Consider the following 56,947-nt stretch of genomic DNA (forward strand, 5'->3'; position numbering starts at 1 on the left):
GGCGGGTTCGCGAGGTTCACTGCCGGATCTGCTCGACACCGCTGACCGCGACCGCCGATGTGAAGCTGGGGCGCTGCTCCGGTTGTCCCTCGGACGCGGACGAGGAACTGCTCACGAAACTGCGCGGCTGGCGCACCGAGCGGGCGCAGCAGCTGCGGGTACCCGCCTACGTGGTGTTCAGCGATGCCACGCTGCTGGCCATAGCGGAACAGCGACCGGACGATTCCGAGGCGCTGAGCAGGATCTCGGGAGTGGGAGCGACCAAACTGGAGCGGTTCGGGTCCGATGTGCTCGGACTCGTCAACGGGAGCGATCACAGCGGCGGTTAGCGGAAGCGGTGGGTAGGATCTGTCACTTCCCTTCGCGGGAGGTCCGCCCACGGCCCCCGCCGATCCTCGCCACGGTGGTTCCGGTACCGGGTGGGTAACTCGTGCCACATCCGGCCCCGTGGGCGGGCTCGGTGCGGTGTGCTCCGCGCCGGTGATCCCCGGTTGTCCGGTCAGAATGCCGACCGGCCGGTGAAATCCACTCGGCGCGGGGGTTTCCACCGCTGGACACAACGCTGTGAAAAATCACTTGCGCCGTGTGTGGCCCCCCGAATAATCTGCCTGTTGGCAGGCCGGAGAGGACATGCTCGTCCGGCCGGGGTCACGAGAAGGCGGTGTGCGCGATGCGTAGGAACGACTGGTTGTCGGCGGTGGACCAGCACGCGATCGCGTTGATGAGCACCGGTATGTCGACGTTCGCGAAGCGAGCCGCGAATATCGGCCCCGCGCGTCTGTGCACGCATCGTGATGTTGAGCCGAGCGAAACCTACCCGGGTCGGGTCGTGCCGGAGCGAAGTACCTGAGTTACTCAGTCGAGTGACAATCGCTCTTTCGGCCGCGGACCCGGTATCGGGTCCGCGGCTTTTTTAATGTGTCCCCGTTCTCGAATCTTCCGTCCAAATTGGATCAAGTTATAGCGCCGAACAGCGTAGAAGAATTCATCTCATCAGGAGGAGAACGCATGTCGACCGGCAGTGCCCCTGCGGCAACCTGGGGCGAGACCGGCAATCACGGCGGAGCCGTTTCCGCTCTGCTGCACACCGCGCCCGACACGGACGAGCGAGTCCCGTGTCGTCGGGATCCGGACCTGTGGTTCGCCGAGAACCCGTCCGAACTCGAACGCGCCAAGCAGCTGTGCGCCGAGTGCCCGATCAGGTCCGAGTGCCTGGCGGGAGCTCTGGCGCGGGCGGAGCCCTGGGGGGTCTGGGGCGGCGAGATCGTCGAACACGGCTCCGTGATCGCTCGCAAGCGGCCGAGGGGGCGGCCACGCAAGCACCGGTCGGCCGACACGGCCGGTGCGGGTGGTTCGACGGTCCGCGGACGTGCCGCGTGATCACCGCGAGGCCGCTCCGAACAACAACCGAACAGCCATGTTCACGGAAGTGAGACCAGCAGAATGTATCCCGAGGAAACCACGCGATTACGTTGTCGACAGTTCCGCGGTGAGGCCGAGCGCGCCAGACTGCCGCACCGGATCGCCGTCGTGCGGTTCTGGCGCCGGGTGGCGTGCTTCGCTTCCCGGCGGGCCGAACGTTACGAGCGGCGCATCTGATCCGAGTTCCGAGCGGGGTGCCCGAGGGGCGCGGTTCGCGACCTCCCCGGCGCCCCTCGACCGCGGAACACAACCTCCTCCGGTCGACGACACGACCGGAGAAGTTCCGTCCGACGCGTGAGTTCGGACGAGCTCGATGAGCTGTCGTGGCCCGGCGAGTGCGCGGTGTTCGCGTACGAGCCGGCCACCGGTGTTCGCCCGGTTCGGGCGTGCCGAGGACTCCGCCCGGACGGTCACACAGTCGGAACCGGACCGGGTGCCGTTGTGCGGAGCGGAATTCGGTTGTCCGGCCGGCTAAGCTTGCTGATCATGCACCATCATTCGCACGACAACATCGACTGGGACACCCGGCTGCGGCAGCTGCGGGACGAGGACGGCCTCACCGCGACCCAGACACGGCGAATCGCGGAGACACTGGTCGCGGGGCAGGACGCCTGCCACTCGGTGATCGACGTCGGATCAGGGGCGGGCGGCGCGGCCGCGGCGTTCGCCGCCACTCTGCCGGGTGGCACGGTTACCCTTGTCGATTCCGCGCCTGAGCTGCTCGCCGAGGCCGAGCGTCACGCCACCGAACACGCCGCCTCGGGGGTCGAGGTTCGCGGTGTGCGGGCCGATGCCGCCGACGAGGAGCTCGGTGCCGCGGTGGGCAGTGCCGATCTGGTTTTCTCCTCACTGGTCGTGCACCACCTGCCCGACCAGCTGGCCGGCTTGCGTCGGCTGGCGGAACTGGTCCGTCCGGGAGGCAGGCTGGTTATCGTGGAGTCCGGGCTGTGGGCGCACGTGCTGCCCTGGGACGTCGGTGTCGGTGAACCAGGACTGGAGGAGCGCCTGCTGGCGGCGCGGCACTCCTGGTTCCGCCGGATGCGCGCCGAGATGCCGGGTACGGTGCGGCTGCCCGTCGGTTGGTCGACCGCCCTGCGGCAGGCAGGGCTGGAAGACGTCGAGTCGTGGAGCTACCTGGTGGACTGGCCCGCCCCGGTCACCGGTTCGGTGCGCGACATCGTGCTGCGCAGGTTGGAGTGGCTGCGCGAGGCCGCCGTGGAGGAGTGCTCCGCCGACGACCTGGCCGCGCTCGACCAGCTGCTCGACGAGCGGGGGCCGCACTACGCCGGGCGGCGCGACGATCTCTACTACCTGGCCGCGCACAGCGTGTTCGTCGGCCGCAAACCCGCCTTGTAACGTGTTGCCGCTCGGCTTTCGTGGTGGCTCGTTTGGCGGAACCTCTGGCACGGCTCTCGCTGCGGGTGCCCGACATCGGGTAGTCACTACACAACGTCGGGTCTTCCTCGCGAGAGCCGCACCGGAGAACCCGCGGCGGTGCGGGCTGCCTAGGTGGTAGGAGCTCGGCTTGCGGGAGTGGTGGGGGTGCGGCACCGCGTCGTTCCACAGCCCGGCGATTTCTCGTGAAATCGCCGCCGCTCAGTCCACGAACCCGGGCTGCCAGTTCGAGATGATCTCCCTGGCGGCCACTTCCGCGTCCAGCTGGCACAGGATTCCGGTCGCTCCCAGCGTCACCCGGTGTATCAGCAGGTAGTCCGGGGGCAGGTTCAGCGACCGGCCGGTGCGGAACTCGGGACTGCGCAGATCGCCCACCCGGTCGGCCTGCCGCTGTAGCCACGAACGGGTGAAGTGGAAGGTCTCGGTTCGCGCCGGATCCACGAACGGCCCGAGGTACGCCTGCACGTCCTCGGCGCGGAGCTCGGAGTCCGTCTGCACGAACCGGTCGCTGCGCAGCAGTTCCATGAGCTCCTCGGCCCGGTCCTCGAGCGCCAGCCGCAGCATGCGTCCCAGCGTCCTCGGCAGTCCTTCCGGAAGTCTGGCGACCGCGCCGAAGTCGATCACTGTCAGCCTGCCGTCGGGAAGCAGCTGGAAGTTGCCGGGATGGGGATCGGCGTGCAGCAGGCCGACCCGGGCCGGGGACGAGAAGTGGAACTCGCCGAGCAGTTCGCCCGCCCGGTCGCGCTGTTCCCGGCTCCCGTTGTTGATGATCTCGGCGAAGGGCGTACCCGAGACCCACTCGGTGACCATGACCTTGGGTGAGCTCGCCACCACCCGGGGGACGTGCACCAGCTCGTCACCCTCGAAAGCCGTGGCGAACGAGCGCTGGTTGTCGGCCTCGGTGCGGTAGTCCAGCTCCTCGACCATCCTGTCCTGCAGCTCGCGCAGCAGCGGTTTGATCTCCGCACCGGGCAGCATCGACTGGAAGAGCCGGGAGAAGCGCATCAACTGACGCAGGTCGGAACGCAGTGCCTCGTCCGCGCCCGGGTACTGGATCTTGACGGCGACCTCCCTGCCGTCGTGCCAGACCGCCCGATGCACCTGGCCGATGCTCGCGGCCGCGGTGGGCGACTCGTCGAACTCGGCGAAGCGCGCGTGCCAGCCGCTTCCCAACTGTTCGTCCAGGGTGCGTCGCACGCTGGACTCCGACATCGGCTGCGAGGTCGTCTGCAGCTTGGAGAGTGCGTCCCGGTAGGGCTCGGCGAGTTCATCGGGTACGGCGGCCTCGAACACGCTCAGCGCCTGCCCGAACTTCATCGCCCCACCCTTGAGCTGCCCGAGCACGGCGAACAGCTGTTCGGCCGTACGCGCGGAGAAATCGGCGCTGACGGTGTCCGCGTCCTGCCCGGTGAGCCGCTTTCCCCATCCCGCGGCCACTCTGCCCGCGGCACCGAGCGGCAGACTGGCGAGTTTGACGGTGCGCTGTGCTGCTCGGCGGGGGACGTCGCTCACGGGAACTCCCTTCCAGTCGGCAGGGCGCCGGGACAACGAGCCGTCCCGGAGCACACGCCTACGGACTCACCGACATGCTAGAGGTTTTCGCGTAGCCGTGTGCAAGATCGTCCTCGACGGATCGTTCCGCCGAACCGTTGAAAGGGGGCCGGAAACGAACGAATCGCCGTTCCAGGAGCCGTCGACGCGGTTGCGAGCGGCATTGTTCACCGCCGGGGCTCGCTCCTCGGCGGCGATGCGTGCTGGCTCTGGGGCGCGCTAGCCCTGGGTGTTGTGCGCCTTGCCGAGAATGCGGGTCATCTTGGTGCCGCAAACCGGGCAGGTCCCCTTGGCCATTCGTCTCCCGTTCGTCTCCGATATCTCACCGGTGAAGTCCCGCTTCTCCCGGCACTTTACGCAGTAACCGTTGTACGTCTCGGCCACGGCTGCCTCCATTGGGTAACTGTTCTTCCGAAGCGTTCAAGCGCGTCATGGCGGGCCTCGGAACTGTGCTGGGCAAAAGGTACCCGCGCCCGGAGCAGCGCGCAGGAGCTCGGCATATCGCGATTTCGGATGAATGTCTTAACCCGTTCAGGGGTAGCAGCGCGTGTTCGATTAGTGTCGATCAGTCATATTCGCAGCGCTCGCCCGATTCCTCGATGCGGAATGGGTAGTTGATCTGCGGTTCGGATCACAGCGGAACCCGCGAGCACGATCGGCCTCGCTAGGCTCTCCGGTCGTGACCGAACCGCAAGTGGAGGTGCGCCGCAGCAAGCGGAGAAAGCAGACGGTCAGTGCCTACCGGGACGGTGGCAGGGTGGTCGTACTGCTACCCGCGCGGATGAGCCGTGCCGAGGAGCGGCGCTGGGTCGACGAGATGCTCAGCAGACTGCGTCGCAGCGAGACCCGCCGCAAGTCGCCGGCCAGGGCTTCCGACGACGCGTTGCTGAACCGGTGCGCCGAACTGTCCCAGCGCTACCTGGACGGGCTCGCCGTGGCGGCCGGAGTCCGGTGGGTCGCCCCGATGCGCACCAGATGGGCTTCCTGCACACCCGCCGAGGGCACCATCCGCGTCAGTCGCAGGCTTCGGGAGGTCCCGAGCTGGGTGCTCGACTACGTGCTGGTGCACGAACTCGCGCACTTGCTGGTTCCGGGCCACGGAGCGGACTTCTGGGAGTGGGTGAACCGCTATCCCAGGACGGAACGGGCCATCGGCTATCTCGAAGGGCTGACCGCGGCCGCCGATCTCGGGACGGGAGTCGGGGAACCGGAATCCGGCGACGAAGTCGACTGACCGGAATCCGACCGTGTCGGCCCCACGGTGCGGCCGGTGATCGGGCGGCCTCGGTGCGCCCGACGACGAACAGCTACCGGTGACGAACGGCTACCGGTGGCGAACAGCGCCCCGCGTCGCCCCGCCGTGCCGCCTCAGCGGGGCCCTCCTCACGGAAACGAGGCCCGACGTCGTGCGACCGCTCGATCGAACGCGGGCCGTTCCGCACACCGGATCGCCCGCGTTCGGTTCCGACGGAGCGAGTACCCGGCCGCGGGGCGGCCGAGCCCGGCAACAGGGCCGGGATGCCGATCAGCGGTCGTCGTCCTCGCCGCGTTCCTCGCCGGTGGAATCCTCCGAACCGGACTCGCCCGCCTGCTCGGCGGCCTCGGCCCGTCGAATGGCCGCGATCGGATCGTCCAGATCCTCGTTGCTCTGTCCCCAGCGATCGGCGAAGTCCAGCGGCTCGTCCAGATCGGAACCGTCCGGCAACAGATCCGGGTGATCCCAGACCCGGTCACGGCTCGTGACACCGTGCCGTTCCGTGAGCAGCCGCCACAGCGATGCCGCCGCCCGCAGCCGACGCGGACGCAGCTGCAGTCCCACGAGGGTCGCGAAGGTCTGCTCGGCGGGTCCGCCGGTGGCACGCCTGCGCCGCACCGTCTCGCTGAGCGCGTCGGCTCCGGGCAGTCGTTCCCCGACCGCGTCGGCGACCACCACGTCGACCCAGCCCTCGACCAGGGCCAGCAGCGTCTCCAACCGGGTCAGCGCGGCCTGCTGCTCGTCGGTGGTTCGCGGTTCCAGCATGCCGGAGTTCATCAACTCCTGCATCGAGTTCGGGTCGCTCGGATCGACCTTGCTCGCCAGGTCCTCCAGCGAGGAGGTGTCGATGTGGATACCGCGTGCGTACTCCTCGACGGTCGCCAGCAACCGCTGCCGCAGCCAGGGCACGTGACTGAACAGCCGGTGGTGCGCGGCCTCCCGTGCCGCCAGGAAGACGGTCACCTCACTGGCGGGGCGATCCAGGCCCTTCCCGAAACGCTCGATGTTGGCGGGCAGCAGCGCGGCCGTCCCGTCCGGGCCGAGTGGAAGCCCCACATCGGTGGAGGTGAGCACTTCACCGCCGAGCTGTGCCAGCCCGTTGCCCAGCTGGGACCCGAAGGTCAGCCCGCCCATCTGGCCGAGCATGGACACGATCGGCCCCGCGGCCTGCTTGGCCTCGTCCGGCAGCGCTTCCAGCCACGCCTCGGAGACGCGCTCGGCCACCGGATCGCACAGCCGCTTCCAAGTGGGCAGCGTGTTGTCCACCCAGTCGCCTGCCGACCAGGACCGCACCACGTGCGTACCGGTCGGGAAGGCGGTCGTGGGGTCCAGCCAGAGCTCGGCGAGCTGGATGCCGTCCTCGACGGCCTTGGTCTGCTGCTGGGTCGGTCGCTCGGTGTGCTTGTTGCTCTGCAGCTGCTGGTGGGCCAGCTGCTTGGCCAGGTCGTAGTTGACCGGCCCCGAATCGCCACTCGAGGAGTGGCTGAGGGCCTGCCCGAGCTGGGTCAGCATCTGGCCGAGCGCGCTGATGTCGAAATTCGGCATACCGCCGGAACCGGGCATGCCCCCGGGACCCGGCATCCCGCCGAAGCCGGGGAAGGAACCCGCTCCTCCGGAAAAGCCGGCGCCGCCCCCGGAGCCACCGTCCGATGAGTCGCCCCTGTTGCGATCATCGGGTTCCTCGTTGTCGGGATCTTGGGGGCCGAACCCGAAGGGCACATCACTCATGGTTCCACCGTACGCGGAACAGGCGGGCGGGCAGTAGGTGAGCGGTCGGCCGCTCGCCGAGGGCGAACGTGGTGTCGAGATCGTCGTCACCCGACTCGAGATCGTCCCAGCCTGGGCTCGAGATCGTCCCCGCCGAACTCCACATCTCGGGCGCCACGCAAGTCGCCCGCCGGCCGTCAGTGTGCGGCACGTAGGGTGTCGTGCTGTGAGTCGCCGTACCTGGACCCTGCTTACGAGTGTCGTTCTGGTCGTGGTCTTCGGGCTGCTGGGAGTTTTCGTTCCGGTGCCCTACGTGGCACTGGGACCCGGGCCCACCCATGACACGCTCGGCTCTTCACAGGGCAGGCAGGTAGTCCGGATCGATGGTACGAAGACCTTCCCGACGGATGGCCACCTCAACATGACCACCGTCTCGGTCACCGACGAGCTGTCGATCTTCAGCGCGCTGACCTTCTGGGTGAGCGGTGACTACGCCCTGGCGCCCCGCGAGCTCTACTTCCCGCCGGACAAGACCGAGCAGCAGGTCCAACGGACCAACACGCGCGCTTTCCGCGACTCGCAGAACGCCGCCGAGACCGCGGCGCTGCGTCATCTCGGTTACCCCACCGAGCTCGTCGCCGAGGAGATAGTCGCCGACAGCCCCGCCGAAGGGGTGATCCAGCCGGGGGACGAGCTGATCGCGGCGAACGGCACCGAGCTGAGCGACCCGCGGTCGTTGGTGGACGCCCTGTCGGGCATCGAGCCGGGCCAGCGGGTCACCATCCGGTTCAGACACGAGCAGCAGCCGCAGCGGACCACCATCCGGCTCGCGCAACCGCCGGACGACCGCTCCCAGGGGTTCCTGGGTGTGCAACCCGGGCTGCGTCCGCGGGTCGATTTCGATGTCGACATCAGGCTGCCCGACATCGGTGGCCCCTCAGCCGGGCTGATGTTCTCGCTGGCCGTGGTGGACAAACTCACCCCGGGCCAACTCACGGACGGCAAGTTCATCGCGGGCACCGGTGAGATCGACTCGCAGGGCAACGTGGGCCGCATCGGCGGTATCGGTTTCAAGATAACCAAGGCCCACGAGGCGGGCGCCGAGATCTTCCTGGTTCCGGAGGGCAACTGCGCCGCGGCCGAGTCCCAGGCCCCCGAGGACATGCGGCTGATCGAGGTGGGAACCCTCGACGAGGCGGTCGACGCGCTCGAGTCCGTACGGGCGGGGGAGACACCCCCGCGCTGCTGATTCGGCGCGGCACCCGGTGGGATCCGGGTGCCGACAGCCGTGCGATCAGGATCCGAAGTGGCGCTCACCGGCCTCGGATCCCCGACGGAACGTCACTCCTCGAAGGTGGCGTGCATCGCGTTGAGCAGGTTCGGTGCCAGAGCGCTGTCCTCGACGAGCTCACCCTCCTCCCGCTCCGGATCACCGTCGAAGCCGTCGTCGACCTCGGGATCCTTGTTGCGCAACCGCAGCAGGCAGGTCTGCGTTCCGCCGCGCAGTACGGCGGCGACCAGCCGTGCTTCCCGGCGTTCCGGATGTTGCGCGGCGGCGCTCCGCGCGGCGTCGTCCTCGCTCGGGAGCTCCTGCTCTGCCTCCGGGGGCAACACCACGATCTCCTGGACCAGCGCGCAGCCCAGTACCCGTTCCGGCCAGCCGATACCAGCCAGGGCCTCTCCGATGTCGTTGCCGGGCAGCTCTTCCTGCTCCACCGGCGTCAGTGTCGAACTCGTGTTGAGCTGTTCGGCCAGGCCGGGCTCGGCCTCCAGCAGCTCCGCGGTATCGACCAGCGCGAACATTCTGGCCGGCCGTTCCCAGCCTTCCGAAGCCACGAACTGCTCGATCTCGCGTGCCACCGCGGGCAACCCCGCGGTCATTTCCTCGGTGATAGCGGACGACATTCGCCCATCGTCGCACCGCCGAGACCTCCCGGTTCGATCCCCGTGACAGCGCTCGTCGCAGGTGATCGGCACACCTTTCCACCTGGTGATCCCACGCTGGGCGGGATGTCCGTTTGATGCGAATTCGCGGGCGCGTCCCACCATCTCGTGACGAGGTCGTAGAGTTGTCCGCACGGGAGCCCGGGTCGCACCGGTGACCCGGCCCCGTTGCCCGCGGATCGTCACCAGGGAGTGCGCTGTGGCCACGAGGCCGGTAGGAGTACCCAATTTGTCCCGGCGAAGCCGGATCCTTCTGATCCTGGGCGCGGTCGTGCTGGTAGGACTGATAGTCGGATCACGCCTGATCGGGACATACGTCAATTGGCTGTGGTTCGGCAGTATCGACTACCGGGGGATCTTCACGACGATCGTGCTCACCCGGATCGTGTTGTTCGTCTGTGCGGCCGTTTTCCTCGCCGGAGTCCTGGCGTTGAACCTCTGGCTGGCCTATCGCACCAGACCCGTGTTCGTGCCGCTCGGAAGTGGGCAGGACGACCCGTTGATGCGGTACCGCACCGTCATCACGCAGCGGTCCAAGTGGTTCGGCATCGGAATCCCGGCGATCGTCGGTGCCATCGGTGGTCTGGCCGCCACCGGTGACTGGCGCATGGTGCAGCTGTTCCTGAACCGCACCCCGTTCGGGACCGAGGACCCGGTCTTCGGCCACGACATCAGCCTCTACATCTTCCAGCTGCCGTTCTTCCGCTGGCTGCTGGCATGGGCGTTCATCGCCGTCACGCTGTCGTTCTTCGGCGCACTGGCCGTGCACTACATCTTCGGTGGCATCAAGCTCGCGGGCAGGTCCGGGCAGATCTCGCAGCCCGCCCGGATCCAGCTCGCCCTGTTGGCCGGGATCTTCGTGCTGCTCAAGGCCGTCGACTTCTTCTTCGACCGCTGGGATCTGCTGCTTTCGCAGCGCAGTGAGCTGTTCACCGGTGCCAGCTACACCGACCTCAACGCGGTGATGCCCGCGAAGGTGATCCTGCTGTGCATCTCCATCATCTGCGCCCTGGCCTTCTTCGCCGTCGTGTTCCTGCGCAACCTGCAGATTCCGGCGTTGGCGACGGTGTTGCTGGTGCTGTCCAGTCTGGTCATCGGCGCGCTGTGGCCCGCACTGCTGCAGCAGTTCTCGGTCGAACCCAACGCCAACCAGCGCGAGGCGACCTCGATCGAGCGCAACATAGCCGCCACCAGGCAGGCCTTCGGTATCAGCAAGGAGGACGTGACAGTTCGCGAGAACTACACGCAGGGCGGTGGCTCGGACTCTGGTGACTCCGGCTCCGGCTCCGACTCCGGTTCGAGCGGCTCCGATGTAACTCCGGAGGACGTCGCCGAGGACACCGGCACCGTCTCCAACGTGCGACTGCTCGACCCGAGCCTGCTCTCCGAGACGTTCACCCAGCTGCAGCAGCAGTTCAACTTCTACGGGTTCCCGGAAGAACTCGACATCGACCGTTACCGGGACGAGAACGGCGACCTGCAGGACTACCTGGTCGCCGTGCGGGGGATCAACACCGATGGCCTGGCCGAGAACCAGCAGTCCTGGATCAACCGGCACATGGTCTACACCCACGGCAACGGTTTCGTGAGCGCACCCGCCGACCGCGTCAGCTCGGTGCCCGGTGAAGGAGGCGACACCGGTGCCTACCCGGTGTTCTCGATGAGCGACGTCTCCAACGACGGCGAGGGCGAGATCCCGGTCGAGCAGCCCCGGGTCTACTACGGTGAGCTGAACCAGGACTACGCCATCGTCGGTGCCGAGCAGGGTGAGGAGCCGCAGGAGTACGACACGCAGAACTCGCGCTACACCTACCAGGGTGAGGGTGGCGTCGGCATCGGGAACTGGTTCAACCGTGCCGTGTTCGCGGCCAACTACGGTGAGCGCAACATCCTGTTCAACCAGGAGATCGGCTCGCAGTCGCAGATCATGTTCAACCGCAATCCGCGGGAGCGGGTGCAGAAGGTCGCCCCGTGGCTCAAGTTGGACGGCGATCCCTATCCGACCGTGATCGACGGGAAGATCAAGTGGATCGTCGACGGCTACACCACGCTGAACAATTACCCCTACTCCAAGCTGACCTCGTTCGGGCAGGCGGCCAGTGACTCCACCAGTAACGTCGCTCAGCCCGACCAGCAGATCAACTACATCCGCAACTCGGTGAAGGCCACCGTGGACGCCTACACCGGTGAGGTGACGCTCTACGAGTTCGGTGACAAGGATCCGGTGCTGGAGGCGTGGAAGGGCGTCTTCCCGGGTGTGGTCAAGCCGAAGAGCGAGATCAGTGACGAGCTGCGGCAGCATTTCCGCTATCCCGCCGACATGTTCAAGGTGCAGCGCGAGCTGCTCGCCCGGTACCACGTGGACGACCCGGGGGACTTCTACGCCACCCGCGGTTTCTGGGAGGTCCCCAACGATCCCAACCAGGACCAGCGCAGCGGTTCCGGTGAGAAGCAGCCGCCGTTCTACGTGATCGCCCAGGCACCCACGCAGAACCGGCCGACCTTCCAGCTGACCAGTGCCATGACCGCGCTGGAACGCCCGAACCTGTCCGCGTGGATCTCGGCCTCCTCGGATCCCGAGACCTACGGCCAGATCACCATGCTGGAGCTGCCCACGGAAAACCAGACGCCGGGACCGGTGCAGGTACAGCGGCAGATGGAGTCCACGCCGAAGGTCACCGAGGACCGGACGCTGTTCGACAACCCCGGGGTCCGGGCGATGTTCGGTAATCTGCTGACCCTGCCGGTCGAGGGCGGGATGCTCTACGTGGAGCCGATCTACATCCGACCGAACAGCGAGGACTCCTACCCGCAGTTGGCCAGGGTGCTGACCTCTTACGGCGACAACGTCGGCTATGCCGATACGCTGCAGGGCTCGCTGGAGCAGGTGTTCGGTCCCGGTGCGGGGCAGAACACCGAGACCGCCGAGGACGAGAACCAGCAGCAGGACGGTCAGGGGCAGCAGCAGGGCGACCAAGGACAACAGCAGGGCGATCAGGGGCAACAGCAGGGCGACCAGGATCAGCAGAGCGACCAGAACCAGCAGCAGGGCAACGGTCAGGGGCAGCAGAACAGCTCCGAGGTGAACCAGGCCGTGCAGGAGGTGCAGGCCGCGATGGAAGAGGTCCGTTCCGCGCAGAACTCCGGTGACCTCGGCCAGCTGGGTCAGGCGTTCCAGCGACTGGAGGAAGCCATGAACCGGTACGAGGAGGTCACCGGCGACGGTGGCTGATCCGTAGCGGGGAACCGGGTGGTCGGACGACCACCCGGTTCCGATCCAACCGCTCCGTGACAAGCGAAAACGCGATAACACCCACCCCCGCGCAGGGGGTGGGTGACCACGGTGTAGAGTTGCAACTACAACGAAACACGGCGCGGGGTGGAGCAGTTCGGTAGCTCGCTGGGCTCATAACCCAGAGGTCACAGGTTCGAATCCTGTCCCCGCTACCAGAAAGCCCCCTTCCGGGAATCCCGGAAGGGGGCGATTTTTCGTCCGGCTGTGGTTCGCCCCGTCAGGGACTTCGGCCGGGGCTCTTTTGGTCCCGGTCCGCGATTCTTTCGGAACCGGGGCGGGAGTGTCACGAGCCGGACCACGTCCGGGTTACGGCATCCCTCCCGGGCGGACGCGAAGCCACACACGCTTGTCGGTCCGTCACCCGGCACCAGGGGGCTCCCCTGCCTGATGGAGCGAGAAACCGCTGATGAGCGGAGGGGATCATCGGTTGAGCACCCCCCTGTGTGGCGGTCGCGGGCGGCGGTGTAGAGTTGCAACTACAACGAAACACGGCGCGGGGTGGAGCAGTTCGGTAGCTCGCTGGGCTCATAACCCAGAGGTCACAGGTTCGAATCCTGTCCCCGCTACTGAGATCGGCCCCCGGAGCACGGCTCCGGGGGCCGAATCGTGTTCGCGGACCCCGGCCCTTCGCGAGGCGTTTCGTAGGGCCGCTTCGGGCGCGCTCTCGTAGGGATCCCTCACGCGGGCAGATACCGAGTGCGGTCGGTAGGCCGCTGTCGGAGTCGATGCCGGACGCCGGTAGGCGACACGCGGGCCGGGCTGTACGGGCCGGGATTACGCGGGCTGGATGACACCGGACACGAACAAGTGGTTCCCACGGTTTCCGGGCCCGCGCATCGCCGAGCCCGGATCTCGTGCCCGTCGGCCTCATCGAAGGTTTCCGGTCGGGTTGGCGGGTTGCCGCTCGGCGGAACCTCCCGCCGGCTCTCGCTCCGGGGGCCCGACATCGGGTAGCGGCCTACACGACGTCGGGCCGTCCTCGCGAGAGCGCGACGCGGGAGAACCCGCGGATGATCGGCTGGCTGGGGCTCTCCGACGTTCCCGGCACCGGCAAGACCCACGTCGATCAGTCAACACGACAGGAAAACGTCAGTCAGCCGTCGGCCCACTTGCGGGCACAGTTGGGCGAGCAGACCCGCCCCTCGCTGCTCCCGCCGCGGAAGGCACGCATCTTGCGGCCGCACACTATGCAGTTGTGCGGATTCTCCACCTGGATCGGCATCATCGACTTCGCCCGTTCCGAAACCTTGCTCGCCACCTTGGTCCTGCTCTGGGCGAGCTTGGTCCGCAGCAGACTCCGATGCACGGTGTTACCTCCCTAGCTCGGCGGGTCCGTCCCGTACGTCCCCGTCGCAGTGCCCGGCTCCGTTACACTGCCGGTCAGTGTGAAGGGTGCCCTTAACAGCGGGCCTTACGCAGCATCTCAACCAGATTTACCCATTTCGAGTTAAAAATTAACCCTGTCCAGCGGACAGTGAGTACACGAATTGGTTGCTCCCGGGGGATGAAGCCGCGATGGAAGTGAATCCGGGTCGCGACAGTGGTTCCGTGCGCCGAATTGGATGCGTTGCGTGTTCACCGCTCCCCCTGGTTGCGCTGCTGTTTCGGACACGGCATACGGCCATTGTGGACAGCCTGTCAGTGCCGTGGCACCGTAGGAGCCGTGACCGACCTGAATGCGACATCCGCAGCCTTGCTGGGACTTCTCCACGAGGGGCCGATGACCGGGGGACAGTTGGTGGCCGCGGCCACCGACCGGTTCAGCGGGTTCTTCAGCGTCACCCGCAGCCAGGTTTACCGGGAACTGCCCGCGCTGGCCGAGGACGGCATGTTGCGCCTCGGCAAACAGGGGCCCCGCTCCAGCCAGCAGTACATCATCACCGCGGCGGGCAAGCGTGCCTTCAAGTCGTGGCTGAACACCGAACCGGGACCGGACAACGTGCGCAGTCCGCTGTTGCTGCGGTTGCGCTATGCCGGCATGCTCACCGCGAAACAACGTGACCACCTGGTCACCTCGGCCCGTGAGCAGTACGTCGAGAAGCTCAACGAGGCCAAGAACGCCGCCAAGGTGGCCGAGGACCCCTACGAGAAGGCCGCGGCGGACTTCTCGGTGGCGCACAACCGTGCGGTCATCAAGATGCTCGACGCGATACCCGAATGACCTTCGCGTGAGGTCCGAGCTCGGAAAAAGGACCGCCGGTCCACGTCCGTGGCCGTGAAGCTGTGAAGTAGGCTGGGGAACCGTGAACCCCGACGTCGCCGCCGAGCTCAAGGACATGTCCGAAACCCTCGAGGGCATCGAGCGAGTCATGGATCTCGATGCGTTGCGGGCCCGGATCGCGGAGCTGGAGGAGGAAGCGGCTCGCCCGGACCTGTGGGACGACGTCGAATACGCCCAGCGGATCAACAGTCAGCTCGTGTACAAGCAGAGCGATCTGCGCAAGATCACCGGGCTTCGACAGCGTCTCGAAGACCTCGGAGTGCTCTACGAACTCGGTGAGAACGAGGACGACAGCGCCAGCGTCGCCGAGGCCGAGCAGGAGCGTGGCCAGCTCAAGAAGGATCTCGCCGATCTGGAGATCCGCACCCTGCTCTCGGGCGAGTACGACGAGCGCTCCGCCATGGTCACCATCCGGGCGGAAGCGGGTGGCGTGGACGCCGCCGACTTCGCCGAGATGCTGCTGCGGATGTACCTGCGGTGGGCGGAACGCCACGAGTACGGGACCGAGGTCTACGACACCTCCTATGCGGAGGAGGCGGGCGTGAAGTCCGCGACCTTCCGGGTGGACACCCCCTTCGCCTACGGCACCCTCTCGGTGGAACAGGGCACCCACCGCTTGGTGCGTATCTCGCCGTTCGACAACCAGGGGCGCAGGCAGACCTCGTTCGCGGGTGTTGAGGTACTGCCGGTGGTCGAGGAGACCGACCACGTGGAGATCCCGGAGAAGGACATCCGGGTGGACGTGTTCCGCTCGTCCGGCCCCGGTGGGCAGAGCGTCAACACCACCGATTCGGCGGTTCGGCTGACCCACCACCCCACGGGGATCGTGGTTTCCTGCCAGAACGAGAAGTCCCAGCTGCAGAACAAGGCAGCGGCCATGCGGGTGTTGCAGTCCAAGCTGCTGGCGCGCAAGCGGGAGGAGGAGCGAGCCCAGCTCGACGCGCTGCGGGACAGCAGCGGTTCCGGCTGGGGCAACCAGATCCGTTCCTACGTGCTGCATCCGTACCAGATGGTCAAGGACCTCCGCAGCGGCTACGAGGTGGGAAACCCGGAGTCGGTGCTCGAGGGGCAGATCGACGGGCTGCTGGAGTCCGGTATCCGGTGGCGCAAGCAGCAGCACGACCAGGAACAGCAGAGCTGATCCGAGCTCGTCGCGCCGCCTCGGCGAGCCACCGGTCGTAACCTGCCCGCGCGGGTCCCCGCGGCCCCGGCGGCTCGGATGCCGTGGAGTTCCTTCCCGCGTGGGCGGTTCCGGTGGTTGCCTCCCGGCGCGCTCTCCGCCGCCTGCGCGGTCCGGAGCCGCTCGCGTCTTTCCCCGCGTTCGAAAAGCGCGCATGGTAATTGGCCGAGTGCAACCAATGGTACGGGTGAGTGAAGGCCCCCCGGGTGGTCGCAGGTAAGCTCACTGCCCGTGATCCGGCTCGAACACGTGTCAAAGACGTACAAGACGTTGGCGCGCCCCGCACTCGACGACGTCTCGGTGTCCGTGGACAAGGGCGAGTTCGTATTCCTCATCGGCCCCTCCGGGTCGGGCAAGTCCACGTTCCTGCAGTTGCTACTGCGGGAGGAAGTCCCCACCCGAGGCCGGGTGATCGTCGCCGACTGGAACGTCGCCAAGCTGCCGAGACGGCGCGTTCCCAAGCTGCGGCAGCGGGTCGGTTGTGTGTTCCAGGACTTTCGCCTGCTCAACAACAAGACCGTCTTCGGCAACGTCGCCTTCGCCCTCGAAGTGATCGGAAAACCCCGGCACACCATCCGCAAGGTGGTTCCCGAGGTGCTGCAGCTCGTCGGTCTGGACGGCAAGGCGGACCGGATGCCCGTCGAGCTGTCCGGTGGTGAACAGCAGCGGGTCGCCATAGCCAGGGCGTTCGTCAACCGGCCGCTGGTGCTGATGTGCGATGAGCCCACCGGAAACCTCGATCCGGACACCAGCCAGGACATCATGCTGTTGCTGGAGCGCATCAACCGCACCGGAACCACGCTGGTCATGGCCACGCACGACCACTCGATCGTCGACTCCATGCGTAGGAGGGTCGTCGAGCTCAGTCACGGCCAGGTCATCCGTGACGACGCCCGCGGTGTGTACGGCGTGGGCCGCTGAGCCCGCCGCACGCAAGGGCAGCCCCGAACCCCAAGTCGCAGACCGCACCGAAAGCTGACTCAAGATGCGCGCGAGCTTCGTATCCAGCGAGGTCGTCAACGGCCTTCGTCGTAACGTGTCGATGACGATCGCGATGATCCTGACCACGGCGGTTTCCCTCACCCTGCTCGGTGGCGGCCTGATCGTCGTCCGCAAGGTGGATCAGGCCCAGGAATCGCTGCGCGACGCGGCAGACGTCGTCGTCTACATGAACGAGGACGTCAGTGCCAACGATCCCGAGTGCGCCAACGATCCCTGTTCGGGGATCCGTTCCGAGCTGGAGCAGGCCTCCGGCGTGCGGTCGGTGCAGTATCTGAACCGCCAGGCGATCTTCGAGCGGGCGACCGAGGAGTTCTCGAACCAGCCGCAGCTGCGGGAACTGGTTCGCCCCAAGGCGCTGCCCGCGGCCCTGTGGGTCGAGCTGGGCGACAACGTCACGCCGCGGGCCATCAAGGAGCAGTTCGAGGGACGTACCGGCATCGGTTCGATCAACGACCAGTCCCAGTTCGTGCGGAACATGGTCAACAAGCTCAACGACGTGCGTGACGGGACATTCCTGATCGCGGCGTTGCAGGCGTTCGCCGCGCTGCTGTTGATTTCGAACACCATTCAGCTCTCTGCGTTCAACCGCCGTACCGAGACGGGCATCATGCGGTTGGTGGGCGCTTCCCGCTGGTACACCCAGCTGCCCTTCCTGCTGGAGGCCATGGTATCCGGCATCATCGGTTCCGTCGCGGCGACCGGGCTGCTCATGGTGCTCAAGGAGGCGTTCCTCGACGGGCTGATGAAGCCGCTGACCAACGCCGACCTGCTGACCCCGGTCAGTTACGCCGACGTGGCCTTCGTGGCACCGATCCTGGTGCTGGTGGCCTCGGCGATCTCCGGTCTGACCGGGTATCTCACCCTGCGGCTGTACGTGCGGATCTGAGGATCGCTCGTTTCGCGGCTCGGTGCCTCGGCGTTCGGCGCCGGGGTCCGGGCCGTGCCGCGTGCGAAAACCACGTGGTCCACTCGTCGGACGCAGCGCTATGCTCGCCGGTATGGCAAAGGAACGTGGCCACAACCTGATCGCGCGCAATCGCAAGGCGCGGCACGACTGGACGGTGCTGGACACCTACGAGGGCGGCATGGTGCTGACCGGAACCGAGGTGAAGAGTCTCCGTCAGGGCCGAGCCTCGCTGGTCGACTCCTTCGCGACGATCGACCGGGGCGAAGTGTGGCTGCGCAACGTGCACATCCCCGAGTACACCGAGGGAACGTGGACCAACCACGCCCCGCGTCGTTCGCGCAAGCTGCTGCTGCACCGCGACGAGATCGAACGACTGCTTGGCAAGACCAAGGAGAGCGGGCTGAGCCTGGTGCCGCTCTCGCTGTACTTCTCCGACGGCAAGGCCAAGGTCGAGCTGGCACTCGCCCGAGGTAAGCGGATCCACGACAAGCGCAGGGACATGGCCAAGCGCGACGCCGAGCGTGAGATGGCGCGGGCGATCGGCCAGCACCGGAAGGGCATGCGCTGAGATGCCGTTAGGCGGACGACTCCCGTGTGATCGGTCGCGCTCGGATCGGGTGGCGCACGCGGCGTTCGGCTGCCCGCGGTGAGCGGGCTCGAGGGGCCGTCGTCCGACGAGGAGGTTCCGGACTGGCTCGCCGGCCTCGGCCTGCCGGGGCTGGTGGATCTGCACACGCACTTCCTGCCCGAGCGCGTGCTGCGCAAGGTCTGGGACTACTTCGACCTGGCCGGTACTCACTACGGGATCGAGTGGCCGATCCGGTACCGCTTCGACGAGCCGACCCGGCTCGACGTGCTGTCCGGCCTCGGGGTGCGCGTGTTCGCGCCGCTGGTGTATCCGCACAAACCGGGTATGGCCGAGTGGCTCAACCGCTGGGCGCTCGAGTTCGGCCGCACCACTGCCGGTGCCGTGCCCACCGCCACGATGTATCCGGAACCCGGGGCCGCCGAGTACGTGGCCGCCGCCCTGGAAGGCGGGGCGCGCTGCTTCAAGGTGCACGTCCAGGTGGGCGGGTTCGACCCGCGCGACCCGCTGCTGCGGCGATCGTGGCAGTTGTTGGCCGAGTCCGGGGTGCCGGTGGTGGTGCACTGCGGTCACGGTCCGCTGCGCGGGGAGTTCACCGGGATGGACGTGTTCGCCGAGGTGCTCGAACGCCATCCGGGGCTGGTGGCGGTGCTGGCGCACGCCGGTATGCCCGAGTACGGGCGAGCGCTGGAGCTGGCGCGGGATCATCCCGGGGTTTACCTGGACACCACGATGGTCGGTGTCGTCTTCAGCGAGCGGTTCGCGCCGTTGCCCTCGGACTGGGCCGACCGGCTGGTGCCGGTGGCGGAGCGGGTGGTGCTCGGCTCCGACTTCCCGAACATTCCCTATCCCTACGCCGAGCAGCTGGCAGCCGTGGCCGGCTGGGCCGCCGCCGAGGAGCGGCTGGGAATACCGTTCCTGCGTGCGGTGTTGCACGACACGCCCGCACGGTTGCTCGGATGCGGTTGACCGGATCGTGATTGCCGGTCCGTGAACCGGTGGTTCGCCCCGCGGAACTTTTCGCGAACCGATCCGCCGGACCGGGAGTGATCGGGCGGGAGTCGTACGTTATGATGTTGGATACGGCTCCGTCCGGGCGAGGCCCGGTGGGGGCGGACTGTTGCACAACAGGTTGCTTAGTAACAAAACACGGGGGTGAACGGTTTCGACTCTGGCCGTTGAGCCAAGGGAAGCGTGCCGGTGCAGGCGGAAGACCACCGTAAAGCGTCGCCGTAAATTAACAAGCGCCGACAACAAGAGTCAGCGCGAGTTCGCACTCGCCGCCTGAGCGAGTAGCGACTCTGTCGGACCGGGTAAGTCTCCGACCCGGACCCCGGCATCGGTTAGGGGACTCACCGTTTAGTTCGGTCGCGGGACTGAACGGGACATCGCACAGCGACTGGGCTTGTCACACCGGCTTGTTCGCGTGACCGGTGAAGTCGAGTAGAGACAGAGCGGACTGCGCACGGAGAAGCCTTGGTGAGGCGACAGAGGACCCGGGTTCGAATCCCGGCACCTCCACTGCGGTCCCGGTGACCGCGCGAATCTCGAAGTGATACCCCGCTCGGCGAGTCCCGCCGGGCGGGGTTTTCGTCGTCGCGGGGTTTTTCGTTGTCGGAGCCCCGCTCCGCTTCGGCCCCGGGCGCGGCGATTTCGCGAGAAATTGACGCCGAGCCGCTCCGCTGTTGCCACATTTCCGCTGCTGCGCCGTCGTCGCGTGCGGGGTTGTGCGGCTACGATTCCGCCGTGCTCACCGCGACGGCGAGTATCGGAGGCAGGCGATGAGCGGAAACCATTCCCACGACCACGGTCATGGCCAGGTCGGGCGGAGCGGTTCCCCGCCCGGACCACGCGCCACGCGTTCGGCTCTCGCGCGGGGACTGCTCCACCGGCTCGGGCACTTCCTCCTGCCTCACGAGCACGATCCCGCCGAACGGGTGGACACCGAGCTGGAGGGCAGTCGCGCGGGAATGCGCGCCCTGTGGCTCTCGCTGCTGGTGCTCACCGCCACCGCCGCGCTGCAAGCCGGGGTGCTGTGGTTCTCCGGCTCGGTGGCGCTGTTGTCCGACACGCTGCACAACATCGCCGACGCGCTCACCGCCGTCCCGCTCGCGGCGGCGTTCCTGCTGGCGCGCAGACCCGCCAACCGTCGCTTCCCCTACGGTTACGGCCGAGCCGAGGACGTTGCCGGGGTGATCGTGGTGCTGGTGATCGCGGGTTCGGCGGTGGCCGCACTGGTCGAGTCCGCGCACCGGTTGTTCGGCCCCGCCGGCATCGGTGATCCGCTGCTGGTAGCGCTGGCCGGTGGCGTGGGGTTCTGCGGCAACGAGCTCGCCGCTCGGATACGCGTCCGCACCGGCCACCGGATCGGTTCGGCCGCGCTCGTGGCGGACGGGTTGCACGCCAGGACGGACTCGTTCACCTCGCTCGGCGTGGTGCTCGCCGCCGGTGGGGCGGCGCTGGGGTGGCCGTTGCTGGATCCACTGGTAGGTCTGCTGATCGGGCTGGCCATCGCGATGGTCACCTGGTCGGCTGCCAAGCGGATTCTGGCGCGGTTGATGGACTCGGTGGCGCCGGAACTGACCGACACCGCCTACCGGGCGCTGGGCACCCATCCGGATGTGCGTGCGGTGGAGGCGGTGCGGCTGCGCTGGATCGGGCACGCCCTGCACGCCGAGGTACAACTCGGTGTCGCCGCGGAACTCACGCTGTACCGGGCGCACGAGATCGCGCACGAGGCCGAGCGTGACCTGCACCGGGAGCTGCCCCGGCTTTCCGGTGCCACGGTGCACGCTCATCCGGCCGAACTCGGCTGAGTCACTACCGGGTGACAACGATCACTGTTGACGTGGTTTCCCCGCGTTCACGCGAGTGACCCCCAGTCCCCAGTGCGCTTCGTTCCGGTGCTACTCCCTGGTCACGGAGCTGCCCGCGGAGAGCTCCCTCTTTGTTGTCTCGTATCGCTGTCGAGTGTGAACGCAGCGTCAGCACGTAAAATCAGGCAAATGGTGTGCCGGGAAGACTGGTCGGCGGGAAGTTGATGGACGACCCGAACAGGACGTGTTGATGGCGACCGATCCCCAGCGTGACGAAGCACGTGCGGACTCCCAGGGCGGGAATTCCCAGGACGGGAGTTCCCCGCAGGAGCATTCCCGACCCCAGGACTCGCGGCCCGAGGAGCCGCAGCGCAATCCGGTGCGACGCTTGTTCGCCCCCACCCCCGATGCCGAGAAGCGCACCCTCGCCGACATCCTCCGCACGGAGACCGTCGGCGGTGTGCTGGTGCTCGTGGCCGCGGTGCTCGCGCTGCTCTGGGCCAACTCGCCGTGGGGCGAGACGTACAAGACTGCCGCCGAGTTCGTCCCCTGGCCGGGTGGGGAGTTCCTCGGGCTGGACCTGAACCTCAAGCACTGGGCCTCGGACGGGCTGCTGGCGATCTTCTTCTTCGTGGTCGGCCTGGAGCTCAAGCGCGAGTTCGTGGTGGGTGAACTGCGCAATCCCCGAAGAGCCGTGCTGCCCGTGGTGGCGGCCGTGGCGGGAATGATCGTCCCCGCCCTGTTCTTCTTCGCCATCGCCTCCACAGCGGGCGGTGACGCGTTGCGTGGCTGGGCGATCCCCACGGCCACCGACATCGCTTTCGCGCTGGCCGTGCTCGCGATCGTCGGCAAGTACCTGCCCAGCGCGTTGCGCGCCTTCCTGCTGACGCTCGCGGTGGTCGACGACCTGCTGGCGATCACGGTCATCGCCGTGTTCTACACCGACGACTTCCATCCGCTGCCGCTGCTGGGGGCCGTGCTGCCGATAGTGGCTTTCGCGTTGCTGGTGCGGCTGCGCGGTCCGTGGTGGCCGGTACTGCTGGTGCTCGGTGTGCTGGCCTGGGGACTGGTGCACGAGTCCGGAGTGCACGCCACCATCGCCGGTGTGCTGCTGGGCTTCATGGTTCCGGTGCTGGGCCGGGGTGGCAGCGAACCCGGACCCGCCGAGCACCTGGAACACCGCTGGCGCCCGATCTCGGCAGGGGTGGCGGTACCGCTGTTCGCGCTGTTCGCGGCCGGGGTTTCGCTCGGCGGTGGTGGCATCGCCACCGCCTTCGCGGATCCGGTGGTTCCCGCGGTGATGGCGGGGTTGGTGCTCGGCAAGCTTGTCGGCATCTTCGGTGCGACGTTCCTGATGGCCAAGTTCACCGGGGCCCAGCTCGACGCCAACCTGTCCTGGTGGGACCTGATCGGTCTCTCGCTGCTCGCGGGAATCGGTTTCACCGTCTCGCTGCTGATCGGTGAACTCGCCTTCGGCGCCGGTGAACGTGGTGAGAACGTCAAGGTCGCCGTGCTGCTGGGTTCGGTGCTGGCCGCGCTGCTGGCCTCTGTGGTGCTCGGTATCCGCAACCGTGCCCACCGCGGGGCACAGCCGAACGGCGCCGGGTAGCTCGCGAGCCGGTGACCACCACACCGGCTGAGACCGCCGCCCGGGCGATCCGGTACGTCCCGTCGTCCGCCGTTCGGTGGTGGATACCGGTGTGGCCCACGGGGGCGGGGAGGCGCGAGGTCAGCCGCTCCGCCCCGTGACGGTGGAGCGCTGTTCCGGTGAGCCGTCGAGTTCGGCGGTCAGTTCCGCGACAGCGGTCCGGGCGGTGCGGCCCACGCCGATCAGGGTGGCCGAGGCGGCACCGGTCCACTCGCCGTAGCCCAGCAGATGCAACCTCGGCTCTTCGACACTGCGGGTTCCCTCGGTGGGAATGCGACCCTGCCGTCCGCGCAGCCCCAGTGGACGCAGTTGCCGAAGGGCGGGCCGGAACCCGGTGCACCACACGACGCTGTCGAACTCCCGCTCGGTTCCGCCCGCCCATGCCGCGCCACGTCGGGTGAGCCCGTCGAACATCGGAAGTGCGTGCAGCACGCCGCGTTCGCGGGCCTCCCGCACGCTGTCGACCATCACGATGTCGCCGAGTTCGGAGACACCGTTCGCCGCGCCCGACAGCCTCCGGGTGGCCACGTCGAACAGCACCCGGCCGTCCACCTCGTCGGGCATGAACCGGGGAGCTCGGCGCGTCACCCAGGTGGTGTCGGCGACCGTGGACAGCTCCGCCAGGATCTGGGCCGCCGAGTTGCCACCGCCCACCACCAGCACGCGCTGTCTCCGGAACGGCTCCGGGCCGGGGTAGGAGGAGGTGTGCCACTGCGTGCCGGTGAAACCGGCCATGCCCGGATACGCGGGCACGTAAGGCGCGCGCCAGGTTCCGGTGGCACTCACCAAGCCCTTGGCCGACCACGGGCCCGCGTCCGTGTCCACGAGGAATTCGCCGTTGGTTCGCCGCACCCCGTCGACCCGTACCGGTCGTCGCACGGGCAGTTCGTAGCGGCGTTCGTATTCCCGCAGGTATTCGACCGCGTGGTCCACCGTGGGAAATTCCGCGCCGGGCTGTGGCGGCATCGGCCAGCCGGGCAGTGAGTTGTGCGGCGCGGGGGAGAACAGCCGCAGCGAGGGCCACATGTGCTGCCACGCCCCGCCGCCCTGCTGTCGCTCGTCGAGGATCACGAAGTCCGCGCCCGCTCTGCGCAGGAAGTATCCCGCCGCGAGCCCAGCCTGGCCACCGCCGATGACGATCACCTCGTGGCGCGGTGTTTCCGACATCCTGCTCTCGCGCTCCTAGGGGACGTGGGGTTGCGCGATTTCCGAAACGCTTTCATGCTCCTGCGTTATTCCGCGATTTCGCGAGAAATCGACGCCTGGGTGTGGCGCAGCGCGGTGTCGATTTCTCGCGAAATCGCCGGGCGTCGGGGTTGTACTGCGGCGGGATAGGGGCGCCCGGCCGGGTCGGGAGCGGGGAGGGAACCCGGCCGGGCGGGGACGGCCCGGCCGCCCCGGTCGTCGGGGGTTTCGCGGCGGTCGGGCCGTGGTCGGAGCGTGTCGGGCTACAGGGCGCGGAGTCCGTCGAGCACGCGGCGCATGAGCAGCAGCTCCGGGTGCTGGTCCGGTGAGTCGTGGTCCCGATCCGGCACGGTAGATTCGGTAGCCGGGCTCCCCGGTAGGTAACGGCTACCGGGGCGTCCCTTCCTCGGGGGATCGTCGAGGGGCCAAAGCGTGCCCGACCAGCTCATCCGCCGTGTTTCACGGCCCGCGAGTCCGGGGCGGTACGTCGGGAACGCCCCCGTCGTCCGGTGGAGCAGTTTTCCCACGGTCAGTGCGTCCACCCCGGCCAGTGCGTGGCGGGGTCGGTACCGGCTCGGATGTGTGCGGATCGCCAGGGTGATCGCCACGACGGGCAGCAGGAAAGCCCCGGTCAACGCGAGCAGTGGTTCAGTCATCCTCGTTCCCGTGGTCCCTGTCGTTCCCGTGATCCCTGTCGTTCCCGTGATCCCTGTCGTTTCCGGGTTCCCCGTCGCTTTTGTTGTCCCCGTCGTTCCCGCTGTTCGGATCGGGACCGTCCGCTTCGGCGGGGTGCTCGGTTCCGGCGGTGAGCTCGCCGCGCGGCAGGGTCGCGGCGTGCTCGTGAAGCGCCGCGGCCAGCTGCTCCAGCGCGTCGGCGGTGTCGTTGCACTGGGTGGGGCTGTAGCGGTTTCCGCCGATCTCGTAGGCGGCTCGCTCCAGCAGCCAGTGGCCCTGGGTCAGCAGTCCGGCCAGGTGGGTGTGGGGGTTGCTCATGAGTTCGTTCCGATCCGTCGCTCGATCTCGGCCAGCGGTTCGAGTCCCACGATCTCGCGGGTTCGCTCGTCGCAGGTGCGGCAGGTCTTCCACAGCCAGGCGAGATCGCCGGTGGCGCTGGTGACCCGCTGCCCGCAAAGCGTCGTCACCGTGATGTCGGGCGGGAACTCGTTGCCCGAAAAGGACGGAACCTGGTCCTGGCTGGCGTGCCTGGCCCGATCTCCGGGCACCCAGGTGAACGGGTGTGACATGATCACTCCTGCTGGAACTCTTCTCACCAGTGGTGTTAGTGGTGCAATCTGGTGTGCACCAGATTGCTAGTGATGCCCCACAGCTCGCAATCCCACGATCGGTTGACTTTGTCCGTTCGCGTGTCCAACTAGGATCGGTGTATGGCTCGCACCAACGGAGGTACGCCAAGAGCGCGTGCTCTCGGCGCTGAACTGCGAAGAGCACGCGAAGAGTGCGGTATAGGTGTTCGCGAACTGGCGCGCCGTCTCGATACCGATCACTCGAAGATTTCGCGTCACGAGAGCGGACATTCGACTCCTCCGGCGCCGGAGTACGTGGCGAGCATCCTCACGGCACTGGGGGTTTCCGAGAACGAGCGCGAAAGACTCGTCGAGATGGCACGTGGCGCGGGTGAACCCAACTGGGTCTCACCTGGTGTGCCTGGTGTGCAACATGAGTTGACCACCCTGATCGAGTTCGAGCGGGACGCCACTCAGGTGACCGAAGTATCGACGATGGTGCTGCCGGGGTTGCTGCAGATCGCCGACTACGCGCGAGCGGTAATGACGGGAGCTTCGAGCAGCGATGTCGAAGCACGTGTCACGCTTCGGCTCGGAAGGCGAGAGATCCTGACGAACAAGCAGGGTCCGCACTTCACCGCTCTCATCATGGAAACCGCGTTGCGCAATCCGATCGGTGGTCGTGCCGTTCTCGCCGAGCAACTTCGGCACATCGTCGACGTGGCGAGTTGGGAAAGAGTGACTGTGCAGGTCATCCCAGCCGGAATCGAGAGGTGGCACCCCGCGCACGCTGGAGCCTTCATCCTGTTCGAATTTCCGAAGTCGAAACCGATCGTCCACATAGAGCAGTACAGCTCCTCCACCTTCCTGCACGAGCCCGAGGATGGTCGGGCATATCAGGAAGCGGCGGGTACGCTCCGGCAGTTGGTGATGAGCCCTGAGGATTCCACTGAGCTCATCGCTCGTATCGCCAACGAAACGGAGAACTCGCAGTGACGGCACACCACCCCGAAGGATGGCGTAAGTCCAGCCGTTCGCAACATCAAACGGCGTGCGTCGAGGTCGGTCGGATCGCCGACGGCGCGGCGGTGCGGGACAGCAAGGACCGTGCGGCCGGGTTCGTCACGGCCAGTGGTTCGCAGTGGCGGGCGTTCGTGACGGCGGTCAAGACGGATCGGTTCGGCTGAGCAGCGGAAACCGGCATCCCGGTGATCAAGCCGGGATGCCGCGCGTCTCATCCCCGCGGCACCGGTCACTTCCCTCAGTCGTCGGCCATGACGGCTCGGGCGTTGTCCAGCGCGGCACTCCGCAGTTTCCGCAGTTCCCGCAGCCGCGCACGATGACCTCGCAGCACCTCCGCCTCCTCGGCACGCTGCACTTCGCGCACCGTTTCCGCCAGCCCGACCCGGCGCTGACAGCGGGCGTCCTGTTCGGCCAGTGAGAGCTCCAACCCGGCGATATTCTTGTTGGGGCCCCGCTCGTCCAGTTTCTCACGTATGGTGCGCAACGGTCCCTGCAGAGTTTCGTACTCGTGTCCCGCGGAACTCATGCACTCGGACCAGTGCCGCTGGTCCTCGGAGAATTCCTTGGAGCCGGTGACGCCGCGAATCACCTCGTTCGACAGATCCTGCATGGTGTAGAACGCGCGGTCCCACGATTCCCCGTACACTTCGGTGCGGGCCTCGTGCAGACACCCGTCCGTCGCGAACGTCAATTCGGTTCCGGTATCGGTGGTTATCGTTTTCCTGTTCTCTTTTTCCCCATTGAGCGCTATGTTCCGTTCGGGGGAATCGTTCCGATCTTTCCTGTTTTCGTTCTTCTCGTCGGTGGAGGAGTTCCGGACGGCCCGCATGGTCATGCCATAGCCGTTGTCCGCGGCCCGCTCGGGTGAGAGCAGACCGTACGGATTGTCCGCACCGGACTCGTTCTCGTTCTGCTCGGAGGGTTCGTAGTCGAATCCGCGCCCGTTCATGCACCCGGCCACGAGCCGTTCCTCCGCGTCGTGCAGCACTCGTCGCTCCGCCTCGCCGAACCGCGTCACGCCGTCGAACGGATATCCCACCCGCACGGCGGACCGATGGCCGGATGCTCCGGAGCATCCGGCCAAGACCAGTGCACACAGCAGCGTCACGGCAACGCCCGCCCTGGTCCGAAAACGCATCGGATCAGACGCACCAGTTGTTCGAGGCCACGCCGCCCGCGTAGGCCGTGCTGTCCAGGTTCTCCCACTGGTAGTTACGTTTGACCACGGTCTCCGTGCCGGTGTAGTTCAGGCCGGTGTAGATCGCGACGTTGCAGGAGTTCCCGTTGTTGTAGATCGATCCGGCGTCGGCGAACTTGGCGTACTGCAGCAGGTTGTAGTTGTCGCCGTAGACCGTACCCGGGTCTCCGACGTTGGCGTTGCTGGAGTACCAGGCGCACAACGCCCCGGCGGGGCAGGATTCCGCCGATGCCGGAGCGGCGAATCCGGCCATCCCGAGTCCCGTCATGGCGAGGGCGCCGACCAGCGATGCCGCCTTCTTGCGGAAAGACACCTTTTCTCCGTTCCGTTCTGTTTTTGTTTCTGTCGCCGAGCGCGACCGGTGAACACGTTATTCGAGTTCCGGAAAGCGATGTACCGCCTTCGGGGTGACTTCTTTCGCGGTGTCCTGATTCGAACATGTGCAGTAATTCGGATTGGGCGATTTCTCGATTTCGTCGCGACTCGCGCGAAAATCCGGGTGGATCCTCGGTGAACCCGTTTCGTCGTGGCGGTGACATCCGGCCCAGGGGAGTCGAAGACGAGTGCGCGGGCCGGGACGACAATGCGGGTGTGGACCCACTACACGATCCGGACGACGAAGAGCTGCTCGCGCCGGAGCAGGCCCGAGACCTCGCCGCGCTGGTGGAGCGCGCCCAGCTGGCCTCCGGTGCGGTGCGCGAGGGACGAGTCGGCAAGGTCGGCGTCGCCGACGTCGTGCTCAACGCGGGCAACCCGCTGGCCCTCGGCAACCGCGCCTGCGGATTGTGGGGCACCTCCGCCGAGGTCGCCACCACGCTGTTCCGGCTGGAGAGCGTGTTCGCCGAGTCGGGCAGGCCCGAGGCCGTGGTGCACGCCTCCCCGACCACGGTGGCCGACATCGAGGGGATCGCCGACGACTCGGGCTGGCACGCGGTCGCCGAGAACGTCGCGCTGCTGTACCGCCCCGACCCGGACGCACGCGAGACCGAGGCCATCGGCACCCACCCGGTGCGCGAAGCGGTGCAGGACGACCTGCCCTCGGTGGCCGAACTGCTGGCGGACGAACTGGGCCTCTCGTCCGGGGCCGAACGCCGCCTGCCACGCAACCTCGGCCAGCGGCTGGACGATCCACGGTGCTTCCTGCACGTGCTGGACGACGGCGAGCTCGAACGGGTGGCCGGGTTCGTGCTCGGTTTCGCCGAGAGCGGTATGGGGCTGATCGAGCACATCGCGGTACGCCCTGGCAGGCGCAATAGAGGCAGGGGCGGCGAGCTGTTGCGCGTCGGGGTGGACGCGGCGGCGGAACGCGGGGCGCTGCTGGTGGCCACGCACGCCGAGGACGGTGGATCCGCGCAGCGCTTCGCGGAGTCCTGCGGATTCGAGACCGCCTACGCCGTCACCGCATACACTCGCCGCGTGGACGAACTCCTCGAATAGCGACGCCACGGTCCGCTGTGCCTGTGGAGTGGCGATCTCTCCCGCTGGCTCGCGTCTTCCCTCCGGGAGGAGTGTCGGACAGGGCATCCGGTAGGCGCTGTATCTCCGGTGGGCGCTGCGTCTCCGGTAGTAGTCGCGGCCGGTGAGCACCGCGTCACGTGTGGCGAAATCCCGCCCGACGTGGCGAGATCGGGAATATTTCACGGTCGGGTGAACTTGTGCCCTGCTGGACGACAAGGAGGCACAGTGCCGGAGACCTCGCCGACCGCGACCGAGAACCAGCCGAACGAATCGCCACGCAAGTCGAGCACGCTGTCCGAGCTGCCCCGCGAGATATGGGTCCTGATCAGCGGCGGTTTCATCGTCGCCATCGGGATGGGCATCGTCTCGCCCGCGCTGCCCACCTTCGCGACCAGCTTCAACGTCGGCGTGACGGCGGCGGCTTTCATCGTCAGTGCCTTCGCGCTGATGCGGCTGGTCTTCGCCCCCGCCAGCGGACGGCTGGTCTCGGCGTTCGGCGAGCGGCCGAACTACGTGCTCGGCATCGTCATCGTCGGCATCAGCTCCACCGCCTGCGCCTTCGCGCAGTCCTACTGGCAGCTGCTGGTGTTCCGGGGGCTCGGCGGCATCGGCTCCACCATGTTCACCGTCTCGGCACTGGCCCTGCTGGTGCGGCTCGCCCCGGCGCACCTGCGTGCCAGGGCCTCCGGGCTGTGGGCGACCAGCTTCCTGCTGGGCAGCATCTCGGGTCCGGTGCTCGGCGGGTTGCTGATCGGGTTCTCGCTGCGACTGCCCTTCCTGATCTACGGCATCGCGCTGTACCTGGCCGCCTTCGTCGGCTGGTTCCTGCTGCGCGACTCCACGCTGGCCGATCCGCAGCAGCACACCGACGCCCCCGACCTCAAGGTCCTCACCGCGCTGCGGGACTCCAGTTACCGCGCCTCGCTGCTGGCGAACTTCAGCAAGGGCTGGACCGCGCAGGGCGTGCGGATCGCGCTGATCCCGCTGTTCATCGTCGAGGCGATGCGGCTGCCCGACGCGATGACCGGCATCGCCCTGTCGGTGTTCGCGGCGGGCAACGCGGCCGTGCTGTTACCGGCGGGCAGGCTGGCCGACTCGCGCGGGCGCAAACCGATGCTGCTGAGTGGGTTGGCCATCGCCGCTGTGGGCAGCGCCGCGATCGGATTCAGCGAGTCGGTGCCCTGGCTGCTGGGGGCCTCGCTGGTGGGCGGAATCGGCATGGGGCTGTGTACCCCGGCGCAGAGCGCGGCCGTGGCCGACATCGTCGGCCCGAAGGCCAAGGGCGGCCCGGTGCTGGCCGCCTTCCAGATGTCGGCCGACGTCGGCACGATCATCGGGCCGCCGTTGGCGGGTGCGCTGGCGGGTGCGTTGTCCTACCGTGCCGCGTTCCTGCTCACCGGTTGTGTGGCGCTGGTCGCGATGGTGACCTGGCTGTTCGCGCCGGAGACGCTCGGCCGCAAATCCCGTTCCGAGCCGACCGATCCCGATCGGCCCGTCGAGTCGGCCGACCCCGCGTAGTCGGGACCGGGTGCGGCGGAACGGGCACGGCGGAACGAATTCCCGGTGGCGGGTGTCGCACCGCCGCCAACCGGGTACCCCCGCGGAAAACCCGGCGGGGAGGGGAGCGCGTGTCCATGGAAACCGGAGTGGAAGCAACCGAGTTGTCCGAGGTCGACCTGCGGCGGGAGCTGCGGCACCTGCACGAGACGCGGAACGAGACGTTTCTGCACGGTGCCTCGGACGCGCTGGAGGAACACACCCGCAGGACGTTCGAGCTGGAGCAGGAGTACCTCCGCAGGCATCCCGAACGGGAGGTCGATCCGAGGCGTACCCGAGAGGGCGCCCGAGCGGGTTGAACGCCACGCGGCGGCGGTGCGGGTGGCCGAGTCCTCGAAGAGTGGGTGGTTCGGCTCACTTCGGGCACCTTCGGGGGTGTCGATGGGCTCGTTCGCCCCACCGCGCTGCCCGCTGCCGGAGCGGTCGCCGTAAGCGGTTGTGAAACCGCTGGGCACGGCGCTTATGGTTCTTGTGATCGAAAAAGTGGGACCCCCTGCTCGGAAGGGGGTTCGCCCTGTTGTAAAGTAGTGGCACAACGGAAGGCGAGGCCGGAAACGAAAAACCGAGTCGGCCGACCGGGAGAACCGAACAAGGGGCTGTGGCGCAGTTGGTAGCGCACCTGACTGGCAGTCAGGGGGTCACGGGTTCGAGTCCCGTCAGCTCCACCGACAGTGTGCCTCTCACCTCCTGTGAGGGGCACACTTTTGCCATCACCGTGTATCTTCCGCCGATTTACCCGTCTGCTGCTCAGGGGGCGCTCGTCAGGGCTGGCGTCCCTGGCACCCGGCGATCCGCCTCGGGACGGGTGGACTTCGGGATCACGGAACTCCCCCGTTGCAGCCTCGTCGGGTGGGGTCTGGAACACGCCGAACCCGACGGCGGGCATCTCCACCCCGTTGTGCAGAGTCAAACTCGCGGTCATAAGCCCGGGTTAGGAACGTGAGACTCCGCCGGGGACGGTCTGCCACTGCCTCGCTGTACCCACGATCGTGGCAGTTCGGGGACGCTGTCGAGCCCGTCGGGCGATCCGGGTGCCGTGTTCGGCTGAGTTCAGTCACACGGCACCCGGTCCACGTCCATCGGAAGAACCTCGACATCTCCCGAGCTGCTTCCGCGCTCCGCCGTCCGTCGGTGGACTCGTCGCGGCGCCTCCGGAGGACGCCCCCCGGGGGCACGAGCTCGTCGTCGTGGTGCACCTCGTGCGCGGTGCGAGCCATTGCGTCCGCCTATGACTCGCTGGTCTCCTGCTCGGGTTCCCAGTGCGCGACGAGGGTGAGTAGCCCCGGAAATCGTTTTTCCAGTTCGTCGTCCCGGAGCTGACACCGTCGTTCCAGACCGTACTGGCGCTGGCGAAGTACGCCCGCCTCACGCAGCACACGGAAGTGATGGGTCAGTGAGGACTTGGGGCGATCGAGTTCGAACCAACCGCACGAGTGGTCGAGGCCTTCGGCGTGCAGCAACAGTCGTCGCACGATGTGCAGGCGCAGCGGCACGCTCAATGCCGCCATCACCTTCTCCAGACGTATCTGTTCGATGCTCGGTTCGGGGAGCGGGGTGGGCAGGGGCTGAGTTCTCGGGTCTTCGGAACGGTCGTTCGTCCTCGTTGCCATAGGACTCCCCTAATAGCCGTTTCGTTATGTACGAGTTTTCTCGTACAGCAGCTATGTTTCCGTCGGATCTGGCCATCAATCAAGGAGTTCCGGCCGTGACTGACAACGTGACCACTCAACAGCCTCAGAAATCCGAATCCGAGACTGAACAGTTGCGGCCCCCCGCCTCGAGCGGTCGTGATGCCCCTCCCGGTGTGGCTCCCCGTTGGTGGGTCTGGCTCACCGCTTTCCCGGTGGCCGCGATCTTCGCACTGTCCAACGCCGCCACCCCGCTGTACGTGCTGTGGCAGCGCGATATCGGTTTCTCGCAGGGCGTGCTCACCGTGATCTTCGCGCTCTACATCGTCGGACTCATCGGTTCCCTACTGGTGTGCGGGGTGGTCTCCGACCGGCTCGGACGCAAGACCGTGCTCTTCCCCGCCCTGATACTGGCGCTGATCGCCTGTCTCATGTTCGCCGCGGCGGATTCGGTACTGGTGCTGTGTGCCGCCCGGTTGTTCACCGGGATTTCCGTCGGAGCGGCGGTATCGGCAGGCATGGCGGCGGTCACCGACGTCGGGGGAGCTTCCCGCAAACGACTGGCCGCCCTGCTCGCCTCGACCGCGATGGTGCTGGGGGCGGGACTCGGGCCTATGCTGGCCGGTGTTCTCTCCGAACTGGCGCCCGGGCCGACGGTGACTGTGTTCGCGGTTGAGGCCGGTCTGCTGGCGCTTGCCCTGCTCGTCGTGTGGCGTATGCCGGTGAGCCGCCCCCGTTCCACCGGCAGCGGGGCGTGGATCCGCGTGCCCTCGGTGCCGAAGAACGACCGGCTGCGGCTCGTGCTCGGGATCGCGGTCTTCGCACCGGGAATCACCGCTACCTCGTTCGTGCTCTCACTCGGGCCTTCCCTGCTGGCGAGCCTGCTGGGGTCGACGAATCGGATGGTCGCTGGCGGATTGGCCTTCGTGATGTTCCTGATCGCCACCGGTATCCAGTTCGCGGTGCAGCGGATGTCGGTACCCCGCATCCTGCAGCTGGGTGCGGTCAGCACGGTGCTGAGCATGGTGGCGATGGCCGCCGCGGTGTTCACCAATTCCGTGCCTCCGTTGGCCCTCGCGGCTCTGCTGGCCGGTTGCGGCCAGGGCATGGGACAGCTGGGAGGACTCTCGTTGCTCAATGCCTCCGTTCCCGGTCATCGGCTCGCCGAGGCCAACGCGGGGCTGAACGTCGGTGGCTACGCGCTGGCGGGCACGCTTCCGGTGTTGACCGGTTACCTCAGTGACCTCGTCGGGCTGGCCGCCGGAACCATGGCCTTCGGAATCGTCCTCATCGTGCTGGCGGCCACGGGAGGAGTGATCGTCACCGCTACCAGGAAGAACATCGAACCGACGCCCTCCCGCTAGCCACTTTCAGGCAGTCGTACCGCCCGCTGGTCCCGGTCGGGGCGCCGAGCGGGCGGTGTAGCTGTGGGTCAAGGACACCGATCGGGCGGCGCTGCTCGGGACAGCGAGCCCGGGAGTGATCCGGTCGTCGATCGTGAGGGAGCGCGGGTGGCGAAGCAGGAGAGAGCTCGGCGCACTCGGCAGCGAATTCTCGACGCTGCCGCAGCGGAGTTCGCTTTCGAGGGATACGCGGGTACGACGTTGCACAGGATCGCCGAGCGTGCGGGAATGACCAAGGGCGCGTTGCAGGGGCACTTCTCCTGCAAGGAGGCGCTCGCCCACACGGTGACCACCGACGGGATGGATCGGGGACTGGAAGTGCTCGCGGCACTGGGCCGTACCTCCACCGGTGGTGATTCACCGATGTCCGCCCTGATTCGCCGGGTGTACGAGGATCTCCGGCTGCGTGCCGGGCTCGAGCTCCTCACCGATCCGGTGCTCCGGAAGGACACCGATCCGCGGGAGCTGACGTGGTTCCACCGAGCCCTGGTGGACTTGCTCGGCGTCGCGGAGGTCGAAGGAGTCGACGAGCGAGCCCGTTCGGAGGAAGTGGCGCACCGTCTGCTGGTTACGGTGTGTGGAATGCTCCGGGTTCACCGCGCCTTCGGTCACACGTTCGGAATCGAAGTGTGTACCGATCCGTGCCTGTTACAACTCATGTCGCTGACTACGGACCGGAAAGGTGATCGCACGAGTCCGTAGGACGTAGCGATCCGTGTTCGATCGGACACTTTGACGGTTTTCTTGTTACGTCCGGACGGATTCCGTGCCATGCTCGCGGCTGTCGTGGAGCGCATCGACGGGAGTGCCGTGGACATGGGATACACCATGACTGATGGGGGCTACGAGAACTCCGAGCGAGGAGGGCGAGCGGTATCGAAACCACGCAGCGACAGCGGCGGGTCGACGAGTGACGAGTTCCTGCAGGCCGTCTCCGCCGCCGCGGACATCGACAACTTCGATCTCCGCCACCTGAGATACTTCCTGGCCGTGGTGCAGGCCGGTAGTGTTTCCGGGGCCGCGCAGGAGTTGTACATCTCGCAGCCGAGCCTGAGTCAGCAGATCCGGCGTCTGGAACGGCGGTTGGGGGCGGCGTTGTTCGTCCGGACCGCCTGGGGAGTTGAACTGACCCCGGACGGTCGGGCTTTTCTCGATGCTGTCCAGGGGATTCCCGCCCAATTGCGTACCGCGATATCAGCCGTGGCCCCCGCTCCCTCCCAGTGGAAGGTGGGAGTGTGCGGCGGAGTTCCGGAGCAGGCGCTGTTCGAAGTCCAGCGCGGACTGTCGCGGTGCCTGGAACGTGGCAACGGATTCGTCAACACCGATCAGTCGCTGAGCATGCAGGCAGTACCCGCGGCGTCGCAACCGGAGCTCATCGAGCGCGGTGAGCTCGCCTTCGGCATAGTTCGATTGCCGCACAGCAGCACGGGACTGGTGTGCGGCACCCTGCTCGACGAACCACTCGGACTCGTGATGCGCAAGGAACACCCATTGGCGTCGAGCACGACACTGAGCTGGGAAGCTCTCGCTTCGCAGCGTCTGGTCTGGTACAACTCGGGCTGCGCCCCGGGGTATGCCGAAGTGGTCCTTTCGCAGCTGGCGGAACTCGGATGGCAGCCGAGGCTGCACCCGTTGGATCAGGACCAGGACGCGCTGTTCCGCCACGCCATGTTGTCGATGCCGAGCCTGGTGGCGTTGCGTCCGGCCTCCGTGATCAACGACGACGAGTTGGTGTGGCGTCCGCTGCCGACCCAACACGCCCCGCGGGAGCGACTCGCGCTGGCCACTCTGGGCGGGAGCCGTTTCGAGAGCACGTTGCGTCGGGCAGCGCGACAGGAGGGGTGGATGGTCTCCTCCACCTGAGGCTTCCGGGCGGGTGCTGTACCGGACTCCGGTGGAACGGCGGTGATCTTTCACGGTCACCGCAACGGCATCGCGATTTTCACGAAGGAGTCGTCGGAGCAGCGGTGCACGACTCGTGGGACACCTGGGGATGTGTCCCACGGGTCTTTCGGCGTGCGGTTCGCCTTACTCGAGTGACAGCATTTCAGCAGGATTTCCCTGGGTGATTCTCCGGGCCAGCGCGGTGTCCACCGCCGTGACCCGGAACCACCGCGCGGTACGTTCCAGCCACGGCCGGACGTCGAGCTGTTCGGGTTGGCCGAGGTCCGAGCTGTACACGGTTCCGGGGTGTGCCGAGGTCACCGATGCCAGCTCGTCGAGCTCCCGACGGCGCAGCAGGTACGTGAGTGCCGTGGTTTCGGGATAGATCCAGCGCAGTGTGGCCAGATCGGCCAGATCCCGAGCGCGCAAACCGGACATCGGGTGAGTCGCGTGTGTCAGCATCAGCGGGGGTGCCGGGCGTAATCGCTCGGCTTCTTCGATCACTCGTAGCGTCTCCTGTCGGTTGCAGTGTCCTGTGGCGAGTACGACCGGAAGATCGCGAGCCGAGCGCATCACCTCGCGCACCTCGGAGCTGAGATCGCCGTCGTCGTCCAGCATCCCCGGGCTGGACCAGCGCTCGGTTTCCACCGCGGGGTGAAACAGTTTCCGTCCGGGAGAGTGATGCGGGGAGTGGTGGCCGGGTGCGGAACGGGTGAGGGTGGGCAAGTAGACGATCAGACGGGCCGGCGGTTCCGGGCCGTGCGCATAGACCGCCTGCTCCACGACGCTGGTCCGGACTCCGCCGGACAGCTCGTTGAGCACCACGGATCCCGAGACGGGTAACCCCTCCTGTCGCGCCTCCCACGCCTGTGCCGCGGTGGAGGTCAGGTGGCTCTTGAGTACCACCCAACCTCCGGCCTCGGAGTGGACCCGACCGGCCTGTGCCGCCGTGTAACGGCGGCGGTACAGGTCCGGTCCCGCGTGGTAGTGCACGTCCACGTACTCCGCATCCGCCGGACACGTGATCACGACTGCTCCTTGAGCCGTTCGTCCCACGGGCGTGAGTAGCCGTACCGCTCCCTGGCCTCGTCGAGGCGGAGACCGGACGTGACTCCCCGTGCGATCTCGGACTCGGTGCGCTCGACGCGCTCGGCCCGCTCGACCGTTTCCACGAGGTGCTCGGCGGGAATCCGGAGCGCGCCGTTGTCGTCGGCAACGATCACGTCGCCATGACGGACCGTGGTTCCCGCGATGTCCACGTCGGCACCCGTGGCGGCCAGTTCCACCCGGTTCTTCCCGCTGACCATGGTCACCCCCGAGCTGAACAGCGGATATCCCAGTTCGTTGATCTCCGCGACATCGCGTGCACTGCCGTGCACCACCGTGCCGTGCACACCCCGTCGTTGCGCCACGGTCGTCAACAGGGAACCCCAGTTCGTGCAGGAGGTGCTGCCCTGGTTATCCAGCACGACGACGCTTCCCGCGGGCACCTCGTCGAGGTAGTTCGCGGCATCGCGGTACTCGGTGTCGTCGGCGTCCACTTCGCGATAGGTCACCGTGTAGGCGAGCCCCGCCGCACGGGTGCCGGTGACGCGAGCCGCTATACCTGGTAGGACTCCTCTGACCCCCATGCTGTCCAGGGCATCGGAGACAGCGGCGGTGTCGAGTGCGCCCAGCCGTTCGAGCAGTTCGTTCTCGGGATCGGCACCGTGCTTCCGCTTCGTCCACCGGAACGGCCGCAGCTGTTCGACGAGCTCTGCACCCGCCTGCTCGGTCGTGGCGGTTCCACCGAGATCGTAGGTGACCGCCCGGCGCGAACGAACGGCACGAGTGACCGCGTCTGCCATGTCCCCCGCGGCAACCGGCATGTCCACATGACGGAGCAGTTGCGCGAGGGCCAGGACCGTCCCGGTCGGGTTGGCGCGGCTATCGCCCGCCATGCCCGGTGCGCTTCCGTGCACCGGTTCGAAGTAGCTTCCCCGGTCGCCGATGTTCCCACTGCCCGCCAACCCCAGGCCGCCCATGACACCGGCACCCAGGTCCGAGAGGATGTCGCCGAACATGTTCTCCGCCACCAGAACCTGGAACCGTTCCGGCCTGCGAACCATCCAGAGGGCCACCGCGTCGACGTTGAGGATCTCGGTTTCGATCTCGGGGTACTCCTCGGCGTGCGATTCGAGACGCTCGCGCAGGAAATTACCGCTCTGACGCAGCACGTTGGGCTTGTCGACCAACGTGAGCCGCCGACGTCCCTGAGCGCGTGCGTGTTCGAAACCGAAACGCAGTATCCGATCGATGCCGTGACGAGTCTGTAATCGTAGCGTAGCGCTGGTGTTCCTCCTGCCCGAGACCGAGGCGTTGGGATGATCTCCCACTACCGCCCACAGTGATTCGTCAAGGCCGTGGAAGTCTAGGCCCGCGTAGAGGCCCTCGGTGTTCTCCCTGATGACCGTGAAGTCGAAGCGTCCTTCGGCGAGGTCGGTCACGGGGCGGACATTGGCGTACAGCCCCAGCCGTTGTCGCAGCTGGACCACCGGTGAGACGAAGGTGTGGCCGGTTCCCCGCAGCGCGGGGGACAGCTCGGCGTCCGCTTCTCGCGCGGGTTTACTGGTTATGGCACCGAGCAGGCAGGTGTCGGTCTCCTCCAGGAGTTTCCAGGTGCGTTCCGGAACCGGATCTCCCTCCTCCTGCCAGAACTTCCAGCCGATGTCGCCGAAACGGACTTCCAACGGCAGGTCCAGTTTGTCCAGTACGTCCAGCGCGGCGTCGGTGACCTCGGGGCCGATGCCGTCTCCGGGCAGAACCGCGATGCTCGTCATCGTTGGATCTCCTTTCGGAGGAAGCCTCGAACGGTCGCGGCGACCTCGGCCTCCCCGTCGATGTGGGGGCGCATGCCGGCTCCGCGCACCGTGTGCACTCGGTGGTGCTCGGCGGCGGCTGTGTGCACTGTCGAAACGAGTCGAGAGGCACCTCCGACGATGTTGAGCAGCGCTCCGGGGTGCCTTCGCACAGCACGGGTCACGTCGAGGCGACGCAGCATTCGCATGCCGACTGCCAGACGGTTCCCGGCAGAGCTCGGATGGTGGAGTAAACGACTCTCAGCCGAGTCCTCCGGTTCGACGTCTCGCGGGAGCACCGCACGCGCCAGTGCCGCGAGGCTCTCGTGGGGGTGGCCGGCCTCGGCCGGTTCGGCTATCGTCGCCAGCCGTCGTTCCAGGGTGGCGTCGGTCCGCGCGGGACCGGACACCAGCAGAACGCCGGTGCTCGGTGGCAGGTGTGGGAGCAGATACTGTGCGACTGCTCCGCCCAGGGCGTTGCCGCAGACCAGATCGAGGTGCCCTAGGCGGGGGAGCCACGCCGACCAGTGTTCCGCCAGCGCGGCGAGCGTGGCGGTGGAGTCGTCCAGCATGCTCAACGTGTCCACCACGAAGACCCGCATTCCGGCTTCGTTGAGCAGACGGGTCACTGGTTCGAAGAACGCACCTCCTTCCCACTCGGGCAGGACGGGACTGAATACCAGTGCTTGTCGCGCGGTGGCGTCCGCGGGTAGGAAGGCCGCCACCGACACGTCCCGTTCCTGCGTGCTCACGAAGCGGCCGCCAGACCGCGGGCCTTCACGAGCCCTTCACGCGCGTCCCCCAGGATGTTTCTGCGGTGCTCGACCGGCAGGTCATAGCGGCCGAGCACCAGATCCGGCACGGAGAGCGAAGGAGTCGCTTCCGGCACCTTGGCCAACAACAATTCGGCGAGTTCGAGCGCTGGGGCTAGCTGGAGGTGGGAACAGGTGCCGGGGGAGGACCGGTCGAGGTGTGCCAACCACTGTTCCGCGATCAGGTTCCCCGGGCCCTTGCCCATGCCCTGGATCGACGAGTCCATCCAGACGGCACCGTGATCGGCTGCCGCGATGGCATTGCTCAGCGCCAGCCCGAGGTTGTTGTGCGCGTGCAGCCCAACGTCACCACCGGTGATGCTCCTGGTCAGCGTCACCAGCTCCGCTGCTTCCATAGGGGACAGGCTTCCGTTGGAGTCGGCCAGGTAGACGACGTCCGCCGCCGCGTCCGCGCACGCCGCGGCCAGGTCCGCGAGCCGGCGAGCGGACAGTTGACTGACCCTGGCGAAGTTCACTCCTACGGTGAAGCCGATCTCCCGTGCTCGGCGTACGTGGCGAAGCCCCGGCTCCGGCTCGTCGGGAGGGACGATGATGCGGACCAGTCGGGCTCCCGCCGCGTACATCTCGGTCAGGTCGGCTGCTGTGATGTTCTTCGGATGCAGGATGATCGCCACGTGCTCCGGGCCGATCTCCCTTGCCATGCTGCGGATGTATTCGTTTTCCCCCCTTCCGGTCAGTCCGATGTTCGGAATCGGTTTGAATGATCCGTTTCGGTAAGCGATCTCGACCCAGTCGAAACCGGACTCAACGCTGAGACGTGCGTGTTCCAGGGCGTAGTCCAGTGGGAAGGCGAAACCGTTGCGGTAGCCGCCGTCGCGGAGGGTGACGTCGATGTTGATGAAGCTCATTTCCGGAACCTTTCGGTGTGTCCTCGTCGGGACTGCTGTGGATTACCGAGCGAACCCCGCGGCGTGATGAGCCGCACGCCTACCGAAGATCAACGAACGTAATACCGAGGTGGCGGGTGGGTAGGCGTGGTAGAACAGCCCGGTCGCCTCGCCGGCGGCGTACAGACCGGGTATGGCGGTCGTGGAGGGTGTGACCACACGCGCCGACGTGTCGGTGCGGACGCCGCCGTAGGTGAAGCACACGGCAGCGGTGATGGGAATGCCGATGAAGGGTGCCGTGTCGAGCGGGATCGCCCAGTTCGACTTGTCGGGTTCCAGACCGGTTGTGTGTTTGGCATCGAAACCGAAGGGGCCGAACTCACCGGGCCGGATCGCCGCGTTGAACTCAGCGACCGCCTTGTCCAGTCCTCCCGGATCGACGCCGAGCTTGTCCGCCAACTCCTCGATCGTGTCCGCCTGTTCCGGAGGGACATCGCTGAGCAGCGAATTCATGATTCCGGGGATGGACAGGGTCTTCGCGTCCGCGATCCAGTACGCTTCTTGGTTCTGGTTGCGCCAGACTTCGTAACCGACGTGCTCGAAAGTGTTGTCCCAGGTGTTCTGCCCCTCGTCGAAAAAGCGTTCCAGCTTGCCGTTGAGGAAGATCCCGTAGCTGAAGCCGTACAGCACCGCGTCCGCCGCGTCGGTGCGACGGTCCACGGGCTCGGCGTGGATCATGTCGAACTGACCCGCCGTGTCGGCGCCCAGTTCCGACGTCATGCGCAGGGCGTCCCCACGGTTGTTGCCGACGCCGGGAGCTATGAGCGGTAGGTCGCAGGCCCCGGCCCCCGCGTACCGCGCGAGCATCTCTGCGTTTCCCTCGAAACCACCGCAGGCCAACACCACCGCCGTGCCGCGAAGTCGTCGCAGACGCCCGTCGGAACCACGAGCCAGGACGCTGTTCACGTCGCCGTTGTCGTCGAGGCCGAGGCGAAAGGCTTCGGTCTCGTAGTGGACATCGACCCTCGGATCCGCTTCCAGCTCGTTTCCCAGGTTCTCGACGATCGAGGCACCGCCCCCGTCCGGGCTCGCGGGCGCTGACATGCCCGGTTGACCGCCGTGGAAGGTGTGCGGCAGGGGAAAGTCGTCGAATCGGATCCGCACACCGTGTCGTTCGAGGAACCGGAGGGTTTCCGGTGTCTGCTGTTCCAGCGTGCGGCAGTACTCCTCATCGGCCAGCCCACCGGATACTCGGCGCATGTGATCGACCCAGTCGGTATCCAGATTTCGTTGCTCGTCCACCCGGAGGAAAGCCCCGGTCCATCGAGTGGCACCACCGCGTTCCGCACGCGGTGCCCGTTCCAACACCGCGATGCGCGCGGGGCGCTCCCAGTTCTCGGAGGCTTCGGCGTAACTCAGGGCAGCGGACAGGCCAGCTGCGCCGAATCCCACGACGATGAAGTCGTAATCTTGTGATTCGGGATCCATGTTCTGTCTCCTGGTTCGTTCCGGGGATCAGTTGCGCGGAGAGATTATTCGGCTGGTGCGGTAGAGCCGGAATTTCGCGTGGTTCGTGGTCTCGGCGAACACGCCGTATCGGCGACGGAACTCCGGATCGTCGAATATGGCGTCGAAGTGTGGCTTGCTCGACCACATCGCGAAGTTGACGATCGCGTCTCCGTCGAGGCTGGTCAGCAATCGTGAGCCCTGGAACCCTGGCGCGTGCGAGACGTGGTCGACGGTCTTCGCCAGTGCCTCCACCGATTCCTCGGCGTCGTCGGTGGTCGCGACATTGATCAGTAGTACCTGTTCGTTCATGCCGGTGGCCGTGATCACGCCGGGACTGGCGTAGCGGCCGTCGAAGGATGTCCACTCGTAGGTGGCTACATCGTGCTGGTGCCACGGGTCGTCCTCGATGAGCCGCCGCACCCCTTCGTCGGACAGATCCGCGGTTACTACCGTGCCGCCGCCGTTCACGGCGGGGCCTGCCAGCAGGATGAGTCCCGCGTCGCAGTTGCGGCGTACCCACTCTCGGTGTGCTTCCAGATGTCGGGCGACGAGTTCGTCCGATGCCGTGATGCTCAGTCTCAGAACGTGGATCATGTTTTCTCTCCTCGATGTGCCGATGCGGGAACGGAACTGTTCAGACCCGCGAACCGGCGTCGACCAGCCGGTTGAGACGCGAGGCGACCTGCTCGGCCTCCGTGACTGTTTCGTGCACGATTTCGGCGGCCGGTCGGATCTCGTTCACCAGATCCAGCACCTCGCCGGCGAACATGGCCCGCTGTGTGGTGTCGTCGGCCACGACGGCTGCGGTCCAGGTCGGTTCCACTTCGTGGCGGACCGCCTCGAGTTCGTCGTCCCGTCCGTTCCAGGTTCGGGTGAAGTCGTTTTCCACGGCCCGTGCCTGATACATCCCGTCCCAGGGGATTCCCCGCAGCACGTCGAAAGAGCGGGTGTTGACGGTCTCCGAGGTGCCGCTGCCCACCAGGGTGCTCCGAAAACCGGGGGTGGACAGCGATTCCTGAGCCGCGGCGAATCGAGTGCCCATCATGACGCCGTCGGCTCCCAGGGCCAGAGCTGCCGCGAGCCCGCGACCGTCCGCGATACCGCCGGCCGCTATCACCGGAATGCTCTCGGAGCACGCTTCGACGACGGCGGGAATCAGCGGAAGCGTCGCTTGTGACTTGTGGTGCCCTCCGGCTTCGGCGCCCTGGACGATCAGCATGGTTGCGCCGGACTCCACCGCGATCCTGGCCTGTGCCACGTCGTGCACCTGCACCGGCACGTGTGCCCCGGCCGAACGTGCCGAAGAGACATACCTGCTCACCTGGTCCGGGTCACCGAATGACAGCGCCACCACGGGTGGCGCATAGGACATCACTCGCTCCCACAGACCGGGCCGCTCGTCGAAAGTGAACATCACGCAGCCGACACCCCACATACCGTCGAACTCCGCTGTGCGCGCGACGTGCTCGTCGATGAAACCGGCGTCTCCGTAGCTGACACCCACGAGTCCCAGCCCCCCAGCGGTAGACACCTCGGTGGCCAGGTGACTCCCTGCCACCGAGCCCATGGGTGCGCTGACCACCGGATGCTCGATCCCGAGCAATTCGGTCATTTTTGTCCGAATCACGTTTTCTCCACTGTGGTTCGCTTACTGGTGTTCGCTGCCGGTTCGCGGGCTTCCTGTGCAGGAGGGTGCGCGAAACTCTGGAATCGGCGTTGATTCGAGCAGGCCGGATCAGCTGTGAAGAGATTAATCCCGTCGAGTGCCCACCGGCCAAGACTTAATTCATGTACCCCCATTGGGGGTTTCCTATACATGCTCGTTGGTCCTTCCTAACCTCGGAGTGCGCGTGGTGGTGAATTTTTTTCGGCGGTGACGTTCCGGCCGTGTGCGCTTCCGCCGGGACGAACGGTCTGGGACAGTCCCGAACGACGTGCACCGTATCCATCGGTCACCGCCCGGACGGATGCGTTCGGGGAGGAGTTCTACGGTTACCCTCGTCGAGCCGATGTCCGACTGCTGCTTCCGCAGCAATCCTGGATTCCGTTTCCCGGGGGCTGTTGACAGTCCTGTTCTCCGTGGGGAGAGTCTGGAATTTCGAAGATGGCCTGCTGTCCGCGGGATGCCGAACATTTCGGTGTTCGTGATTTCCGCGGGTGTGCGTGAAGACGGAGGGAAGAGCGCGACGTGAATCGCGGAATTCTGTTGATTCTGTCCCGGTGGTAACGAGGTGACCGGAGGAACTCCGAAACCCGGAAGCGGGGATGCGAGCGAGCGGCCGAGCGCGTTCCGCCCAAGGATGCCGTGCGGCCGGATGAGGAAGTTCACCGGCTCTGGACACTCCGCCGCTTTACCTATAGGACCGGTGCGGGGCACGTGCCCGGTGGCCGGCCCCGCGAGTCCGAACGCGGAGGGAAAGGGCGGTGCGATGGACGTCACCGAACACGTCGAAAGCGTCTACGCGGAGCTCCGCCGACGTGATCCCGGGGAGAGCGAGTTCCACCAGGCGGCCGCCGAGGTGCTGCACGACCTCGAACCGGCGCTGCGAAAGCATCCGGAGTACGTGGACGCGCGGATCGTCGAGCGCCTCTGCGAACCGGAGCGGCAGCTCGTCTTCCGGGTCCCGTGGACCGACGATCGTGGCGACGTCCGGGTCAACCGCGGCTTCCGCGTGGAGTTCAGCAGCGCCCTGGGGCCGTACAAGGGCGGGCTGCGGTTCCACCCGACCGTCGACCTCGGCACCGTCAAGTTCCTCGGCTTCGAGCAGATCTTCAAGAACGCGTTGACCGGGATGGCCCTCGGCGGGGGCAAGGGCGGGGCCGACTTTGACCCCAAGGGCAAGTCCGACGGCGAGATCATGCGGTTCTGCCAGTCGTTCATGACCGAGCTCCACCGGAGCCTGGGCGAGCACACCGATGTCCCAGCCGGTGACATCGGTGTGGGGGGCCGCGAGATCGGTTACCTCTTCGGCCAGTACAAGCGGATCACGAACCGCCACGAGGCGGGGGTGCTGACCGGTAAGTCGGTCGCGTGGGGTGGCTCGCACGTTCGCACCGAGGCGACGGGCTACGGGGTCGTGTACTTCCTCCAGGAGATGCTCGCCACCCGAGGGCGTTCCCTTGAGGGCCGGCGCGTGGTGGTCTCCGGCTCGGGCAACGTGGCCGTCTACGCCGTCGAGAAGGCGAGTGCCCTGGGGGCGACGGTGTTGGCCTGCTCCGATTCGGTCGGTTATCTCGTCGACGATGACGGGATCGATCCGGAGCTGCTGAAGGAGATCAGGGAGGTGCGCGGGCAGCGCCTGCCCGCATACGCCGAGGCCAGGCCGAACGCCCGGTTCGTCGAGAGCGGCTCGGTGTTCGACGTGCCGTGCGACGTCGCGCTGCCCTGCGCCACCCAGAACGAGCTGAACCGGGAACACGCCCTGACGCTGGTCAAGAACGAGGTGTTCGCGGTCGCCGAGGGCGCGAACATGCCGTGCACGGCCGAGGCGATCGAGGCGTTCCGGGAGGCGGGTGTGCTCTTCGGCCCCGGCAAGGCCGCCAACGCGGGAGGCGTGGCCACCTCGGCGCTGGAGATGCAGCAGAACGCTTCCCGGGAGACCTGGACCTTCGAGCGGACCGAGGACAGGCTCGCCACCGTCATGCGCGACGTGCACGAGCGGTGCCGTGCCACCGCGGAGTCCTACGGCGGTGCCTCCCACGACTACGTCTTCGGCGCCAACATCGCGGGCTTCCTCCGCGCGGCGGAGGCGATGATGGCCCAGGGAGTCGTCTGAGCGTCCGTCGTGCAACCAACCGTGTCGAGGGCGGTGCTTCCCGCTGAGGCTCGCGGCTCTCGTACCCGTGCCGAGCCGGTCGGCTTCGTGACGGAGTCCCGATCGGCTCGGCACGACGGGGGCGCTGAGCGGGCTTCTCGGTGTGAGGACGAGTCCCGAAACGGATCTCGCCCGAGTTCGCCCGTCGGGCGGTTGACCGCTGGTGCTTCCGGGGCGATCCGGGAAGTCGTTTTCGCGGGACTGTTGACAGCGATCGGCACTTCGTGGAACTTGTATCCCCGATGGCTTCGAACTTTGTTCGGTATCACGAACAAGGATTTCGGGGTTGTCGCGGCGACTCCGTGGGCGAAGGTCACGAGGAGGGTTCCATGTGAGCGGGATTCCGGCTTTCCGGTGACACGTGCTCTCCGGTGTTTCACGGCCGGAGGTGTCGGAAGAAGATCGACTGCTCCCGCGGTTCTCCGGTCGATTCCGAGGCCGGTGTCCGCTTTCTTCGCAGTTCTCCGTTGTCCGCTTCTTCTTGGTGCGTGGCAATTATGGGAGCGCTCCCATAAAACGGGACAGCGAGCCGATATCACCGGACAGGAGTGCCACAGCGGTGTCTTCGATTCGTACGCGTTCACGGAGTTGAACCGGGAGCCGAAGTGCTCCGGTTCGAGCTCTCCCGAGGAACTCGCCCACTCGATCCCGGCAAACGCTTCCGTCAGGAGGAGACCACAGTGCGATGCTCACGCTGGTTCGCGGTGCTTGCCGCCGCGATGCTCGCGGCGGGCGGGATGTCCGCCGGTTACGCGGACACGACCGCGAGCGCGGACACGACCGCGAACACCACGGCTGATCTGCCCTCGAACTTCCAGTGGACCTCGACCGGCCCGTTGATCGGCCCCAAACCCGACGCGAACCACGACGCGGTCTCCTTCAAGGACCCGTCGGTGGTGCGCTACGACGGCGAGTGGTTGGTGTACGGGACGACCGCGAGCGAGTCGGGCGGTTGGAACCTGGTCTACACCCACTTCAGCGACTGGTCGCAGGCATCCTCGGCCCCGCACTACTACCTCGACCAGTCCGACATCGGCTCCGGATACCGTGCCGCACCGCAGGTGTTCTACTTCGAGCCCCAGGACAAGTGGTACCTGGTCTACCAGACCGGTGTGCCTTCCTACTCCACCACGGACGATCCCAGTGATCCGAGTTCCTGGTCCGAGCCGAGGAACCTCATGGACAGCATGCCGGACATCGTTTCCGACAACATCGGTGACGGGCACTGGGTGGACTTCTGGGTCACCTGCGACTCGGCCATGTGCTACCTGTTCTCCTCCGACGACAACGGTCACCTCTACCGTGCGGAGACCACGATCGGACAGTTCCCCTACGGCTTCGGCGATACCGAGATCGCCGTGTGGGACACCCCCGAGGACCTGTTCGAGGCGAGCAACGTCTACAAGGTGGCGGGAACCGGCAAGTACCTGCTGCTGGTGGAGGCCATCGGCAGCGACGGCCATCGCTGGTTCCGCTCCTGGACCTCCGACAGCATCGACGGCTTCTGGAGCAGGCTGGCCGACACCGAGCGGAACCCGTTCGCCCGATCGAACAACGTCACCTTCCCCGGTGGCGAGTGGACGGCCGACATCAGCCACGGTGAGCTGATCCGATCCGGTGTCGACCAGAACATGACGATCGACCCCTGCCGGCTCCAGTTCCTCTACCAGGGCAAGGATCCGGACGCGGGCGGTGAGTACTCCCAGCTCCCGTACGAGCTCGGGCTGCTGACCCAGACCAACTCCTCCTGCTGACAGAAGTTCGTCGGCTCGGTTCTCTCCCGCGCCGCTCGTTGGAACGTTTCGGGGCTCTCGCCCGCGGCGGCCCGGTGTCGAGCAGTGGCCACACCACACCGGGCCGTCCGCGAGAGCCGCGCGGGAGAACTCGCGGGTGGGCGGACAGCGAACCACCACCCGCTCTCCTGGAAGCGCGGTTCCGCCGGCGCCCGCTCCGCTGTGAAATACGTTGAGGGCTCCGGTAGGTCCTTTTGTCCGATTCGGTACTCCCCTCGGCGTAGCGAGCATTACGACATACGGGCATGTTTCCTGCTGTGCGATGCGTAAATACCCGATCGCACCCTGTCCGGAGCCGTTCCGGCGTGTAAGGATCCTCGCCGGAAAACTCGGGATCTTCCGGCTCGCCCGGCGAGTCCTGAGTTGGGGTTTTCAGGGAGGTTGACCGAATGCTGGAGTTTCGTGGCCGACGGCGATCCCGAAGGCCGCTCGCGCTCGGCTTGGCCGCTGCCGTCGCCGGGCTGGCACTGATCGTGCCGTCCGTCGCCGCCCAGCCGCCGGATGACGATGTGCGGCACAGCAACAATGTCCACCCGGTGGCCAACGTGCCACGGCAGGGTCCGCTGCGGGAGTCGACTCACAGCGATCTGGCTTTCTACCAGAACTACGCTTTCCAGGGCAGCTACGACGGTTTCACCGTCTACGACATCTCCAAACCGCACAAGCCGAAGACGGTCGCCCAGGTGCACTGCCCGGGCGGGCAGGGTGACGTGTCGGTGAGCCCGGACGGCAGCCTGCTGTTCCTGTCGGTGGACTACGCGCGCACCGACCCCACCTGCCAGAGCGAGCAGGGGTCCTACGAGGATCCCAGCTCCTGGGAGGGAATGCGGGTCTTCGACATCAGCGACAAGATGAACCCGCGCTACATCAAGAGCATCAAGACCAACTGCGGTTCGCACACCCACACCATGGTGCCGGGCAAGAACACCGACGACCTGTTCCTCTACGTCTCGTCGTACAACCCGGATCCGGCGTTCCCGAACTGCCAGCCGCCGCACGACTCGATCTCGGTCATCAACGTCCCGGCGGGTAGCCCGACCGATGCGAAGGTGGTCGCCGAGCCGGTGCTGTTCCCCGACGGTGGTGCGGCCGGCACCGCAGGCTGCCACGACATCACGGTCTACCCGGAGTACGACCTCGCCGGTGGTGCCTGCATGGGCGATGGCGCGCTGCTGGACATCTCCGACCGCGTCGAGCCGCGGGTGATCACCACGGTGGAGGACCCGAACTTCGCCTTCTACCACTCGGCGACGTTCACCAACGACGGCGAGAGCGTCCTGTTCACCGATGAGCTCGGTGGCGGCGGTGCGCCGACGTGCAACGACGAGGTCGGTCCCAAGAAGGGCGCGAACGCGATCTACAACATCACCGGCAGCGGGGACGACCGCGAGCTCGACTTCCAGAGCTACTACAAGATCCCGCGCGACCAGACCGACACCGAGAACTGCGTGGCGCACAACGGGAACCTGATCCCGGTTCCGGGCCGCAACGTCTACGTGCAGTCCTGGTACCAGGGCGGTGTGTCGATCTTCGACTTCACCGACACCACCGCGCCGAAGGAGATCGGCTACTTCGACCGCGGTCCGGTCAACGAGGACTACCTGACCCTCGGCGGTTCCTGGTCGGCGTACTACTACAACGGTTACGTGTACTCCAGCGACATCACGCGCGGCCTGGACGTCATGAAGGTGACCGGTCCCGGTATGGGCCATGCCAAGCAGGTCCACCTGGACGTCCTGAACCCGCAGACGCAGTACTCGTACCCCGAGTGATCCGTCCTGCCGCCGGGTCCGGTCGCCACCGGGCCCGGCGCGGGCCGTTCGGAAGGGAGCAGGCGATGTTCCTGCGGAAACTTTCCCCACTGGTGGTGCTGCTGCTGGTGGGCCTGCTCGGCGCCGGGACCGCGAGTGCGGCCACCCAGGCGTACAACGAGGCCGACGCCGAGTTCACCCGCATGATGATCCCGCACCACTACCAGGCGATCGTCATGTCCGAACTGGCTCCGGACCGCGCGGCGGATCCCGAGCTGAAGTCGCTGGCCGACCGCATTCGCACCGAGCAGAGTCTGGAAATTCAGATGATGCGGGGCTGGCAGGGCCGCAACGGTCTGCCGGTGACCGATCCGGAGACCGCCTACCAGGACGTGCTGGACAACCCCGACATGCTCGAGCGGATGGGGATGGCCAGCCGGGAGGAGATGGACCGGCTCGCGACGCTCTCCGGAGCCGAGTTCGACCGGATGTTCTTGGACCTGATGATCCCGCACCACGATGGTGCGGTCGCGATGTTGCGGGACGTGATCCTCAACGGCAGTGATCAGGAGCTGAACCAGATGTCCCAGGACATGATGTCCACTCAGAAGGCTCAGCTCGCGATCATGCACGACATGCGCGAGACCGTGTGAGGCGAGCGCGCCGTGCCCGGGCCGTCATCGGCGGCCCGGGCATCCGTGTGGGCACGGCGTGGGGCGGGCCCCCGAACGGCTCGCGTGCGGGCGGTGTATCGTGTCCGCGCAAGGGATGAGCAGTCACGACGAGCTGAACATCCCGATCGGGAAAACGGGGCTGTGGCGCAGTTGGTAGCGCACCTGACTGGCAGTCAGGGGGTCACGGGTTCGAGTCCCGTCAGCTCCACAGTAGATATTTGACAGCTCCGCTCCTCGCTTCGTCGCCGCGGGCACCGGGCGTCGATTTCTCGCGAAATCGTCGGGTCGGTGGGCGGTGTGGCTCCGACCGCGTGAATTTCCCACGAAATCGCCGCGCCATCGACGCAGGCCGAACTCCGACCACCCTCGCTAGGCGAACTCCGACCACCCTCGCCCCCGGCACCGCCGGGCCGGAGGTTCCGCGACGGAACCGGCTACGCGGACCGGGCCGCCGAACTCCTACCCGTAGGACACGAAGGCGAACCGACCGCTGTCGGGAGCCCAGTTGCCCACGTTGCTGGTGCCCTGCCCGCCGAACAGCGGGAAGGTGCGGAGCGGGGTCTGCCAGTCCGCGGTGGAGACCACGTGGATCGCGACCTCGGTGTCGGGCGGGTGCCCGAGAGTCCCGGCCGGGTAGGACAGGTAGTTCGCGTACCTGCCGTCGGGGGAGACGTGCGGGAACCAGTCCACGGTCGCCGAGCTCACCAGCCGACGAGGTGTTCCCCCTTCGGCGGGGACGCGTGCCAGCTGCGCGTGCCCGGGTTCCTCGCCGAACGACTCGTCGTTGAACACGATCCACTCGCCGTCCGGGGTGTACTCCGGCCCGTCGAGGTGTCCCGGCCCGGTCTCCAGCACCCGCACGGGACCGCCCGTGGCGGGCAGTACCGCCAGCTCACCGGCTGTACCGTCCCCACCGCTCGGCAGCAGCACGCACGCCAGACTCCTTCCGTCCGGACTGACGCCGTGCAGGTAGTGCCGCCACCCGTCGTCCTCGGTCAGCCGGGTGGCCGCGCCTCCGGTGATCGGGGCGGCGTAGATGTGCCCGTCCTTGGCCGTGACGTAAACGGTCCGCCCGTCCGGTGCGGGCACGTGATCGTTGTTGATGTCCGGCACCCCGGTCAGCGGGACGTGTTCGACGTCATCGGGACGAGCGACGTCGAGCCGCCACAGCGCTCCGTTCCCGTTGAGCAGCAGCGCGCTGCCGTCCGGGGTCCAGTTGGGGGCTTCGAGCAGGATCTCGGTCGTCTCGAACAGCTTCCTGGACTCCGGGGCGTCCGGGGCGGCGAGCCGAACCACGGTGCGTTGGCCCGGTGCCAGTCGTCGGAAGTTCCCGCCGTCGCGCGCACTGTCGGTCATGCGTCCATCGTCCGTGGCGAGCCGCGGTACTCGGCTTGGGGGCGGTACGGCGGGAGAGCCCACCGCTCGCCTCGAACGGTCGAGGAGCCTCCGGCGCGCCGCCCGGAGAACCTCACTCCGCCACGACGGGCCGGTCGGGTACCCGGTCCGTCTTGGCCCAGGAGTTCCGCCGGGTCAGCCTGCGGAACATCGCGCGCCACGTGGCGAACACCCCGCACAGCAGGAAACCCGGATAGCACAGCCCGGCCAGCATACAACGCCGCAGCGGCTCGTCACCCAGCCGCAGGCGGTGCACCAGACCCCACACCAGTCCGGGCAGGAACAGCAGGAACAGCCAGGTGACGGAGGCCAGCGCGATCGCCGGGGCAGCCGTGAGCACGTTTCCGGTGGTCGCCGCGGTGGTGGTGACCACGCTGAGCGCGACCAGACCGCTGAATACCACCGACATCGGGACCGTCGCCCAGGGCATGATCAACGCCAGCAGGAAGTCCAGCAGCGCCGGATTGCTCACCGCACGCGATCTCACCAGGCTCGGAACGTGGTGCGCGCACTGCAGATTGCCCTGTGCCCAGCGGGCTCGTTGCCGCAGCAGCCTCGGTACGTCCGGCAGCCCCTGCTGGCCGACGCGTGCACTGTTGGTGTATCTGACGCGCACACCGTCCAAGTGCAACCGCAGCGCGAATTCGTAGTCCTCCACCAGGCTGTCGGACCAGGAGTACGAGGCGAGCACGGAAAGCCGGATGAACTGGCCGTTGCCGCCCAGTCCCACACTGCCGAGCAGATCCCGCAGCAGCTGCACGGAGTCCATCATCACGCCGAACTCCAGGTCCTGCAGCAGTGCCAGCACACTCTCGCGGTTCTGGATGCGTATTCCGCACTGCACCGCACCGATCGTCTCGTCACGCAGCATGTTCGTGACTTCGCCGAGCATGTCGGGGCTGCCCCGGCCGTCACCGTCGAGCACGCCGACCACGGTCCGAGCGGGATCCAGCTCCGTGTGGCTGAGGATGTAGCCGCACGCCTGGTTGAGCGAGTCGCCCTTGCCGATGCGTGCCCGGGGTGGTTCGCGGTGGATCACGTGCAGCCGGGGGTCGGTGATGCCCGCCAGTATCGCGCGGGTGTCGTCGTCGGAGTCGTCGTCGATCACCAGCACCCGAACCGGCGTTTCGGGGCTCCCCAGTGCCAGTGCGTGATCGACGGTGCTTGCGATGACGCGTTCCTCGTTCAGCGTCGGGATCACGATGAAGAACGAGAACGGCTCGTTCTCGTCGTGCTCCGTCACGGACGCCGGGACCCGCCACGAGAACACCGCGAGTAGCAGATTCAGCGTGGGCCACCAGACGAGTAGTACGATCATCAGTACTACCGGGAACCATCCGATCATTTCTCGTGCCCGATCAGGAGCGTGGCCTCCGGTCGCCGGTGCAGTCGCACGGATCGTACGGCCAGCAGCAACGCCAGCAGTGAAAGGATCGACAGAATACCGTAGAGAACACCGAGGTTACCGCTGGTGCTCGCGATTCCCATGCTCGACACGGCAGCGCCGCAGAACCGAAGAGAATACATGTCCACTCCGTTCGAACAAGATCTTTCATTATTCGGACACGAGCGCGGACGTGCATGCGGTACCGCGCTTTTTTCGGTATAGATCCCCTGTGGGTCGAGCAGAGTCGGCCGTTTTCGGCGTGTCGGAGGTCGCGGAATATGTACGGCAGCGAGATTAACAGTTTCGCGCCTCGCGGGCAGCCAGAAGTGTGGCTCGTCGCGGGAACACGACCCGAGGCGGTCAAACTCGCCCCGGTGGCCCGCGCGTCGTTCGACAACGGTCGGATACGTCCGGTAATGGTGGCATCCGGACAGCATCCGGAAATGGTTTCGCAGGCGTTGCGCACCTTCGGTCTGAAGTCCGACGTGGACATCACGGTGCGCCGCGGTAGCGGGACGCAGCCGGAACTGCTGAGCGAGCTGATCACGGCTCTAGACGAGTTGGCCGAGAGTCGGCCGCCGGCAGCGGTGCTGGTGCAGGGTGACACCACCACGACGCTGGCGGGCGCGCTCACCGCTTTCTGGCGCCGTGTTCCGGTGGTCCATCTGGAGGCGGGACTGCGCTCGTTCGACCTGCGAGCGCCGTTCCCGGAGGAACTCAACCGAAGAATGGTCACCCAGGTCGGCGATTTTCATCTCGCCCCAACCGAGCTCGCGGCGCGGAATCTGCGCGATTCTGGGATCGCCCCCGAAAGAATCCTGGTGAGTGGCAATACCGTGGTGGACGCGGTGGAATCGGCGACCCGCGGTGAAAGGGTGTTCGAGAACGGGGAGCTGGCCGGGACGGTGGAACGGGCCGCCAACGGTGACGATCGACTGGTATTGGTGACCGTGCACCGCAGGGAATCCTGGGGTGAGCCGATGCGGCGCATTCTCACCGCGGTCCGGGAGCTGACCACGCTGCACCCCGACATCCGGGTGGTGCTGCCCGCTCACCCCAATCCGCGGGTCGGCGGGATGGTCCGGGGCATGTTCGAGGCCGATCCCCGCGTGCTGGTCACCGATCCACTGCCCTACGGCGAGCTGGCGCACGTGCTCGCCGCCAGCACACTGGTGCTTTCCGATTCGGGCGGGATCCAGGAGGAGGCGCCGGCCTTCGGCGTTCCGGTGCTGGTGCTGCGCGACGTCACCGAACGCACCGAAGCCGTCGACGCGGGGTGTGCTCTGCTGGTGGGCTCCGAGCGGGCCCGGATCGTGCACCACGCCTCGCGGTTGCTCGACGACGCCCGTGCCAGGGAGTCGATGCTGGCCGGTGGCAATCCGTTCGGTGACGGTCGCGGCGCCGAGCGGGCCGAGGTCGTACTGGCGTGGCTGCTCGGTGCGGCTCCGGAACTTCCCGAACCGTTCGTGGCCGCTACCTCACCCGCGTCCGGGGTGTGCTCGTCCGTGGACTCGGCTGGGGTGCCCGAGCACTCCGGTTGATCTCCGGGTTCGCAGGCTGATCCCGCTCTCGCGTGGTCGGACGCTCCGCTCGTCGTCCGCCTTCGTCACCCCGCGACACCGAGATCGGCGATCACCGCGTCCGCCGGGAATCCGTTTCCCGGCGGATTCTTTTTTCGCGCCGGGTGACGCAACCGAAGGCGCGGGAATCGCGTCCCCGACACGAAGAGTGTTCTCACGGAGAGTGCTCGGAGGATTTACGCGCGCGTTGTAATTGTCAAACGATTTTTTGTCCATGCCGAAAATTGTGAAAACGAACACCGCGCGAACCGGTTGATCGGCACAAAAAGATCACAAAGAGATATACCCTCTTCAATTCACGCCAGTTTCACGGCTAAGTTCCGCCGGGCGTTTCGACGGCCGGGCCCGGATTGCCGGGTTCCGCCGCGTGACGCCGGTACGTGCAGTTCGGGACCGAACGGAGACGGGTCCGGTGTGGGCACACCGCCTTCCGTCGCTCCGGCGTGGCCGGTGCTCCGCTCGGTTCCACTCGGGTCGTGGTCGGCTCTCCGCTGTCGCGGTGGGGCGGTCCGCGGCTCACGGCTGGTGAGGAACTTCTGATGAGCTACGACGCGCACCGTGGCAGCACGCCGCGTCCCGCCAGGATCGGGTCGTTACTGCTCGCGTTGGCAGTGGTCGTGGGGCTGATCAACGCCCCGCAGCTGCAGGCGCGGGCCGCCACGCAGGGCGAGATCCCGGAACAGCGGCAGGGCAGTGCGGCCGGGCGCTCCCACGACGCCTCCAGCGAGGACACCTCGGCCGAGAACGAATCCGGCGGGAAGTCGCACAACGCGCGGCCCGCCGAGGGGCTGCCCTCGGACGAACGCCCGCCCGCCCCGGAACTGCCGCAGCAGTTGCCGGAGAAGGCGAAGGTCAGCATCGGCTCCGAACCGGACGCCGCCACTCGAGGGTTCGATCCCAACACCAGCCGTGAGCTCAAGAGTGAGCGCTCCAGCCAGAGCCAGACCTTCGCCAACGCCGACGGCACCAGGACGCTGCGCGTCTACCAGAGCCAGAAGTTCGCCGAGACCACCGACGGCGGCCTCCAGCCGGTCGATCTGACCCTGGAACAGGACGGCGGTGTCTGGAAGACCACCACCGACTCGCGGACCAAGAACTTCGCGGACGCCGCGAGCACCTCCGAGATCGCCTCGGTCGAACTCGCCGACGGCAGATCCCTGGGATTCCGGGTGGCCGACGCCGCCGACGTCACCGCGAAGGTCTCCGGCAGCTCGGTCACCTACCCGGGGATCCGGCCGCAGTCCGATCTCAACCTGCAGGCCACCGCGGTCGGCATCAAGGAGACGATCCGGCTGAAGTCGGCCGACGCGCCGACCGTGTGGGACTTCCCGATGAACGTCGGCGATCTCACGCCGGAGCCGCACGAGGGCTCGGTGCTGCTCAAGGACTCCGAGGGCGAGGTCCGCCACGTCATCCCGCCGGGCTACATGGTGGACTCCAACGTCCACCCCCGCTCCGGTGAGGGCGTGCGCTCCGACGGCGTGAAGTACGAGATCGTCGGCGACGCCGAGCAGCCCGTGCTGCGGGTCTCGGTGGACGAGGAGTGGCTCGCGGACCCGGAACGGGTCTTCCCGGTCAAGGTCGACCCGAGCGTGGTCGGCAAGGACACCGACGGCACCACCTACGTGCAGTCGCCCTACGACAGCGACTACTCGGGCGAGCCCAACATGAGCGTGGGCACCTACAACGGCGGTGGCAACAAGGCCGCCGCCTTCCTGAAGTTCGACTCGATCAGCTCCGATCTGGCGGGCAACTACATCCTCGGTGCCAGGCTGCGGATGTTCGAGACCTGGTCCTACTCCTGCGAGGCCAGGCCGGTTCGGGTGCACGAGGTCACCCAGCCCTGGTCGGTGCAGGGCAGCAAGAGCTATCCCGGACCGGCCACCGGCGCGGAGATCGCCCGCAAGAGCTTCGCCCACGGCTACAACGACAGCTGCGGGTCGCAGTGGGTGGACATCCCGCTGGGCAACGCCGGGCGCGATCTCGTGCACGGCTGGACCCACGGCGAACCCAACCACGGCCTGGCGCTGCGCGCCTCGGACACCGACTCCAAGGGTTGGAAGAAGTTCGCCAGCGCGGCCTCGGCCAACCCGCCCTACCTGGAGGTCACCTACACGCCGTACTGGGCCGACTACGAGCTCGGTGGTATGAGCCCGGTCGTCACCAGCAGCGACGACGGCCGGATGAGCGTCACGGTGACCAACCGCGGGCGCGACACCTGGACCCCGGACAACGACTACAAGCTGGGCTACCGGCTCTGGGACGCCGAGGGCAACGAGCTGCCGCGCACCTCCACGGCGTGGACGGACATGCCGCACGACGTCGCTCCCGGACAGACGGTCACCCTCGACGCCCGCGTCGAGAAACTGCCGCCGGGCGAGTACTCGCTGCGCTGGGACATGGACCACTACGGCACCACCCGGTTCTCCTCGACCGGTGCGCCGATGTCGGCGTCGGTGGCGTTCACCGTGCCCAACCAGCCGCCCGCCGTGGACTCCATGTCGCCGCCCAGCGACTACAACGCCTCGGTACTGACCCCCACGCTCGCGCTGACCGGTCACGACCAGGACGCCTACCCGGGCGAGGGCATCAACTACCGCTTCAAGGTCTGCTCCGCGTCCGGTGAGGACTGCTTCAACTCCGGCTGGGTGGACTCCCCGGTCTGGTCGGTGCCGGAAGGCGAGCTCACCTGGGGCGAGAACTACGTCTGGTACGGCCAGATCGGCGACATGCGGATCGCCAGCCCCTGGACGCAGGGCTCCCACCTGACCACCAAGGTGCCGCAGCCGCCGGTGACCAGCCACCTCTCCTCAGGTGACGAGGTCGGCGGGCGCGTCGACCCCGGTGTGGGCAACTTCGCCGAGGTCGAGACCGACGCCGAGATCGCCGCCGTGGGTCCGGAACTGTCCGTGGCGCGCTCCTACAACAGCCTCGACCCACGGCAGAACCTGGCCTTCGGCTCCGGCTGGTCGACCAAGTGGGACGCGCGGGTGGTGCCCGACGACGACGGTTCCGGCAACGTCGTGGTCACCTACGC

At 67.0% G+C, this 56,947-nt stretch carries 52 protein-coding genes, 4 tRNA genes and 1 other RNA gene (2 of these 57 only partly in view); 34 read left to right on the plus strand and 23 right to left on the minus strand.

The genetic code is table 11. The features are described from left to right. Positions 1-329 carry the final stretch of an ATP-dependent DNA helicase UvrD2 gene (locus BM394_RS13960; protein WP_092978562.1) on the plus strand. 1,792 nt of this gene lie to the left of the window's left edge, so the window shows 329 of its 2,121 coding nt (coding positions 1,793-2,121); its start codon lies off the left edge, out of view; it ends in the stop codon at positions 327-329. 319 nt (positions 330-648) lie between these two features. On the opposite strand, the gene BM394_RS22845 is transcribed toward BM394_RS13960, so the two are convergent. Continuing rightward, positions 649-786, minus strand: coding sequence for a hypothetical protein (locus BM394_RS22845; protein ID WP_175530104.1), 138 nt, complete (start codon positions 784-786; stop codon positions 649-651). A 222-nt stretch (positions 787-1,008) separates the two neighbouring features. On the opposite strand from BM394_RS22845, the gene BM394_RS13965 reads away from it, so the two are divergent. From BM394_RS13965 to BM394_RS13970, 3 genes are all read left to right on the plus strand, one after another. Then, complete coding sequence (locus BM394_RS13965) at positions 1,009-1,380, plus strand: WhiB family transcriptional regulator (protein WP_092978564.1); 372 nt, start codon at positions 1,009-1,011, stop codon at positions 1,378-1,380. Between the two features lie 63 nt (positions 1,381-1,443). Further along, entirely contained in the window at positions 1,444-1,599 is a 156-nt protein-coding gene (locus BM394_RS22850; RefSeq protein WP_175530105.1) for a hypothetical protein, read from the plus strand. Positions 1,600-1,908: 309 nt separating this feature from the next. After that, positions 1,909-2,778, plus strand: a complete 870-nt coding sequence (locus tag BM394_RS13970) for a methyltransferase (RefSeq protein WP_092978948.1) — start codon at positions 1,909-1,911, stop codon at positions 2,776-2,778. Positions 2,779-3,018: 240 nt separating this feature from the next. On the opposite strand, the gene BM394_RS13975 is transcribed toward BM394_RS13970, so the two are convergent. Both BM394_RS13975 and BM394_RS22855 read right to left on the minus strand, forming a co-directional pair. Beyond that, positions 3,019-4,329: an ABC1 kinase family protein gene (locus tag BM394_RS13975; RefSeq protein ID WP_092978568.1), complete on the minus strand. Its 1,311-nt coding sequence runs from the start codon at positions 4,327-4,329 to the stop codon at positions 3,019-3,021. Positions 4,330-4,587: 258 nt separating this feature from the next. Continuing rightward, positions 4,588-4,752 (minus strand): DUF5679 domain-containing protein, encoded by a 165-nt coding sequence (locus BM394_RS22855; RefSeq protein WP_175496605.1) that lies wholly within the window; start codon positions 4,750-4,752, stop codon positions 4,588-4,590. 295 nt (positions 4,753-5,047) lie between these two features. Here BM394_RS22855 and BM394_RS13980 point away from each other — a divergent pair, with 295 nt between their 5' ends. After that, complete coding sequence (locus tag BM394_RS13980; protein WP_092978570.1) at positions 5,048-5,602, plus strand: M48 metallopeptidase family protein; 555 nt, start codon at positions 5,048-5,050, stop codon at positions 5,600-5,602. Between the two features lie 291 nt (positions 5,603-5,893). Here the strand turns inward: BM394_RS13980 and BM394_RS13985 are convergent, their stop codons facing one another. Continuing rightward, a complete protein-coding gene (locus BM394_RS13985) occupies positions 5,894-7,351 on the minus strand; it encodes a zinc-dependent metalloprotease (protein WP_092978572.1) in 1,458 nt (485 codons plus the stop codon). A gap of 205 nt (positions 7,352-7,556) precedes the next feature. On the opposite strand from BM394_RS13985, the gene BM394_RS13995 reads away from it, so the two are divergent. After that, positions 7,557-8,579 (plus strand): YlbL family protein, encoded by a 1,023-nt coding sequence (locus tag BM394_RS13995; RefSeq protein WP_092978576.1) that lies wholly within the window; start codon positions 7,557-7,559, stop codon positions 8,577-8,579. 92 nt (positions 8,580-8,671) lie between these two features. On the opposite strand, the gene BM394_RS14000 is transcribed toward BM394_RS13995, so the two are convergent. After that, positions 8,672-9,235 (minus strand): PPA1309 family protein, encoded by a 564-nt coding sequence (locus BM394_RS14000; RefSeq protein WP_092922005.1) that lies wholly within the window; start codon positions 9,233-9,235, stop codon positions 8,672-8,674. A gap of 238 nt (positions 9,236-9,473) precedes the next feature. Between BM394_RS14000 and BM394_RS14005 the strand changes: the two genes are divergently transcribed. The 3 genes from BM394_RS14005 to BM394_RS14015 all read left to right on the plus strand — a co-directional run bounded on the left by BM394_RS14005 (position 9,474) and on the right by BM394_RS14015 (position 13,135). Next, positions 9,474-12,506: a UPF0182 family protein gene (locus BM394_RS14005; protein WP_092978578.1), complete on the plus strand. Its 3,033-nt coding sequence runs from the start codon at positions 9,474-9,476 to the stop codon at positions 12,504-12,506. A 141-nt stretch (positions 12,507-12,647) separates the two neighbouring features. Then, positions 12,648-12,724 (plus strand) — tRNA-Met (locus BM394_RS14010). Positions 12,725-13,061: 337 nt separating this feature from the next. Then, positions 13,062-13,135 (plus strand) — tRNA-Met (locus BM394_RS14015). Positions 13,136-13,662: 527 nt separating this feature from the next. Here the strand turns inward: BM394_RS14015 and BM394_RS14020 are convergent. Continuing rightward, positions 13,663-13,875, minus strand: a complete 213-nt coding sequence (locus tag BM394_RS14020) for a hypothetical protein (RefSeq protein WP_092978580.1) — start codon at positions 13,873-13,875, stop codon at positions 13,663-13,665. 414 nt (positions 13,876-14,289) lie between these two features. Between BM394_RS14020 and BM394_RS14025 the strand changes: the two genes are divergently transcribed. The 9 genes from BM394_RS14025 (at position 14,290) to nhaA (ending at position 22,890) form a co-directional block, all read left to right on the plus strand. Continuing rightward, positions 14,290-14,730, plus strand: coding sequence for a PadR family transcriptional regulator (locus tag BM394_RS14025; protein ID WP_207227672.1), 441 nt, complete (start codon positions 14,290-14,292; stop codon positions 14,728-14,730). Between the two features lie 82 nt (positions 14,731-14,812). After that, positions 14,813-15,931 carry a peptide chain release factor 2 gene (gene prfB / locus BM394_RS14030; protein WP_092921996.1) on the plus strand — a complete coding sequence of 373 codons (1,119 nt, stop codon included), beginning with the start codon at positions 14,813-14,815 and terminating at the stop codon, positions 15,929-15,931. A gap of 270 nt (positions 15,932-16,201) precedes the next feature. After that, complete coding sequence (gene ftsE, locus BM394_RS14035) at positions 16,202-16,891, plus strand: cell division ATP-binding protein FtsE (RefSeq protein ID WP_043578170.1); 690 nt, start codon at positions 16,202-16,204, stop codon at positions 16,889-16,891. A gap of 64 nt (positions 16,892-16,955) precedes the next feature. Further along, positions 16,956-17,858 (plus strand): permease-like cell division protein FtsX, encoded by a 903-nt coding sequence (ftsX, locus tag BM394_RS14040; RefSeq protein WP_092978583.1) that lies wholly within the window; start codon positions 16,956-16,958, stop codon positions 17,856-17,858. A gap of 112 nt (positions 17,859-17,970) precedes the next feature. After that, positions 17,971-18,447 carry an SsrA-binding protein SmpB gene (gene smpB, locus BM394_RS14045; RefSeq protein ID WP_092626091.1) on the plus strand — a complete coding sequence of 159 codons (477 nt, stop codon included), beginning with the start codon at positions 17,971-17,973 and terminating at the stop codon, positions 18,445-18,447. 69 nt (positions 18,448-18,516) lie between these two features. Next, positions 18,517-19,434: an amidohydrolase family protein gene (locus BM394_RS14050; RefSeq protein ID WP_092978585.1), complete on the plus strand. Its 918-nt coding sequence runs from the start codon at positions 18,517-18,519 to the stop codon at positions 19,432-19,434. 182 nt (positions 19,435-19,616) lie between these two features. Beyond that, positions 19,617-19,989: a transfer-messenger RNA gene (gene ssrA, locus BM394_RS14055) on the plus strand. A 257-nt stretch (positions 19,990-20,246) separates the two neighbouring features. Beyond that, the gene (locus tag BM394_RS14060) at positions 20,247-21,281 is read left to right on the plus strand and encodes a cation diffusion facilitator family transporter (RefSeq protein ID WP_092978587.1); all 1,035 of its coding nucleotides are present in this window, start codon (positions 20,247-20,249) and stop codon (positions 21,279-21,281) included. Between the two features lie 250 nt (positions 21,282-21,531). Continuing rightward, positions 21,532-22,890 (plus strand): Na+/H+ antiporter NhaA, encoded by a 1,359-nt coding sequence (nhaA, locus tag BM394_RS14065; RefSeq protein ID WP_092978950.1) that lies wholly within the window; start codon positions 21,532-21,534, stop codon positions 22,888-22,890. 120 nt (positions 22,891-23,010) lie between these two features. Here nhaA and BM394_RS14070 read toward each other — a convergent pair whose 3' ends face one another. The 4 genes from BM394_RS14070 to BM394_RS14085 all read right to left on the minus strand — a co-directional run bounded on the left by BM394_RS14070 (position 23,011) and on the right by BM394_RS14085 (position 25,358). After that, positions 23,011-24,096: an ArsO family NAD(P)H-dependent flavin-containing monooxygenase gene (locus BM394_RS14070; RefSeq protein WP_092978593.1), complete on the minus strand. Its 1,086-nt coding sequence runs from the start codon at positions 24,094-24,096 to the stop codon at positions 23,011-23,013. A 281-nt stretch (positions 24,097-24,377) separates the two neighbouring features. Continuing rightward, positions 24,378-24,770, minus strand: coding sequence for a hypothetical protein (locus BM394_RS14075; RefSeq protein WP_092978596.1), 393 nt, complete (start codon positions 24,768-24,770; stop codon positions 24,378-24,380). Beyond that, on the minus strand, positions 24,763-25,107 hold the full coding sequence (locus BM394_RS14080) for a hypothetical protein (RefSeq protein WP_092978598.1): 345 nt from the start codon (positions 25,105-25,107) through the stop codon (positions 24,763-24,765). Before BM394_RS14080 ends, BM394_RS14075 begins: the two co-directional genes overlap by 8 nt. Next, on the minus strand, positions 25,104-25,358 hold the full coding sequence (locus tag BM394_RS14085; RefSeq protein ID WP_092978600.1) for an HC3 family zinc finger protein: 255 nt from the start codon (positions 25,356-25,358) through the stop codon (positions 25,104-25,106). Before BM394_RS14085 ends, BM394_RS14080 begins: the two co-directional genes overlap by 4 nt. Positions 25,359-25,499: 141 nt before the next feature. Between BM394_RS14085 and BM394_RS14090 the strand changes: the two genes are divergently transcribed. Both BM394_RS14090 and BM394_RS14095 read left to right on the plus strand, forming a co-directional pair. After that, positions 25,500-26,354 (plus strand): helix-turn-helix domain-containing protein, encoded by an 855-nt coding sequence (locus BM394_RS14090; RefSeq protein WP_092921964.1) that lies wholly within the window; start codon positions 25,500-25,502, stop codon positions 26,352-26,354. Then, on the plus strand, positions 26,351-26,545 hold the full coding sequence (locus BM394_RS14095; protein ID WP_092978602.1) for a DUF397 domain-containing protein: 195 nt from the start codon (positions 26,351-26,353) through the stop codon (positions 26,543-26,545). Before BM394_RS14090 ends, BM394_RS14095 begins: the two co-directional genes overlap by 4 nt. Positions 26,546-26,619: 74 nt before the next feature. On the opposite strand, the gene BM394_RS14100 is transcribed toward BM394_RS14095, so the two are convergent. Continuing rightward, the gene (locus tag BM394_RS14100) at positions 26,620-27,519 is read right to left on the minus strand and encodes a hypothetical protein (protein WP_139235222.1); all 900 of its coding nucleotides are present in this window, start codon (positions 27,517-27,519) and stop codon (positions 26,620-26,622) included. A 4-nt stretch (positions 27,520-27,523) separates the two neighbouring features. Then, complete coding sequence (locus BM394_RS14105) at positions 27,524-27,892, minus strand: peptidase inhibitor family I36 protein (RefSeq protein WP_217643505.1); 369 nt, start codon at positions 27,890-27,892, stop codon at positions 27,524-27,526. A gap of 278 nt (positions 27,893-28,170) precedes the next feature. Between BM394_RS14105 and BM394_RS14110 the strand changes: the two genes are divergently transcribed. From BM394_RS14110 to BM394_RS14125, 4 genes are all read left to right on the plus strand, one after another. Then, positions 28,171-29,016 carry a GNAT family N-acetyltransferase gene (locus tag BM394_RS14110; RefSeq protein WP_092978606.1) on the plus strand — a complete coding sequence of 282 codons (846 nt, stop codon included), beginning with the start codon at positions 28,171-28,173 and terminating at the stop codon, positions 29,014-29,016. Between the two features lie 246 nt (positions 29,017-29,262). After that, on the plus strand, positions 29,263-30,555 hold the full coding sequence (locus BM394_RS14115; RefSeq protein WP_092978608.1) for an MFS transporter: 1,293 nt from the start codon (positions 29,263-29,265) through the stop codon (positions 30,553-30,555). Positions 30,556-30,665: 110 nt separating this feature from the next. Continuing rightward, positions 30,666-30,893, plus strand: coding sequence for a DUF6158 family protein (locus BM394_RS14120; protein ID WP_092978610.1), 228 nt, complete (start codon positions 30,666-30,668; stop codon positions 30,891-30,893). A gap of 293 nt (positions 30,894-31,186) precedes the next feature. After that, positions 31,187-31,259, plus strand: a tRNA-Ala gene (locus tag BM394_RS14125). Positions 31,260-31,820: 561 nt separating this feature from the next. Here BM394_RS14125 and BM394_RS14130 read toward each other — a convergent pair. Next, positions 31,821-32,204: an ArsR/SmtB family transcription factor gene (locus BM394_RS14130; protein WP_092978612.1), complete on the minus strand. Its 384-nt coding sequence runs from the start codon at positions 32,202-32,204 to the stop codon at positions 31,821-31,823. 53 nt (positions 32,205-32,257) lie between these two features. Between BM394_RS14130 and BM394_RS14135 the strand changes: the two genes are divergently transcribed. The 3 genes from BM394_RS14135 to BM394_RS14145 all read left to right on the plus strand — a co-directional run bounded on the left by BM394_RS14135 (position 32,258) and on the right by BM394_RS14145 (position 35,488). Next, a complete protein-coding gene (locus tag BM394_RS14135; RefSeq protein WP_092978614.1) occupies positions 32,258-33,586 on the plus strand; it encodes an MFS transporter in 1,329 nt (442 codons plus the stop codon). Between the two features lie 147 nt (positions 33,587-33,733). Beyond that, positions 33,734-34,327, plus strand: coding sequence for a TetR/AcrR family transcriptional regulator (locus tag BM394_RS14140; RefSeq protein WP_175530106.1), 594 nt, complete (start codon positions 33,734-33,736; stop codon positions 34,325-34,327). A 69-nt stretch (positions 34,328-34,396) separates the two neighbouring features. Beyond that, positions 34,397-35,488, plus strand: a complete 1,092-nt coding sequence (locus tag BM394_RS14145; protein ID WP_092978619.1) for a LysR family transcriptional regulator — start codon at positions 34,397-34,399, stop codon at positions 35,486-35,488. 165 nt (positions 35,489-35,653) lie between these two features. On the opposite strand, the gene BM394_RS14150 is transcribed toward BM394_RS14145, so the two are convergent. From BM394_RS14150 to BM394_RS14180, 7 genes are read right to left on the minus strand one after another with little or no spacing between them, the layout of a single operon-like run. Continuing rightward, positions 35,654-36,538 carry a DUF6282 family protein gene (locus BM394_RS14150; protein ID WP_092978621.1) on the minus strand — a complete coding sequence of 295 codons (885 nt, stop codon included), beginning with the start codon at positions 36,536-36,538 and terminating at the stop codon, positions 35,654-35,656. Then, a complete protein-coding gene (locus BM394_RS23045) occupies positions 36,535-38,328 on the minus strand; it encodes an isocitrate/isopropylmalate family dehydrogenase (RefSeq protein WP_092978623.1) in 1,794 nt (597 codons plus the stop codon). The genes BM394_RS14150 and BM394_RS23045 overlap by 4 nt, the downstream gene beginning before the upstream one ends. Next, complete coding sequence (locus BM394_RS14160) at positions 38,325-39,098, minus strand: alpha/beta fold hydrolase (protein WP_092978625.1); 774 nt, start codon at positions 39,096-39,098, stop codon at positions 38,325-38,327. The genes BM394_RS23045 and BM394_RS14160 overlap by 4 nt, the downstream gene beginning before the upstream one ends. Next, complete coding sequence (locus tag BM394_RS14165) at positions 39,095-40,027, minus strand: beta/alpha barrel domain-containing protein (protein WP_092978627.1); 933 nt, start codon at positions 40,025-40,027, stop codon at positions 39,095-39,097. The genes BM394_RS14160 and BM394_RS14165 overlap by 4 nt, the downstream gene beginning before the upstream one ends. Before the next feature lie 42 nt (positions 40,028-40,069). Then, on the minus strand, positions 40,070-41,494 hold the full coding sequence (locus BM394_RS14170) for an FAD-binding protein (protein ID WP_092978629.1): 1,425 nt from the start codon (positions 41,492-41,494) through the stop codon (positions 40,070-40,072). Positions 41,495-41,521: 27 nt separating this feature from the next. Beyond that, positions 41,522-42,109: an antibiotic biosynthesis monooxygenase gene (locus BM394_RS14175; protein WP_092978633.1), complete on the minus strand. Its 588-nt coding sequence runs from the start codon at positions 42,107-42,109 to the stop codon at positions 41,522-41,524. A gap of 40 nt (positions 42,110-42,149) precedes the next feature. Next, a complete protein-coding gene (locus BM394_RS14180; RefSeq protein ID WP_092978636.1) occupies positions 42,150-43,127 on the minus strand; it encodes an NAD(P)H-dependent flavin oxidoreductase in 978 nt (325 codons plus the stop codon). Between the two features lie 817 nt (positions 43,128-43,944). Here BM394_RS14180 and gdhA point away from each other — a divergent pair. The 5 genes from gdhA (at position 43,945) to BM394_RS14205 (ending at position 49,756) form a co-directional block, all read left to right on the plus strand. Next, positions 43,945-45,291 carry an NADP-specific glutamate dehydrogenase gene (gene gdhA / locus BM394_RS14185; RefSeq protein ID WP_092978640.1) on the plus strand — a complete coding sequence of 449 codons (1,347 nt, stop codon included), beginning with the start codon at positions 43,945-43,947 and terminating at the stop codon, positions 45,289-45,291. 719 nt (positions 45,292-46,010) lie between these two features. Next, positions 46,011-47,084, plus strand: a complete 1,074-nt coding sequence (locus BM394_RS14190) for a glycoside hydrolase family 62 protein (RefSeq protein ID WP_217643508.1) — start codon at positions 46,011-46,013, stop codon at positions 47,082-47,084. A gap of 428 nt (positions 47,085-47,512) precedes the next feature. After that, positions 47,513-48,895 (plus strand): LVIVD repeat-containing protein, encoded by a 1,383-nt coding sequence (locus BM394_RS14195; RefSeq protein WP_092978644.1) that lies wholly within the window; start codon positions 47,513-47,515, stop codon positions 48,893-48,895. Between the two features lie 65 nt (positions 48,896-48,960). Further along, positions 48,961-49,527: a DUF305 domain-containing protein gene (locus BM394_RS14200; protein WP_092978646.1), complete on the plus strand. Its 567-nt coding sequence runs from the start codon at positions 48,961-48,963 to the stop codon at positions 49,525-49,527. Between the two features lie 156 nt (positions 49,528-49,683). Beyond that, a tRNA-Ala gene (locus BM394_RS14205) sits at positions 49,684-49,756 on the plus strand. A 251-nt stretch (positions 49,757-50,007) separates the two neighbouring features. Here the strand turns inward: BM394_RS14205 and BM394_RS14210 are convergent. From BM394_RS14210 to BM394_RS22465, 3 genes are all read right to left on the minus strand, one after another. Then, positions 50,008-50,904, minus strand: a complete 897-nt coding sequence (locus tag BM394_RS14210) for a TolB family protein (protein ID WP_092978653.1) — start codon at positions 50,902-50,904, stop codon at positions 50,008-50,010. 112 nt (positions 50,905-51,016) lie between these two features. Next, positions 51,017-52,261 carry a glycosyltransferase family 2 protein gene (locus tag BM394_RS14215; RefSeq protein WP_217643509.1) on the minus strand — a complete coding sequence of 415 codons (1,245 nt, stop codon included), beginning with the start codon at positions 52,259-52,261 and terminating at the stop codon, positions 51,017-51,019. 23 nt (positions 52,262-52,284) lie between these two features. Next, entirely contained in the window at positions 52,285-52,470 is a 186-nt protein-coding gene (locus BM394_RS22465; protein WP_139235223.1) for a hypothetical protein, read from the minus strand. Between the two features lie 138 nt (positions 52,471-52,608). Here BM394_RS22465 and wecB point away from each other — a divergent pair, with 138 nt between their 5' ends. Both wecB and BM394_RS23525 read left to right on the plus strand, forming a co-directional pair. Then, entirely contained in the window at positions 52,609-53,871 is a 1,263-nt protein-coding gene (gene wecB / locus BM394_RS14220) for a non-hydrolyzing UDP-N-acetylglucosamine 2-epimerase (protein WP_092978657.1), read from the plus strand. 578 nt (positions 53,872-54,449) lie between these two features. After that, on the plus strand, positions 54,450-56,947 hold the 5' end (the start) of the coding sequence (locus BM394_RS23525) for a LamG-like jellyroll fold domain-containing protein (protein ID WP_139235224.1). 8,278 nt of this gene lie beyond the right edge of the window; only the first 2,498 of its 10,776 coding nucleotides appear in the window; it begins with the start codon at positions 54,450-54,452; its stop codon lies off the right edge, out of view.

The organism is Actinopolyspora lacussalsi subsp. righensis (assembly GCF_900116555.1).
In the GTDB taxonomy this organism is placed as follows: Bacteria; Actinomycetota; Actinomycetes; order Mycobacteriales; family Pseudonocardiaceae; genus Actinopolyspora; species Actinopolyspora lacussalsi.

Excerpts from the sequence above, each read along its gene's own strand:
- BM394_RS14100 (WP_139235222.1), bottom strand. The coding sequence starts at position 27,519 with ATGCGTTTTCGGACCAGGGCGGGCGTTGCCGTGACGCTGCTGTGTGCA.
- BM394_RS13965 (WP_092978564.1), top strand. The coding sequence starts at position 1,009 with ATGTCGACCGGCAGTGCCCCTGCGGCAACCTGGGGCGAGACCGGCAAT.
- BM394_RS14080 (WP_092978598.1), bottom strand. The coding sequence starts at position 25,107 with ATGAGCAACCCCCACACCCACCTGGCCGGACTGCTGACCCAGGGCCAC.
- wecB (WP_092978657.1), top strand. The coding sequence starts at position 52,609 with ATGTACGGCAGCGAGATTAACAGTTTCGCGCCTCGCGGGCAGCCAGAA.
- BM394_RS13985 (WP_092978572.1), bottom strand. The coding sequence starts at position 7,351 with ATGAGTGATGTGCCCTTCGGGTTCGGCCCCCAAGATCCCGACAACGAG.
- BM394_RS14195 (WP_092978644.1), top strand. The coding sequence starts at position 47,513 with ATGCTGGAGTTTCGTGGCCGACGGCGATCCCGAAGGCCGCTCGCGCTC.
- BM394_RS14025 (WP_207227672.1), top strand. The coding sequence starts at position 14,290 with ATGACCGGGGGACAGTTGGTGGCCGCGGCCACCGACCGGTTCAGCGGG.
- BM394_RS14210 (WP_092978653.1), bottom strand. The coding sequence starts at position 50,904 with ATGACCGACAGTGCGCGCGACGGCGGGAACTTCCGACGACTGGCACCG.
- BM394_RS14060 (WP_092978587.1), top strand. The coding sequence starts at position 20,247 with ATGAGCGGAAACCATTCCCACGACCACGGTCATGGCCAGGTCGGGCGG.
- BM394_RS14215 (WP_217643509.1), bottom strand. The coding sequence starts at position 52,261 with ATGATCGTACTACTCGTCTGGTGGCCCACGCTGAATCTGCTACTCGCG.
- BM394_RS14070 (WP_092978593.1), bottom strand. The coding sequence starts at position 24,096 with ATGTCGGAAACACCGCGCCACGAGGTGATCGTCATCGGCGGTGGCCAG.
- BM394_RS14170 (WP_092978629.1), bottom strand. The coding sequence starts at position 41,494 with ATGGATCCCGAATCACAAGATTACGACTTCATCGTCGTGGGATTCGGC.
- BM394_RS14145 (WP_092978619.1), top strand. The coding sequence starts at position 34,397 with ATGCTCGCGGCTGTCGTGGAGCGCATCGACGGGAGTGCCGTGGACATG.
- BM394_RS22465 (WP_139235223.1), bottom strand. The coding sequence starts at position 52,470 with ATGTATTCTCTTCGGTTCTGCGGCGCTGCCGTGTCGAGCATGGGAATC.
- nhaA (WP_092978950.1), top strand. The coding sequence starts at position 21,532 with ATGGCGACCGATCCCCAGCGTGACGAAGCACGTGCGGACTCCCAGGGC.
- gdhA (WP_092978640.1), top strand. The coding sequence starts at position 43,945 with ATGGACGTCACCGAACACGTCGAAAGCGTCTACGCGGAGCTCCGCCGA.
- BM394_RS14090 (WP_092921964.1), top strand. The coding sequence starts at position 25,500 with ATGGCTCGCACCAACGGAGGTACGCCAAGAGCGCGTGCTCTCGGCGCT.
- BM394_RS14085 (WP_092978600.1), bottom strand. The coding sequence starts at position 25,358 with ATGTCACACCCGTTCACCTGGGTGCCCGGAGATCGGGCCAGGCACGCC.
- BM394_RS14075 (WP_092978596.1), bottom strand. The coding sequence starts at position 24,770 with ATGACTGAACCACTGCTCGCGTTGACCGGGGCTTTCCTGCTGCCCGTC.
- smpB (WP_092626091.1), top strand. The coding sequence starts at position 17,971 with ATGGCAAAGGAACGTGGCCACAACCTGATCGCGCGCAATCGCAAGGCG.
- BM394_RS13970 (WP_092978948.1), top strand. The coding sequence starts at position 1,909 with ATGCACCATCATTCGCACGACAACATCGACTGGGACACCCGGCTGCGG.
- BM394_RS14165 (WP_092978627.1), bottom strand. The coding sequence starts at position 40,027 with ATGAGCTTCATCAACATCGACGTCACCCTCCGCGACGGCGGCTACCGC.
- BM394_RS14135 (WP_092978614.1), top strand. The coding sequence starts at position 32,258 with ATGTTTCCGTCGGATCTGGCCATCAATCAAGGAGTTCCGGCCGTGACT.
- BM394_RS14180 (WP_092978636.1), bottom strand. The coding sequence starts at position 43,127 with ATGACCGAATTGCTCGGGATCGAGCATCCGGTGGTCAGCGCACCCATG.
- ftsX (WP_092978583.1), top strand. The coding sequence starts at position 16,956 with ATGCGCGCGAGCTTCGTATCCAGCGAGGTCGTCAACGGCCTTCGTCGT.
- BM394_RS14130 (WP_092978612.1), bottom strand. The coding sequence starts at position 32,204 with ATGGCAACGAGGACGAACGACCGTTCCGAAGACCCGAGAACTCAGCCC.
- BM394_RS22850 (WP_175530105.1), top strand. The coding sequence starts at position 1,444 with ATGTATCCCGAGGAAACCACGCGATTACGTTGTCGACAGTTCCGCGGT.
- BM394_RS23045 (WP_092978623.1), bottom strand. The coding sequence starts at position 38,328 with ATGACGAGCATCGCGGTTCTGCCCGGAGACGGCATCGGCCCCGAGGTC.
- BM394_RS14175 (WP_092978633.1), bottom strand. The coding sequence starts at position 42,109 with ATGATCCACGTTCTGAGACTGAGCATCACGGCATCGGACGAACTCGTC.
- BM394_RS14200 (WP_092978646.1), top strand. The coding sequence starts at position 48,961 with ATGTTCCTGCGGAAACTTTCCCCACTGGTGGTGCTGCTGCTGGTGGGC.
- BM394_RS14000 (WP_092922005.1), bottom strand. The coding sequence starts at position 9,235 with ATGTCGTCCGCTATCACCGAGGAAATGACCGCGGGGTTGCCCGCGGTG.